A 54326-nucleotide genomic window follows, 5' to 3' on the forward strand; every position below is an offset into this window, starting at 1 on the left:
GCTGGTGCGCGGCCTCGGCGGCGGCGCCGGCCGGCGCCGCCGCCGAGTGGCGGGTCGACCTCTTCACGCCGTTCACCGACGGCGGCGGGGGCGATCCGGCGCAGGCAGTCGCCGCGCTCGAGCGGCTGGTGGGGCTCCTGCCGAACACCCCGATCCTCGCGACGTTCCGCACCACCGCCGAGGGCGGGTCGGCCGAGATCGCCGCCGACTCCTACGTCGCGCTGATCGACGCCGTGGCCGCCACCGGCCTGGCCGCGGCTGTGGACGTGGAGTACAGGCACCCGCAGGCGGACCGGGCGATCGCCGCGGCGCACCGGCACGGCGTTCCGGTCGTGGCCTCCAACCACGACTTCGACGCCACTCCCCCCGTCGAGGAGATCGTGGCCCGACTCGAGGCCATGGAGGCCGCCGGGGCGGACGTGGCCAAGATCGCGGTCATGCCGCGCTCGGCCGCCGACGTGGTGTCGCTCCTGGACGCGACCGAACGCCGCTACCGGCAGGCGCGGATCCCGCTCATCACCATGTCGATGGGCGCGCTCGGCGCGGTCACCCGTATCGGCGGAGGTGCGTTTGGATCCGCGGCGACCTTCGCCACCGTCGGCGCGGCATCGGCCCCGGGCCAGCTCCCCGCCGACGGGGTGCGGGCCGCGCTGGACCTCCTGCACCGGGGGCGCTAGCTAGCCGTAGCGGCGCAGGACCTCCGTGCGCAGGCCCTTGGTGGCCGTGTCGGCGATGCTCTTCTGCGCCTTCTTGACCACCATGCCGGGGAGCTTGATCTTCAGGTCCACCTCGAGGTCGAAGATCACCTCGGTGGTGCCGTCGCCGTTGTCGGTGAGCCGGTAGCGGGCGTTCTGCAGCTTCTGCGAACCGCTCTCGATCAGCGACCAGCTCACCTCGCCGTCGTACCACTCGTACCTGACGACCATCTCGTCGGTGACCCCGTACTGCGAGATCTTCTCCCACACGACAATCGGCCAGCCGTCCGCGTCCTCCTCACGGACCTCCACCGCACGGTGGGCGTCCGACCAGTCGACGAGGGACCTGACGTCCGCCATGACCTCCATGATCTCGGGGATACCGGCCTCGATGGTGATGACTGATTGCACTGAGACTGCCATGCTCAGTAAAGCTACCCTCACGCCCGCGCAACGGTGCGAGGATCAGTACATGGCGGACCAGCACACGGACTCGGGCACACACCGCGCGGTGGCACTGCTGCGCGGGATCAACGTGGGCAAGGGCAACCGGATAGCGATGGCCGAGCTCCGCGCCGTGACCGAGAACGCCGGCTGCACAGCCGTCGCGACCGTGCTGGCCAGCGGAAACGTGGTGGTCACCGACCCGCGCTCCCCGGCCGAACTGCGGCAGGCACTCGAATCGGCCTACTCCGCGGCCTTCGGTTACGACGCGGTGGTTCAGGTCCTCACGCGCGACGCCGTCGCGGCAGCGGTCGACGCGTACCCGTTCGAGACGCTCGACGAGCACCACGACTACCTGGTGTTCTCCGACTCCGAGGAGGTCACCGCGCGAGTCCTGCGCGACATGACGGACGCAGTCCGGCCCGGCACCACGGAAATCGTGGCTGCCGGGCCGGGCTGCGTGTACTGGCGGGTGTCCCGTGGCGATTCGTTGGCGTCAACGGCGGCGAAGGTCACCGCGGCCAGGGAGTACGCGCGTCATCTCACCACGCGGAACCTCAATACCCTGCACAAGATTCTCGCGCTGGGCTAGAGACGGATCGGTCAGTGACTGATCAGGGCGCCTCGACGGACGCGCCGAGGGTGTCGACCAGGGCCGCCAGGGGGCCGAAGATGGCGGGGAAGATTCCGTCCCACATTGCCTGCAGCTGGGTGAGGTCGAACTGGGGCATCGGTCACTCTCCTTCTATTCAAGGACGGCGCGCGGCTGTTCCGCAGGCACCGCATTCCTATTGTCACAGGATCCAGGCACGCGTGCCCGTTTGCAACCCCGGCGCCGTGGCAGACTGCCTCCGATGCCCCACCACCACGCCCGCCGATCCCTCGCCGCCGCATTCGTGGTGGCCACCCTGACCACGGTCGGCTGCTCGACCGGCGCGTCCGGGAAGGAGGAAACGGCTGTGGGGTCGGACACCCCGGCCACGTCGAGCTCCTCGCCCTCGCCCTCGCCATCGACCGGGTCGCCGTCGACCGGGCCGACGGCGTTGTCGTCGTCGACCCCGTCGCCACGTCCTTCGTCGCCCGCACCGGCCCCCGCCACTCCGCCGTTCGTCGCGTCGGCGACCTGGGGCGACTCCGACTACGGCGTCACCCTTCGCGTGGCGCCGACACCCTCGGCGCTCCGGGCGACCGGCCCCGCCGACGCGGCCACGGCCTGGGCCGAGGTGCTGCGCCTGGCCCCCGACGCCGACACCCCCGGCATGCGCGAGCAGTTCGACTGCCACTGGACCTGGGCGCGGCTGCTCGAGCCGGACAAGCCCACGTGGAACCTCGAACCGTGGCGGCCGGAGGTGACGCCTGACGTGATGCTGCTGGAGGGCTGCAACCCGGGAGGGCCGGAGGTATGACGACGACGAGGTCCACGCACACCAGCGCCGGCGGGGACGGGGCGGCCCTGGCCCGCGATCTCCGGGGCGACGGGGCCCCGGTGGTGCAGCTGCACGGACTGTCCTCGAGTCGGCGCCGCGATGAACTGCGGGGCCTGGACCTCACGGCGGGCCGGGAGGGACTGCGCGTCCTGCGTTATGACGCGCGCGGCCATGGCCGGTCGCCCGGATCGCCCGATCCGGCCGCGTACACGTGGCCCGCGCTCGCCGGGGACCTGCTGGGACTGCTCCACGAGGTCTTCCCCGGCCGCGCGGTGCACGGGGTGGGCACCTCGATGGGGACGGCGACCCTGCTCACGGCCGCCGTGGCCGAGCCGGCGCGGTTCGCTTCGCTCACGCTGGGGATCCCGCCGACCGCGTGGGAGTGGCGCGCGGAACAGTCGAAGCTCTACGAACTGGGTGCGCGGCAGGTGGCGCGGTGGGGCGTGGCCCGGTGGGCGGAGCTGACGCACCGGCCGCCCACCTCGCCGGCGATCGACCCGGACCGCCCGTTCCTGCCGCCGGATGTGGCGGACGAGTGGCTGCCGGCGGCGTTCCGGGGCGCGGCGGCCTCCGATCTTCCGTCGCGGGACGAGGTGGCGCGGCTGACGATGCCGGTCCTGTTGCCGGCCTGGCCGGACGACGCCTCGCACCCGCTGGAGGTGGCCGCCGAGCTGGCGGGGCTGCTACCCGATGCACGGCTCGAGGTCGCGCGCTCCCCGGTGGAGGTCGAGGCGTGGCCGCGGGCGGTGTCGGCGTTCATCGGGGGCCTCACTGACGAGACCGGAGCAGCCCCGCCTCGGTAGCACGGGTGGCCACCGCGGCGCGGCTGCGGGCGCCGAGCCTGGTGATGATGCGGCTGACGCGGTCCTTGACCGTGTGCACGCTCAGGTGGACCCGGTCGGAGATCTCCTGGTTGGAGTAGCCGTCGGCGATCAGCGCGATGATCTCCAGGTCGTCCTGCAGACCCATCACTCGCGCCGTCTCGAGCTGGAGCGAGCTCTCCACGGCGTCGAGCGCCTGCTCCGTCCGGCCCGGGTCACCGCCGGCGCGGCCGACCATGAGGTTGAGGCGCCGGTAGACCTCGAGCGCGGCGCGCTGCTGCTCCTCGAGGAGTTCCAGGCGCCTGGTCTTGGTGGCCAGGTTCGCCTGGAGTCGCCGCAGCTCGGTCATGTCCCGGCCGACGCCCTGCCGGCCGACCAGCCGGCCGTCGCGGTAGATGTTCCCGGCGTGGATCTCCAGGTCGCGGAGCTGGCCGTCCGGCTGCAGGATCCGCGTCTCGAAGTAGCGTCCCGGGTCGGCGCTGGCCATCCCCAGTCGGAAGTGTTCGACCGTCTCGGCGAGGGCGTCGGGGTCGATGACCTTGGAGAAGTGCTCGCCGATCAGATCCGCGACGTCCCAGCCGAAGATCCGCTCGCCGGCGGGGTTGATGTAGGTGAACCTGCCGTCGGTGTCGACGGCGTAGACGACATCCGCCAGGCGGGCCAGGAGGTCCCGGTAGTCGAGGGACGGATCGTCGTGCATCAGCCCAGGCTACGGCAGCGTGCGTGTCCGGCCCGGCCCGCCGGGGTCGGCACCCGTTCGGGTGCTCTTCCACGACCTCCGGGGGTGTCACCGCGCCCGCGCGGTGGCCGAGAATGTGAGCCAGCCGACACTGCGACCACCCCGACGAGCCCCAGGAAGCCACCGTGACCTCCACCGCCACCCCGTCCGCCTCCGCGATCGCCACCCGCCTGGCGGAGTCGGGCACCCTCGCCGACCTGTTCCTCGCGACGGCCGCCGCCCACCCGGGCGCGGTCGCGCTCCGCTCCCACGAGACGGGAGCCGAGGTCACGTACGCACAGGCCCGGGCGCGGGTCGGGGCGATCGCCGGCACGCTCCGCGAGCTGGGTGTGGCCCCGGGCGAGCCGGTCGCCCTGATGCTGCGCAACCGGCCGGAGTTCCACCTCGTGGACACCGCCGTGATGATGCTCGGCGCCGTGCCGTTCAGTCTCTACAACACGTCGGCGCCGGATCAGCTCGCGTACGTCCTGGCGGACGCCGGTGTGAAGACCGTCGTGACCGAGGCGGGGTTCCGTGAGGTCCTGGAGGCCGCGCTGGGCTCTGCCCCGATGGTGGAGCGGCTCGTCCTGGCGGACGAGAACCCGGACCGCTACGACGACCTGCTGGGCGAGTTGGCCGCCGAGGAGACCGGTTTCGACTTCTCCTGCGCCGAGGTGATCCGCCCCGACGACCTGCTGACACTCATCTACACCTCCGGAACCACGGGACCGCAGAAGGGCGTCGAGCTCACCCACGAAGGCATGCTCACGCAGCTTCGCGGGGTCCATGCCGCGGTCCCGCTGCCGGGACACGGGCGCCAGATCTCGTTCCTGCCCGCGGCCCACGTGGCCGATCGCTGGACCTCGCACTACTCCGGCTTCATGGCCTACGCCAACACGGTGACGTGCGTGGCCGACATGGCGGAGCTGCCGGCCGCGCTCGCGGCCACGCGCCCGACCCTGTTCGGCGCCGTCCCGCGGGTGTGGGAGAAGCTCAAGGCCGCGCTCGAGACGGGCTACCCGGGTGACGCGGTGGCCGACTCCGTCGCGAACCCGCAGGTAGCCGAGGCGCTGCGGGCCAAGATCGGACTCGACGAGGCCCGCTGGGTCGTGACCGGGGCGGCCCCGACCCCTCGCGGCGTGCTGGAGTTCTTCACCGCCCTCGGTCTCCCGCTGTGCGAGATGCTGGGGATGTCCGAGGTCTCGTGCTGCGTGGCCACCAACACCCCGGACGCCATCAAGCTCGGGAGCGTCGGAAAACCGCTCGACACCGTCGAGGTCCGGATCGCCGAGGACGGCGAGGTGGCGGTGCGCGGCCCGCAGGTCATGCGCGGGTACCGCGGTGCGCCGGAGAAGACCGCCGAGGCGATCGACGGCGACGGGTGGCTCCACACGGGCGATATCGGCCGGCTCGACGAGGACGGCTACCTGTGGATCGTCGACCGCAAGAAGGAGCTGATCATCAACGCGGCCGGCAAGAACATGTCCCCGGCCAACATCGAGATGGCCATCCGCTCGGCGGGCAACGCGATCTCCCACGTGGCCGTGATCGGCGATCAGCGTCCCTACAACGTCGCCCTGATCGTGGCGGACCCGCAGCGGGCGGGCGACCCGGAACTCGAGGAGACGATCCGGGCGCAGGTCGATCGCGCCAACGCCACGCTGTCGCGGGTCGAGCAGATCAAGAAGTACACGGTGCTGCGGCAGGACTGGCGCCCCGGGCACGAGCTCACGCCCACGATGAAGTTGCGGCGCCGGGTGGTCGACGATCTCTACGCGGCGGAGATCGAGCAACTCTTCGCCTGAGCGCGGCCTCCGGCCTCCGGTGGCGCGCCGCCGCGGCACATCCACACAATGGGGCCATGCGTGAGAAGCAGCGAACGATCATCGACGCCCTGAGGGTCCGGCCCGAGATCGACCCGGCCGCCGAGGTCGAGCGGCGGATCCGATTCCTGGTCGACTATCTGCACGCGAGTGGGGCCCGCGGCTATGTGCTGGGCGTCTCCGGCGGCGTGGACTCCACTCTCGCCGCCCGCCTGGCGCAGCTGGCCGTGGAGCGCGTGCGCGCCGACGGCGGCGAAGCGCGGTTCGTCGGGATGCGCCTGCCCTACAAGGTGCAGCACGACGAGGCCGACGCGGCGGCCGCCGTGGAGTTCATCGGCGCCGACGAGGTGCTCACCGTCAACGTGGCGCCCGGCGTCGACGCGCTCGACACCGAGATCGCCCGGGCCGCGGGCGCCGAGCTGACGGACTTCACCAAGGGCAACGCCAAGGCCCGCCACCGGATGGTCGCCCAGTACGCGCTGGCCGGGGACCGGGGGCTGCTGGTGATCGGTGCGGACCACGCGGCGGAGAACGTCACCGCGTTCTTCACCAAGTTCGGCGACGGCGCCGCGGACGTCCTGCCGCTGTCCGGCCTGGACAAGCGCCAGTGCCGAGCGCTACTCCGGCACCTCGACGCCCCGCGCCAGCTGTGGGCCAAGGTCCCCACCGCCGACCTGCTCGATGAGAACGTCGGGCAGACCGACGAGGACGAGCTGGGCCTGCGTTACGACGACATCGACGACTACCTCGAGGGCCGCGACGTCCCGGACGCGGCGGCCGAGCGCATCGAGGCGGCGTGGGACCGGGGCCGCCACAAGCGCACCATGCCGGTCTCGGTGTCCGACACGTGGTGGCGCCCCGGGCCGCCGACGGCGCTCGCGGTGATCGACATGCAGAACTCGTATTTCGAGTTCCCGGACCTGGCGGAGGTGCGCGACGAGCTGGTCGCGCGCGTCAACGAGCTCATCGCCGCCGCCCACGGCGCCGGCCGGCCCGTGGTGTTGGTGCGGACCGAGCACGCCCGTGACGGTTCCACGTGGACCCTCAACATGTGCGACGACGACGAGGGGTTCGCTTTCCCGGGAACGGAGCAGGCCCAATTCCTGGACGGTCTGGACACCGGCGGGCATGTGGAGGTGGTCAAGACCCGCGACAGCGCGTTCTTCAAGACCTCGCTCGCCGCCGAGTTGGCCCGGCTGGGGGTGGACCACCTGCTGCTGTGCGGGGTCTCGACGCACAGCTGCGTTGCACAGACCGCGATCGACGGGTTCGCGGAGAACGTCCACATCGCGGTGGCGCGCGACGCCATCGCCTCGGATGACGCCGCGCTGTCCGCCGCGCTGCTGGAGTTCCTGTCGGACCAGATGCGCCAACCGATGATCGATCAGTCGGCGGCCCTGGAGCTGCTCCGGACCGGCGACTGGCCGGACTAACTCGCCTCGGCCGGCCGCTTCTCCGTGCCGTCGGGGTAGCGGGCGAAGCGCGTCTGGCCGTGCGGGTGGACCGGTCCGTTGCTCGGCAGGTCCCACTGCCCGAACACCCCGGCGCGGTACTCGTCCATCGCGGCGATGATGTCCTCGCGGGTGTTGCCGACGAACGGCCCCTGCTGGACGACGGGCGCGCCGATGGGCCGGGCCTGGAGGATGAGGAACGCGGCGCCGTCGTCTCCGGCGGTCACCGTGACCGGCTCCGGTGCGAGGACCGCGGCGTCATAGCCGATCTCCTGCCCGTCGACGGTGACCCCGCCGCCGTAGTTGTAGAGCACCCGCCCGGCCGAGGCGTCGAATGCGGGGAGCTCGGTGCTCACGCCGGGGTCGAGAGTGACGATCCAGATGGCCAGGTGGTTCTCCGGGCGGGCGGCCCACGAGTTCGGTGGTGGGTCGAGCGCGCGTACGCCGTCGAGTTCGCCGGCGATCACGCGGAACCGCGCGGCGGCGCCCTCCTCGCCGCGCACGACGATCGGGGTCTCCTCGGCCCAGAACATGTCGAAGTGCGGCTCGGCCGCCTTGTCCTCGGGGGCGAGGTTGAGCCAGATCTGGAAAAGCTCGAGCGGGTTGGGGGCGTCGTCGTTGAGCAGCGGCATCATCTCCGAATGGGAGATGCCGGCCCCGGCGGTGAGCCACTGGGTGTCGCCGTGGCCGAAGCGCGCGGCGGCGCCGAGCGAGTCGGAGTGGTCGACGATGCCGTCGAGCACCACGGTGACGGTCTCGAAGCCGCGGTGCGGATGCTGGGGGAAGCCCGGAACGGTGTCTCCGTGGTACATGGACCAGCCGTCCTTGCCGGAGAAGTCCTGGCCGATCGACCGCCCCTCGAGCGAAGTGGCGGGACGCATGGTGGTGCCGTCGGCGGCAGGGAACTCGTCCCGGTGGTGGGCGGTGAACAGGAACGGGTCGATGCCCGGCCACTGGGCCCCGAGCGGAACGACCTGACGGATGGCGGACATGGGCTCCTCCTATGGCGGGACAATTTTGCTGTCACATCATCCAACTGGCGGCGGGCCGGTGTTATTCCGCGGGCCGCCCGTCAGACTCCAGCCTGGCCTGCGCACGCTCCTGCAGCCACCGGCGCACGAGGAACGCCACCACCAGGACGCCGATCGCCGCCGCCACGGCGTTGGAGAACCAGCCGGCCACCGCCTCGATCCGATGCCACTGACCACCGAGCAGGTAGCCACCCACCACGAAGATCGAGTTCCAGATCAGACTGCCGGCGAGGGTCAGCGCCAGGAACAGCAGGAAATTCATGCGCGCGACCCCGGCCGGGATGGAGATGAGGCTGCGCACCACCGGCACCATGCGACCGAAGAACACCGACGCGGCGCCGTGCCGGTGAAACCACCCCTCGGCCTTGTCGAAGTCCTCGACCTTCATCAGCGGGACGCGCCCGAAGATCGCGCGCACGCGGTCGGCCCCGAGCCAGAAGCCCAGGGCATAGGCGAGGATCGCGCCGAGCACCGAGCCGAGGGTGGTCCAGAAGATCGCCCCGGCGAGAGTGAAGGTCCCCTGCGCGGCGCTGAACCCGGCCAGCGGGAGGATGACCTCGCTGGGAATGGGCGGGAAGACGTTCTCCAGCCCCACGATGATGGACGCACCCGGGCCACCGAGCGCGTCCATCAGGCCCACGGCCCAGCCGGCGATGCCGCCGAGTTCGCCCTCGGCCGCGAGGACCGACGACGGGGAACCGGGAACGGGTATCAGCCCCGCGCCACCACGCCGGTGACGGGGATACGACCGTCGACCGCCTGGCGGAAGTTGAGGACCGCCCGGTTGAGGTGGAAGTCGTTGGTCACCACCACGGCGCCGGTGGTGCCGCGCTCACGGAAGATCTGGTCGGTGAACTGGGCGTTCTGCACCGTCGAGTTGGAGTTGCTCTCCTCGGTGATGCGCCACGGGGCGATGCCGGCACCGCGCAGCCAGTCGCCCATCGCGCGCGCCTCGGTGAGACCGTTCTTCGGCACGCCGCCGGTGACGATGATCCGCGAGGTCGGGTACTGGGAGGCGAGCCGGAAGCCCGTACGCAGCCGCTCCTCGAGAATCGGCGGGATATGGCCCTCGGGGCTCAGGCCGGCGCCGAGGATGACGATGTCGGTGGTGAACGGGTTGATCGTGAGCACCGCGGGATCATCTGTGCCGAATTTGTCGAGATCGCCGCACGACGGCAGCAGCGCCTGATCCACGACCTGACACCCGAGCATCACGGCGCCGTTGTACAGCGCGGTGGTCGACGGCATATCCGCCGACCCGGCCGACGCGGTGCCGGCCCCCAAGCTCATCGCCATGGCCGCGGTCGCGGCGACTGCAGCGATACGCTTTTGTGTCTTTCCCACGAATCCGGTCCTCTCCCAAGCAAAGTTGTGACCCATCGGTTATCGGCGCTGGCAGCCGAGGCGTTACCTCCGAACTCGGATCGATCACGAATGCGCGCGTACCGTGCACGTCATGACGGAAGGATACGACAAAGTAACGGCTGTACAACACCTCTGCCGGGCAGATTCTGTGCTTGGTGCCCATATCGCTTCTGTCGGCCCCTGCACCCTCAACCCACCCCCGGATGCGGGAACCCACATGCTTTTCGACCGTTTGGCGTCGTCGATCCTGTCCCAGCAACTGTCGGTCAAGGCCGCCGCGACGATCGCCGGACGCCTCCGCGACCGCGCCAGCACCACAGGCCACACTAGCCCCACCAGCGCCCGCCCGCTTCTCGCGCCGGACCTTGTCGCCACCCTGTCCGACGAGGAACTGCGCGCGTGCGGGATCTCGCGGCCGAAGGTGGCCGCCCTTCGTGATCTCGCCGACGCGGTGCGGTCGGGGCGGATCCCCACCCTCGAGGTGCTTCGCGGATATGACGACGACGACGTCATCAACGCCCTGACCGCCGTCCGCGGGATAGGCCGCTGGACCGCCGAGATGCAGTTGATCTTCCTACTGGACAGACCCGACGTCTTGCCCCTGGCCGATGTGGGGGTCCGCCGCGGTTTCGAACGGGTGCTGGGCCTCGAGGCCAAGGCCACTCCCGCCCAGATGGCCGAGCACGCACAGGCCTGGGCGCCGTACCGGTCGGTCGCGTCCTGGTTTCTGTGGCGCGCGGTGGACCAGACCGGGGAATCCGCCCCTCCGGCCTGACGCAGACCCCGCCGCCGGCGAAGGGCCCCTGACCTGCAGTGCCCTGCTCACCCTCTCCAGGGCACCCCAGGTCAGAGGCCCGAACGACCTTTCAGTGGATACCGGACACAACCTCTCGCTCTGCCACTGTCCTGTCCTCGCGCTCGCGTCCCTGCCGACGTCTGCAGCCCGCTGACCTGCGGTGCCCTGCTCACCCCGCACAGGGCATCCCAGGTGAGGACCGGGAGCGCCCCGCGCCGACGGTCCACGTCCTAGTCTCGTCCCATGACCACGTCCGCCGAGGGGCCCACGCCCGAGCCGGAGAACCAGCCAGCACTGCCGGCGGAGCGCTGGGCCCGCATGCGCGCGGCGGCGACCCGGGTGGCCACGGGAGCCTACGACGCCAACCGGCACCCGACGTCGGTCGAGATGGCCCGGCGGATCCGGCGGGTGCTGCCCGGGGACTCGGGATTCGGGGACCCGCTCTCGGCGGCGGGACGCGACGGCGCCGGCACTATCGCGCGGATCGCCGGCCGACTGTTCGACGAACGCCCCACGGCCACACGCGAGGTGACGCTCGGCGGCCTGCAGCTGTGGCACGCGCTGCGGGAGCGGGCGGGCCGAGGGGTCGGCGAGCACGAGGTGACGATCGTGTTCACCGACCTGGTGGGGTTCTCGAACTGGGCGATGCGCGCTGGCGACGAGGAGGCCCTGCGGCTGCTGCGGCGGGTCGCGGCCGCCACCGAACCCGAGGTCGTGGCGCACCGCGGGGCCGTGGTCAAGCGGCTGGGCGACGGGATGATGGCCGTGTTCCCGTCCCCGCAGCTCGCGCTCGACGCGGTCGCCGCGTGTCTGGAGGGTGTGGGACGGATCGAGGTCGGCGGGTGGCGGCCACGGCTGCGGGTGGGGGTCCACACCGGGCATCCGCGGCGGATCGGCGACGACTACCTGGGCATGGACGTCAACATCGCCGCGCGCCTCGGCGAGAAGGCCGGAGCGGGAGAGATCCTCATCAGCGAGGCGACGCGCGCGGGCCTGGATCCGGCGCGGGTGGCGACCCGCCCCAAGCGGACGTTTCGGCTCGGCGGGGTCAAGGGAGTGCCTGACGACGTGGTGGTCCACGTGGCGACTCCCCACCGACGCTGAGGCCCGCCGTGCGGTAGAACGGACTCATGGCAACCACCGCATTCAAGGGCAACCCCGTCTCCACGTCCGGCGAGCTTCCCGCCGTCGGCTCGACCGCGCCGGCCTTCGACCTGGTCGGCTCCGACCTGTCGGCCGTCACCTCCGAGTCGCTGGCCGGCAAGAAGGTCGTGCTCAACATCTTCCCGAGCGTCGACACCGGCGTGTGCGCGACCTCCGTCCGCACCTTCAACGAGAAGGCCGCCGGCCTGGAGAACACCGCCGTGGTCTGCGTGTCCGCCGACCTGCCGTTCGCCGCCGCGCGCTTCTGCGCCGCCGAGGGCATCGAGAACGTCTCCACGGGCTCGACCTTCCGCAGCACCTTCTCCACCGACTACGGCGTCAAGATGATCGACGGCCCGCTGGCCGGCCTCAACGCCCGCTCGGTCGTCGTGCTCGACGCCGCCGGCAAGGTCCTCTACACCCAGCTCGTCGACGAGATCACCACCGAGCCGGACTACGACGCCGCGCTCGCCGCCCTGAACTGACACACACGACCGCGGCCCGCCCCCTGCACAGGGGGCGGGCCGCTGTCATGCTCACGGCTCAGCGCTCATGCGGCGCCTCGCGCTCTCGAGCTGATCGAACACGGTCGCGATCTCCCGGGTGCGGCGCTCGGCCGGCGCCACGCCGTCGTCGTCGAACTCGGCGAACGTGCTCAGCGAGACCTGCTGGCGCACGCCGAACATGCGGAAGTTGGCGACGATCTGGCGCCAGTGCTCGACCGCCCGGACGCCGCCCTCGGCGCCGTAGGACACGAAGGCCACGGCCTTGTCGGCCCACTCGCCCCCGAGCGAGTCGAAGGCGTTCTTCAGCCCGCCCGGCACGCTGTGGTTGTACTCGGGGGTGACAAAGACGAAGCCGTCGTAGGAATCGATCGCGGCGCTCCAGCGGGTCACGCGCTCGTCGTCGTACTGCTTGTTCGCCGCGCCCGGCACGGTGGCCGAGGTGAGCAGCGGGACGTCGAAGATCTTGAGGTCGACCAGCTCGTAGGTCACGCCCTCGCGCGACGCGGCCTGCTCGGCCACCCACCGCGCGACGGACTCGCCGGCGCGCCCCTCACGGATGCTGCCCAGGATGATGCCGATCTTCACGTCTGGTCCCCTCTCGTCGGTCGGTCCGGCCGCCCCTAACCCTGCCCGTAGACGGTGACCGATGCCACCGCGCACACGCGACCGCGGTCGTCGAGCGTGGTGGCCCGCGCGATGCCCCAGCTCCGGCCGTCGTGCACGGCCTCCGCACGCACGGTGACCGGCTCGACCAGGGGGACCTGCCGGATGTAGTGGACCTCGAGCGACGACGAGCTGACCTCGCGCTCGTGCGGGAAGACGGCCGCACCCGCGATCTCCGCGACCGCGGCGAACACTCCCCCGTGCAGATTGCCCAGCGGGTTGGCCAGCGCGGGCTCCGGGGCGATCACGGCCTCCACCGCGCGGGTGCCGCCCGGGCCGTCATCGCGCTCGTCGAGCGTCAGGCACAGCACCTCCGGCAGCGTTCCCGGCGCGAGCAGGGAGGGCCACGGGGGCTCGTCGTCGAACTCGTCCGGGTCGACGCCGATCGAGAACTCCATGGACTTGACCAGTGCGGCGGCGACCACCTCGTCGTCGTCGTCGACGATCTCACCGCGCGTGGTGAGGACGCGGCCGTCCCCGCCCAGGTGGTCCGTGCGCACGCCCAGGCCGGTCGAGCCCTCGCGCGGCGGCGAGACGAGGTCGATGCGCAGCTCGGTGGTGACCGTCCACATCCCGCTCGGCCGGCGGCGGTGGTTCTCGGCGCCGAGCCCCGAGTCGACCAGGACCGCCAGTCCGCCCGTGGCGAAGCGTCCGCCGGGGCCAATGAACTGGTCGCCGACCGGCTGGTGCCAGGTGATGGATCCGTCCCCGGCCTCGTCGAAGGTCACGCCCAGGCGCGGCTCGGGGCCTCTGTACTGCGATTCTCTCACCCCGCGACGCTAACACGCGTTCTAGTTCCCGCCGGGCACGCACAATGGGACCGTGCCCCTGAACCGCGACGTCCTCACCACTCCCCACCGGTGGCCCATCCGCGTCGCGACCACCGTGATCGCCACCGCGATCGTCATGCTCGTGCTGGCCGCCGCGGCTGGCGGCGCGTGGCTGATGCTGCGCTCGGCCGTGCACAGCACGATCGACACCCTGAACCGCAACCGCGCCGTCGAGGTGGCCGGGCAGCTCGCCACCCGCGGACCCCAGGCCTCGCTCGAGATCGTCGCCGAGCCGCTCGCGGGCGTCGACATGGTGCGCATCATCACCCCCGACGAGACGATCCTCGCCGGTCAGGTCATGCACGGACTCGAGAACGTCCCCGTGCTGACCGCGCCGGCGGCGGGGGAACTGGTCCGGCACCGATTCCGCGCGCCGAACGGCGACGACGTGCGGGTCACCTCCGTCGGCGTCGACGTGCGCGGGACCACGTTCGTCGTGCAGGTCGGCGCCGGTACCGACCGCTACGACTCCCTGCTCGACACCGGCGCGATCCTGTTCCTGTCGTTCGTGCCCGTCGCGGGCCTGGCCACCGCGGTGTTCGTCCACTACGCGATGGGCCGCGTGCTGCGCCCGGTCGAGGCGATCCGCTCACGGGTCGCCGCGATCTCCACGTCCGGCCACGGCGAACGGGTCCCGGTGCCGGAGGCGGAGGACGAGATCGCCCGCCTCGCCGAGACCATGAACGCCATGCTCGCCCGCCTGGATTCCGCCCGCACCGCGCAGGTGGCGTTCATCGGCGACGCCTCCCACGAGCTGCGCAGCCCGCTGTCCACGCTGTCGACGATGCTCGAGCTGTCCTCCACCTCGGGCACGCCGGTCGACGTCGAGACCGTCGACGAACTGTTGCTGCCCGAGGTCGCGCGGATGCGCTCGATGGTCGAGGACCTGCTGCTGCTCGCCAAGAACGACGAGTACGGCATGCCGCTGCGCCGCGACGACGTGGACCTCGACGACATCGTGCTCTCCGAGGGCACGCGGGCGCGGGGCCTGGGCACCGCGGCCGGCGCTGGGCTGCAGGTGGCAGTGTCGGTGGAGCCGGCGCGCCTGTGCGGTGACCCCGACGCGCTGCAGCGCGTGGTGCGCAACCTGGTCGACAACGCGCGCCGGCACGCGCGCGAGCGGATGTCGCTGGGGCTCACCGTCGACCGGTCGGTCGCCGGGTCGCCGCGCGCCGTGATCGTGGTCGACGACGACGGCGACGGCGTTCCCGCGGACCAGCGACATTCGGTGTTCGATCGCTTCGCCCGCCTCGATGCCGACCGCGCGCGTGGCAAGGGCGGTTCGGGGTTGGGTCTGGCGATCGTCGCGGAGATCACGCGTTCCCACGGCGGCAGCGTGCGGGTCGAGGACGCGCCCGACGGCGGTGCCCGGTTCGTGGTGGAGCTGCCGGTCGAGGAACTCGGGGAGTTCGGGGACTAGCCGGCCGTGCTGTCCACGAGTCGGTAGCCCTGACCGCGGACCGTCTCGATCGAGCGCGCCTTGAACGGCGTGTCGATCTTGCGGCGCAGATAGCCGACGTACACCTCGACGATGTTGTCGTCGCCGTCGTAGGCCGAGTCCCACACGGACCGCATGATCTGGGTCTTGGACACCACCTGGTTGCGGTTCCGGATCAGGTACTCCAGGACCGCGTACTCCCGCGAGGTCACGGTGATCCGGGTGTCGCCGCGGCGGACCTCCCGCGCGGCCGGGTCCACCACGAGGTCGCCGGCCTCGAACACCGCGGGGCGCTCGGGGGCGCCCCGGCGGACCAGCGCGCGCAGGCGCGCCTCGAGCACCACGAACGAGAACGGCTTGACCAGGTAGTCGTCCGCTCCGAGGTCGAACGCGTCGGCCTCGTCGTACTCGCCGTCCTTGGCGGTGAGCACGAGCACGGGCGTCCAGATCTCGCGGCGGCGCATCTCTCGCACCACCTCGTAGCCGTTGCGGCGCGGCATCATGATGTCGAGCACCACGACGTCGTACTCCTCGTCGGCGGCCATCGCGAGACCGGCCTCGCCGTCACCGGCGGTGTCGACGGCCCAGCCACCGGCGACCAGTCCGCGGCGCAGGCTCTCCCGCAGCGCAGGCTCGTCGTCGACGACCAGGACTCGCATCTGCCCTCAGGCCTCGGAGTCGATCTTGTGGTCCATCTGCTCGGCCGGGACCACCGAATCGGCGTGACGGCGCACCACCTTGGCCGGCACCCCGGCAACCGTGGTGTGCGGCGGCACCTCGTGCAGGACCACCGAGCCGCCGGCCACCCGCGCGCAGTCGCCCACACGGACGTTGCCCAGCACGATCGAGCCGGCGGACAGCAGCACGCCGGAGCCGATCTTGGGATGGCGGTCGCCGTCCTCATTGCCGGTGCCGCCGAGGGTGACGCCCTGCAGGATGGACACGCCGTCGCCGATCACGCAGGTCTCGCCCACGACGATGCCGGTGGCGTGGTCGACGAGAATGCCCGACCCCACGCGCGCGGCAGGATGGATGTCCATCGCGAACACCTCGGAGATGCGGCTCTGCAGGAACGAGGCCGCCATGACGCGCCCGGAGTGCCACATCTCGTGAGCGACCCGGTGCACCTGAAGGCCGAGGAACCCCTTGGCGAACAGGTACGGCACCAGGTAGTTGGGGTAGGCCGGGTTGCGCTCGTAGCTCACCACGAGGTCCGCCGCGACCGCCTCCAGGACGTGCGGGTTCTCCGCCAGGACGGCGCGGATCTCCTTCTCCAGCACGTGGCGGCCGATCTCCGGCGTCGCGATGCGGGAGGCCGCCAGCCGGGACAGGGATTCACCCAGGTCATCGCACCCGTCGATGAGGTCAAGGACGAGGCCGGCGATCAGCGGCTCGGTCCTGCTGGAGGCCGCGTCGAGCGACAACTGGTTCCAGACCGCACGCACGGAGGAGTCGGCCTCCGCCTGCGGCACGCACGGGTTCTCGATGCTCAGCTCGATGGTCACCCCACCCAGGGTAGGCCCGCGTCGTCGCGGGGGTCGAGTCGCACCGGTCGGAGAACGCGGCATCATGGGGGCATGATGCTCATCAACGTCCGTTTCGACGTCAAGCCCGAACACGCCGATTCCTGGCTCGAGATCACCCGCGAGTTCACCGAGGCCACCCGCGCCGAGCCGGGCAACCTGTGGTTCGACTGGTACCGCTCCACCGAGACGCCCACCGAGTTCCTGCTGTGCGAGGCGTTCCGCGACGGCGACGCCCCCGCCGAGCACGTGGGGTCCGCCCACTTCCAGGCGTTCACCGGCTCCGCCGCGCAATACCTGCAGCGCACTCCGCGGATCATCAACACCACGCTCGAGGGCGATGCGTGGGGGACGATGGGCGAGATCACCGTCGAGTGAGCTCCCGGGCCGCAAATAGGCGCTGACCTGGGGTGCCCTGCACACAGCGTGCAGGGCACCCCAGGTCAGAGGTGTTCGTGGGTCAGTGTCGGTGGTGCCGGGTCAGCTCTGGCTGCCGAGCGCGGACTGCGCGAGAGCGGCGAGATCGATCGGCCACCACTGGCCGTAGTCGAGGGCGTAGACATCGTTGATGTCGCTCTGGACGCCCCCGACGGCCCACTGCTTGCCGGCCTTCTGGTGGATGGTGGCGTGCGGGTTGAGGCGCCCGTTCGAGCCCCAGTCGTGCTGCCAGAAGTACTCGCCGAGGTTGCGGCCACGGCACCAGTCGATGGTGGGGGCGTTGGCGTACACGCCGAGCTTCATGCCGGCACCGTTGAGATGGTGGCGCCACCGCTCGAGGTAGGGCGCGATCAGGTTGTCGAACTGCGCGCGGCTGGGGTTGTCGTCGATCGCGACGTACATCGGAACTCCGCCCGGGCCGCCGGCCTCACGGTGGATCCGGATACCGACGGGCGCGTGGGTGTCCGCGCCGCCGGCCCCGCCCTTCCAGTCGGCGGAGTCATCCTTGCCGTACTGGTAGCAGGAGACCATGCTGAGGCCGTGGGCGCGGAAGTCGTCCACCTCGCGGCGCAGCAGCGGCTTCCCGCTCATCCACTCGGCGCCGGGACGACGGTTGGAGCAGTAGCGGACCGCGCCCATGTGGCCGGCCGCACGAACAGCGGCACCGGACGGCGGCCCCGACGCGTAGTCGAGGATCGTGCCGATCGGGATCCCCGCACCGGCGCCGGGAAGGCCTCCGAGCCCGGCGGGGATGGAGGACTGGGCGCCGACGGCGGGCGTGATGCCCGCCGCGAGGGCGCCGGCCCCGGCCACGCCGATACCGGCGCGACGGAGGAAGGTTCGGCGGTCGAACGTCATGGAGGTACTCCGGGTTCTCGGTCAGTGACGGTGGCGCGTGTGGCGGATGGGGCTCGCGCCCCCGACGAGTGTGACACAAGAACGTCGCGGCGTCTCCCCCCGGCGTTACCACACGGGTGGAGCGCCATCGGCCAGGCGCGGCTGGTTGACTGATGTTCATGACCCGCTCGCGCAGATGGAACACCGCCGACATCACTGATCAGACCGGCCGCACCTTCGTCGTCACCGGCGCCAACACGGGGATTGGCTTCGCCACCACCAGGGCCCTCGCCGAGCGGGGCGCGCGCGTGATCATGGCCTGCCGGAACATCGAGAAGGCCGAGGCCGCGCGTGCCACCCTGCCGGCCGTCTCGCGGGCACTCACCGAGGTCCGCCGGCTCGACCTGGCGGACCTGGACTCGGTGGCCGCGTTCGTCGCCGACGCCACCACCGGCGAGGGCGCGCTCGAGCGGATCGACGTGCTCATCAACAACGCGGGCCTGATGAACATCCCCCACGGCCTCACCGCCCAGGGCCACGAGATGCAGTTCGGCGTCAACACGCTGGCCCACCATGCGCTCACGATGGGGCTGGCGCCGCTGCTGACCGACCGCGTCGTCTGGCTCGGCTCGCTGGCCCACCTGTGGGGCCGCATCGACACCGACGACCTGGACTCGGAGCGCCGCGGCTACCGCCCGCTGGGCGCATACGGGAATTCCAAGCTGGGCTGCATCATGCTCGCCTACGAGTGGCAGCGCCGCTTCGACCGTGAGGGTCGGGATCTGCGCTCGGTCGCCGCGCACCCCGGGTACACGGCCACCGAGCTCATCCGGCAGAGCGGCCGCCCCCTCGCCGACCGGTTCTTCGAGCTCGGCAACTCGATCCCGGGCGCCGGGCTCAGCCCCGAGCAGGGCGCACTGCCGGTCCTGTACGCGGCCACGGTCCCGGACATCGCCGGCGGCGCGTTCGTGGGGCCCGACCGGGCCGGGGGGCTGCGCGGCTACCCGCGGATCACCTGGTCGACGCGCCGCTCACACGACGCCGCCGTCTCCGCGGATCTGTGGCAGCGCTGCACCGATATGGCGGCGTTCCGCTAACCGAGCAGGCCGGCGGCGGCGAGCCCGGTCCGGAGCTTCTCCTGATGCTCGGCCGGCCCTTGGAGCAGCGGCATGCGCAGCCGGTCAGAGTCGATGATGCCCTGCATCTTCAGGGCCGCCTTGACCTGGATCGCGCCCTGCGAGGTGTGCATGATCGCGTCCACGGCCGGGATGAGGCGGGCGTGGATCTCCCGGGCACGGCCGAGATCGCCGGCGTCGACCGCGTCGACCATCGCGCGGTAGTCGTTGCCGGCCACGTGGCCCACGACCGAGACGACGCCGGTCGCCCCCAGCGCCAGGAAGGCGAGGTTGAGCACGTCGTCGCCGGAGAACCACAGCAGGTCGGTCTCGGCCATGAGGCGGCTGGCCTCGAACAGGTCGCACTTGGCGTCTTTGACCGCGCGCACCTGAGGGATCATCGCGAGCTGACGGATGGTGTCCGTGGTCAGGGCGGTGCCGGTACGGCCGGGGATGTCGTACGCCATGACGGGCCGGTCGGCGGCCTCGGCGATCATCCGGAAGTGCTCGACGATCCCGTGCTGGGTGGGCTTGTTGTAGTACGGGGTCACCACGAGCAGCGAGTCGGCGCCACGGGCGACCATCTCGCGGGCAGCGCGCATCGAGTGCTCGGTGTCGTTGGTGCCGCAGCCGGCCATCACCTTGACCCGGTCCCCGACCGCCTCGACGACGGCCGCGACGGAGTCATAATCCTCCTCGTCGGTGGTCGTCGCGGACTCGCCGGTCGTGCCGTTGACCAGCAGGCCGTCGTGACCGTTGTCGGCCAGGTGGACCGCGAGCCGCTGCAGACCGTCGAAATCGATCGAGCCGTCGTCATGCATGGGGGTCACCATCGCGGTGATGACCCGACCGAAGGGGTTGTCGGACATGCGCACCAGACTAGGCCACATCAGTGGTGATGCGCGCCCGGGCGGGCGCGGGTGCGGCGTACATCACCTCCGCAGGGCCGCCGTCCTAGCGGACCTTGTCGGGGTCGGTGTTGAGGAATCGGCCGAGAGTGTTGTCCACGACGATATGGGCCACCTCGTTGGTGGTGGCTACACCCACGCGAAGGGTGGTGATCAACGCGTTCTGCAGCATCGGATATACCTCCTACATACTGTGACGCTCATCACCGTACGCCGCCCGGTGACACGGCATCAAATATTCGGCAAACTTTCTGGACGGACGTATTGGACGAACGTACTAGACGAGGAGGTCCCCGTGTCAGTGAAGATTCGACGCTCGTTCTCGCGCTCCCACGACGGTGGCGGCTGGCTGGACTCGCGCCACTCGTTCTCGTTCGCCCGCCACCAGGACCCGATGAACACCCACTTCGGGCGGCTGCTGGTGAACAACGACGACCGCATCGCCGCCGGCTCGGGGTTCGACACCCACGGTCACCGCGACATGGAGATCGTCACCTGGGTCCTGTCCGGCTCGCTCGTCCACCAGGACTCCGAGGGCCACAGCGGCATCATCTACCCCGGCCTGGCCCAACGCATGAGCGCCGGGAGCGGCATCCTGCACTCCGAACGCAACGACACCCCGACCGATCCGGTCCATCTAGTGCAGATGTGGGTCGTGCCGGACGAGACCGGCGGGGACCCCGGATACGAACAGCTCGAAATCGACCCCGGGGAGCTGGAGAACACGCTCGTCGTCGTCGCCGGAGGGCTCCCCGCCTACGCCGACCGGGCGGCCATCCGGATCCGCAACCGCACGTCGGCCCTGCTCGCCTCCCGCCTGGCGCCGGGCCGATCCGTCCAGCTCCCAGACGCCCCCTACCTTCACCTCTACGTGCCGGTGGGCTCCGTGGCGCTCGAGGGCGAGGGCGTGCTCGCCACCGGCGACGCCGCCCGCATGACCGCCTCAGGCGGGCGGCGCGTCACCGCCGGGGACTCCGGCGCCGAGATCCTCGTGTGGGAGATGCACGCCGGCATGACCATGCTCGACGTGCGCGGGCACTAGCTGGTCGGTAACAGCTAGGCCCCGTCGTCCTCCTCCGGGCGGGCGTCCTCGCCGTCCGGGAGGGAGTGCAGCGGGTGGACCGGCTCGGGCGAGGGCGCCTCCTCGTTCTTCTCGAGCTCGTCGGCCGAGTAGGCGCGGTCCCACTGGCGGGTGACCGTGGGCAGCCGCTCGCCCATGTCGTCGCTGATGCCACGCACGAGGCTGTACATCATCACGAAGCCCATCACGAAGAACGGCAGACCGATGACCGTGATGACCTGCTGCAAGGCGGTGAGGCCGCCCTCGCCGGTGCCGACGAGGATCGTGGCGCCGACCGCGCCCATGAGCACACCCCAGATGACGCGCTGGTGGGTGGGCGAGACCTGGACGTCGTCGTCCTTGCCCGAGGCCATCATGTCGACGACCATCGCCGCGGAGTCGACCGACGTGGTGAAGAAGATCACCACGAGCACCACGGCGAGGCCGGAGAGGAACGTCGCGAGCGGGTAGTGCGACAGGAACTCGAACAGTGCGCCCGGGATGTCGCCCTCGACGGCCACCCGCTCGGCCAGCCCGCCGTCGCCGTTGAGCTCGATGTCGAACGAGGCCATGCCGAAGATCCCGAACCACAGGACCGAGAAGGCCACAGGCAGGCCGAGGACGCCGAAGACGAACTCGCGGATCGTGCGGCCCTTACTGATGCGGGCGATGAAGATGCCCACGAACGGCGACCAGGTGATGGTCCACGCCCAGTAGAAGACGGTCCACGTGTTCTGCCACGAGGCCAGGTCGTCACTGGCCGGGAAGACGTTGTTCCACAGCGCCAGCTCCGGCAACGACGTGAGGTACACACCGAGCGACTCGACCGTGCCCTTGAGCAGGAACAGCGTCGGGCCCGTGATGAGGATGAAGATCAGCAGTCCGACCGCCATCGCGATGTTGAGGTTGGACAGGCGCTTGATGCCCTTCTCTAAGCCCAGCGCGACGGAGATGCACGCGATCGTGGTGACGATCGCGATGGTGAGCACCTGCACGAACGGCGAGATCGCGATGCCGAACAGCTCGTTGAGCCCGGCGTTGATCTGCAGGGTGCCCAGGCCGACCGAGGTGGCCACGCCGAACACGGTGCCGATGAGGGCCACCACGTCGATGGTCTTGCCGATGGGACCGAAGATCTTGTCGCCCAGCACGGGCGCGAAGATCGAGCTCACCCGAGGCGGCATCTTGCGCTTGTAGATGAAGTACGCGAACGCCAGCGAGGGCAGCGCGAAGATCGTCCAGGTGTGCAGGCCGAAGTGGTACAGCGTGAAGGCCATGGCCTGGCTGGCCGCGTCCGTGCTGCCCGGTTCGACGCCGCCGCGGGGCGGGTTGGCGAAGTGCGAGATCGGCTCGGCCACGCCCCAGAACATGAGGATCGAGCCGATGCCGGCCGCGAACAGCATGCCGAACCAGGTGGCGGTGGAGTGCTCGGGCTTCTCGCCGTCGGCGCCCAGGCGGACGTGGCCGAAGCGGCTCAACGCGATCCACACGAGAAAGAACAGGAAGGCCGTGACGCCGAAGATGTAGAACCAACCCAGGTTGGTCATGATCCAGGTCGAGGCGACGCCGAAGACCTCTCCCACCCAGTCACCGAAGAGGATCGTGATGACGACGAACGCCACCATGATCCCGACAGTGGTGAGGAAGATCCCCGGGTCCGTCTTGAGCCTCAGTGCTCGTGTGATCCGTTCGGACATGGTCTCCCTCGTCGCGTGCGTCTCAATTCAACTTCAGTACGCGAAGTTGTGTACCACGAAAACTTTCCCGGCTCCGTAGGCAATGCCCATGCCCGCCGAACGATAATCGGGATCGAGCAGGTTCACGTTGTGGCCGGGCGAGCGCTTCCACAGGTCCACGAGACAGGCTGCGCCGCAGAAGGTCCCGGCGGAGACGATGTTCTCGCCGTGCCCGCGGTTGATCAGCGCGTCGTTGTGCACCACCACATCGCGCGCCGCGAGCCACTCCGCCCACGCCTGGGCCTCGTGGTCGAGTCCGGGGTTCGGCGCGAGTGTGCCGAGGCCGTGGGCCACGCGGTAGCCGTTGATCTCCGCGATGATGCCCTCGCGCAGCCCGCCGGAGACGTCCTGGTAGGTCATGCCCGTCGATCCGGCCGCCGCCCACACCTCGGGGGGCAGCGCCGCGCGCACCTGGGAGAGCACCTGCTCGGCCTGGGGGACCAGGTGCGGCGGGACGAACGACGGCACCGCCTGAGCGGACGCCGTCGCCGCACCGCCACCCCCGATCAGAGCGGCGGAGGTGACGGCAACGGTCGCGAGTGACGTGATGAGCCTGGAGCGCATGGTGGTGATCATGCCGCCTCGGCGAGCCTGAAGCGAACCGTTTGACAGATGAGGTAGCCGATTCGGAAACGCCTGTGACCTGCAGTTATTGATGGGACTCGTGTGACTGAAGTGACCGCGGCACGAGGAACCGACCCGCGCCCGGCAGCACCTCGACCGTGACCGGAAGCGGTGCCACCGGATCGCCGTCGGCGAACGCCTCGACGTCCGGGGCCTCGAGCCGGACCGTCCGGCAGCGCCGCGTCACGACCCGGTCCAGGCCCACGTGCCGCCCCGAGTAGATCTTGGGGAAGTGCCACGCGAACCGGAGCTTGGGGATCCTGCCCACGTACACCACGTCGAGCAGCCCGTCCGATCGGTCCGCGTCCGGCGCGATCCTCATGTCGCCGCCGTAGCTGCGCGTGATCGCGAAGGCACTGAGCAGCACCTCGGTCTCGACGACCTCCTCGGTCGGCAGCCCGGCGTCGAACGTCATCCGGAAGCGGCGCGGCCGGTAGAGCGGAAACTCGATCACCGACGCCAGGACGTACCGCAGCGGGCCGCCGAGCACCCGCATCTCGTTGACGCGCCGGTTGACCTTGGAGTCGAGCCCGGCGCACAGGATCGACCCGAACACCTGCGGCTCGTCGCCGTCGGGCGTCGCCTGCCCCAGGTCCACGCACTCGACGCGCCCGCCGGCCACCACGTCCGCGGCCGCCTCGGGATCGCCGAGCGGGATGCCGTAATCGCGGGCCAGGTCGTTGCCGGTGCCGGCGGGGATGATGCCCACCGGGACCTCCGAGTGGGCCTGCGACTTGACCGCGAGCGAGACCATGCCGTCGCCGCCGCACACCGCCAGCGCGTCGACGCCGTCGGCCACCGCGGTCCGCGCCAGCTCGAGTGATTCCTGCGCGCTCGCGCCGATCAGCCGGGTCACCGTGATCCCGTGGCCACGCAGCCGCGCCTCGGCCCTGTCCGCGACCGCCCCGACTTTGCCCCCGCCCGCGGCCGGATTGACCAGCAGGGCGAGGGAGCGGATCTCGCGGTCGATCAGTTTCGCGCTCATGGGATGAGTGTCCCCGGGTTGCACACACCGCGCGGGTCGACGGCGGCCTTGACCGCGCGCAGCATCCGCACGCCGACCTCGCCGATCTCGGATGCGAGGTACGGGCGGTGGTCCACGCCGACCGCGTGGTGGTGGGTGATGGTGCCGCCGTGGGCGCCGATCGCCTCGGACGCGGCGCGCTTGGCGTCCATCCACTGTGCGATCGGGTCCTCGCCGCGCTGCCCGGCCACGACGGTGAAGTACAGCGACGCGCCCGTGGGATAGACGTGGCTGATGTGGCACATGACCAGCGCGGGAGTACCGCTCGCCTCGAGGGAGGTGGTGAGGGCGACGACGACGGCGTCGCGCAGCGCCGGGATCCCCGACCAATCGATGGCCGTCTCCAGCGTCTCCACCAGTGCGCCGTTGTCCAGCAGTGAGTCGCGCAGCACCGGGGCGCCGAAGCGGCCGTGCTCCCACGACTCGGCCGGGCCCGCGCCGAGGGACGTCCCACCGTGGGCCAGGAGCACCGCGCGCGTCTCGGCCTGCCGTGACTCGGCGTGCTCGGGCGTGCCCTCGAAGAGGCACAGGCACAGACAGCCGCCCTGCTCCCCGCCCTCCTCCTGCTGTCCGATCGACTCGGTGGCCGTGGCGAGGTTGACCATCGTCTCCGTCTCGTCGGACAGGCGGATGACGGTGGGGCCGGCGCCCTGCTGCTCGACGGCCCGCAGCGCGGCGGCGCCGGTGGCGAAATCCGGGAAGCGGAACGCCTCGTGCCGCACGACCTCCGGCACGGGGTGGATGCGCACGCGCACGCGGGTGCACACGCCGAACGCGCCCTCGGAGCCCATCAACCACTGCCGCAGGTCCGGGCCGGCCGCCGACGCTGGCGCGCGACTGGCCTCGATCACGCCGACCGGGGTCACCACGGTCAGGCCGCGGACCATCTCGTCGAACCGTCCGTAGCCGGCCGAGCTCTGCCCCGACGAGCGGGTCATGGCGTACCCGCCCAGCGAGGCGTACGGGAAGGACTGTGGGAAGTGCCCGAGCGAGAACCCGTGCTCGGCCAGCAGCTCCTCGGCGCGGGGACCGGTGACGCCGGCGCCGAACACGGCCTCGCCGGACTCGGTGTCGATCGACTCGAGCTCGTCGAACCGGACCAGGTCGACGCTCACCACGGCCCGGTGCCCGCCGGCGTCCGGGGTGAGACCGCCGACCACCGAGGTGCCGCCCCCGAACGGGACCACCGCGACCGACTCGCGTCCGCACCACTCCAGCAGGGCCGCCACGTCGTCGTCGCTGCCCGGGGCCACCACCGCGTCAGGGCAGTCCACCTCGGGACGCAGGCGCCACGCGAGGAGGTCGGGGGTCGACTTGCCCCGGGCGCGGGGCAGGCGCTGGGCGTCGTCGACGGACACGTTGCCGGCACCTACGAGACCGGCCAGCGCGGCGATGTCGTCGTCGCTAAGCCTGGACGGGGAGGCCGTCACCGCGGCGGGGTCGAACGTGACGGTGGTCTCGGCGGTCACGCCCAGCACGTCGCGCAGCAGGCCCCGGATCCCCTCGTTCAGGTCCTTGGCCTCGGCCTCGGTGCCCCAACGGGACAGGGCCATGGGCGGCAGCGGGAGCCCGCCGCCGGCATCGTCGGGATTGTCCACCGAGGAGAAGTCGCTCATACTGGAACAGTAAAGCACAATCTGTTCCGTTTTCGCCCGTCTATCAGGAGGACCGGTGGCCGCCCCGACCCCGACCCGCGACCGCGCGCTCGACGCCGCCCACGCCGCGATCCTCGAGCTCGGCACCGAGCGCACCACGATGGTCGAGGTCGCCCGCCGCTCCGGCGTCGGCCGCACCACCCTCTACCGGCACTGGCCCGACATCACCGCACTGTTCGCCGACCTGCTCACCCGCGAGCTCACCGCGGCCGTCACGCGCGTCGGACCGGGCCTGGCCGACCCGACCCTCCCGCGCGACGCCGACGAGATCGCCGACCAGCTGTGCGGCATCGCCGACCAGATCCGCACGGACCCGCTGCTCGACGCGATGCGCCGCCACGAGGCCGGCCTCCTCGCCGAGTACCTCCTACGCCGTCTCGGCGCCTCCCAGCACGCCCTCATCGCGATGCTGACCGGCGTCCTCGCCCACTCCCCCGACCCGCGCCTGGCCGGCCGCGACCCAGGGACCGTCGCGACCATGCTCTACCTGGCCGTCCAGGGCGCCGTCCTGTCCGCACCACTCGCCGACCCACCGCTCGACCCCGTCACCTGGCGGACCGAGCTCCACCGACTCATCAGGGGGTACCTGATCCCATGAACGCGCCCACCACGCCCGACACCGCCCTGTCCGCCGCCCGTCGCGCCCGCGAGCTCGCCGACCTGCGCGAGCGCACGACCCCCGTCGACCTCGTCGTGATCGGCGGCGGCATCACCGGCACCGGCATCGCCCTGGACGCCGCCTCGCGCGGGCTCGAGGTGGTGTTGCTCGAGGCGCACGACCTGGCGTTCGGGACGAGCCGCTGGTCGTCCAAGCTCGCCCACGGAGGGCTGCGCTATCTGGCCACCGGCAACGTCGGTATCGCGCGCCGCTCGGCCGTCGAACGCGGCATCCTCCTCGACCGCACTGCCCCCCACCTGGTGCGCCCGCTCGCCCAGGTGGTGCCGGTGTTCCGCGACACGTCGCCGCTCGGCGCGGTGCTGCCGGGACTGGGGTTCGTGGCGGGCACCCTGCTCTCGCGTCTGGCGGGGACCGGCGCCGACCGCCTCCCGGGCGCGCGGATCGTCGGCCCGCGGCGCGTGGCCGCCTATGTGCCGGGCGTCCGCCGCGAGGGGCTGCGGTTCGGCCACGTGAACTGGGACTGCCAGCTCGTCGACGACGCCCGCCTCGTCACCGCCGTCGCGCGCACTGCCGCCGGGCACGGGGCCCGGATCATCACGCGGGCGCGGGTGGTCGAGGCGTCAGGGACCCGGGTCACCGTGCGGGACGAGGCCCCGAGCCACGACGACGACGCCGGTGCCGCCGGTGCCCGCGAGTTCACCCTCTCCGCCCGGGCCGTCGTCTCGGCGACCGGCGTGTGGGCCGGTGAGACCGCTCGGGAGGTGAGGGTGCGCCCGTCGCGGGGCACGCACCTGGTGATCGACGCGGCCGCCCTCGGCCACCCGACCGGGGCGCTGACCGTGCCCGTCCCGGGCGAGACCAACCGGTTCTGCTTCGCCCTGCCCGCCGGGTTCGGGCGCCTGCACGTGGGCCTGACCGACGTCGACGCACCCGGCCCGATCCCCGACGTCCCCGAGTCCTCCGACGACGAGATCGACTTCCTCCTCGACGTCGTCAACCGCGCGCTCGCCACCGCCCTGACCCGCGACGACGTCCTGGGTACCTTCGCCGGGCTGCGACCGCTGGTCGATTCGGGGTCCGGCTCCGGCGAGACCGCCGACCTGTCCCGCGAGCACGCCGTGCTGGAGTCCGAGAACGGGCTCATCACGATCACCGGCGGGAAGCTCACCGAGTACCGGCTCATGGCCGAGCAGGCGGTCGACCTCGTCGTCGACCGGACCGGACTGCCCGCCTCGCCGTGCCGCACCGCCGACCTGCCGCTCGTCGGGGCGCCCGGGCATCCCGTTGCGGATGGGGTTGGCGGGGCCGGCGGGCCCACTTCCCACGGCCGACTGCCCGCGTCGCTGGTGGAACGCTACGGGCAGGAGGCCGCCGCCGTGGTGGCGGCGAGCCTGCTGGACCGGCCACTCGACCCGGTCGCGGAAGGCCTCGACGTGACGCGCGCCGAGTTCTCCTACGCCGTCACCCACGAGGGGGCGCTGACCGTGGACGACATCCTCGACCGACGCAGCCGTGTGGGGCTCGCGCCGGCCGACCGCGCGGCCGCCGAGGCCGCCGCGCAAGAGGCGGTGGGGCTGATCAGCTGACAGGCGCCGGGGCGGGGAACTCGGCCGTGAAGTTATCGAAAGAGAACGTGGCCAGGGCCCGCGCGCGGGTCAGTCCCAGCGCGCGGACGGCCTCGGCGAACCGGGCGACGTGGGTGTCGCCGTCCCCGGCACCCGCGGCGACCGAGATCGTCGCGCCACCTGCCGGTCGGATCCGGCCGCCGGAGACCGCGGCCTGTGCTCCCACCAGGACGGGCTCGCCGCCGAGGACCTGGATGCAGTTCATACCGATCGACTGTTTTCCCGGCAGCGGGATCCCGCGGCGGGTGTCGAGCCTGATGTCGATGCCCGAGGCGCCGCCCGAGCCGACCGCGCCGAGGCGGGCGTCATCGAGCGCGCCGCCGGCCGTGCCGACCATGTCGCCCTTCCACTTGGGAAAGCCCCACAGCTCGTTGCCGGCGGCCAGCGTGAAGTCCTGGTCGACCGGCAGCTCGTGGATGTGCACCCGCGTCCCGACGCCCGGGACCTTGACCTGGAACGCCAGCCCGACCTCGTGGTACGCGCCCAGCACGTTGCCCGGGACGTCGTGGTAGCGGACGTGGATGACGACGACCGGCGTGCAACCGCCGGGCAGGGCGACGGGCTCGGCGCCGGCCGCGTCGAGCACCGCCGACTGGGCGCCGCCGGCGATCAGTCTGCGGGCAACCGCGGCCTTACCGAGGAAGGCCGCGCCGGAGATCGAGGCGGACACGACGGGAACGGGAAACGTGATCTCACGGCCCGCGACGACCTGTGAAGTGGAAGAGCTCATACCGAGACGGTAGCTGGTCAGGTGACCAGTATCACTATGTTGCGAAGCTAAATTCTCGCGCGTTCGCTACTCCGGCAGCGCGACACCCGGAGGCGCCATGCGGCCCTTGTACTTCGGACGCAGGAGATTGGCCGGGGACAGGATGTCATCGAGTTCCGCCTCCGAGAGCAGACCCATTTCCAGCACCACGTCCCGCACGCCACGACCGGACCGCGCACACTCGCGGCCCACGAGGTCGCCGTTGTGGTGGCCGATGACCGGGTTGAGATAGGTGACGATCCCGATCGAGTCCATGACGTTCCGGCGCGCGATCTCCACGTTCGCGGTGATGCCCCGCACGCACTTGTCGGTAAGGGTCTCCATGGCCGAGGTGAGAAGCGAGATGGACTCGAACATCGCCTGGGCGATCACCGGCTCCATCACGTTGAGCTGGAGCTGGCCCGCCTCGGCCGCCATCGTGACGGTGACGTCGTTGCCGATCACCTTGAAGCACACCTGGTTGACCACCTCGGGGATCACCGGGTTGACCTTGGCCGGCATGATCGACGATCCCGCCTGCAGTTCCGGCAGGTTGATCTCGTTGAGTCCGGCCCGCGGCCCGGAGGACAGCAGCCGCAGGTCGTTGCAGATCTTGGACAGCTTGGCAGCGGTCCGCTTGAGGGCGGCGTGGACGTTGACGTAGTCGCCGGTGTCGCTGGTGGCCTCGATGAGGTTCATCGCCCCGGAGACCGGCAGCCCGGTCACGGCCCGCAGATGACTGATGACGGACCGGCGGTAGTCGGGCGGGGTGTTGACCCCGGTGCCGATCGCCGTGGCGCCGAGGTTGACGGCCAGCAGCATCCGCGCGGCCGAACCCAGGACATGCAGCTCCTCGTCGAGGGTCACCGCGAATCCGCCGAACTCCTGGCCGAGCGACATCGGGACCGCGTCCTGCAGCTGGGTGCGGCCCATCTTGAGGACCTCGCGGAACTCCTCCGACTTGTCGTAGCAGGCCTCCCGCAGCGCGACGATCGTCGGCTCCAGCCGCTCGAGCGCGTGCCACAGCGCGATCCGGAAACCGGTCGGGTAGGCGTCGTTGGTCGACTGCGAACGGTTGACGTCGTCGTTCGGACTGATGAACTCGTACGCGCCCTTCGGGTGGCCGAGCCGCTCGAGCGCCAGGTTCGCGACCACCTCGTTGGCGTTCATGTTGACCGACGTGCCCGCGCCGCCCTGGAACACGCTGGACGGGAACTGGTCCATGCAGCGGCCGTCTACCAGGATCTCGTCGCACGCCCCGACGATCGCCTCCGCGACCTTCTCGTCGAGGACGCCCATCTCGAGGTTGGCCAGCGCGGCGGCCTTCTTCACCATGACCATCCCGCGGACGAAATCCGGGATGTCGCTGATCGTCGAGGAGCCGATCGGGAAGTTTTCCACGGCCCGCACCGTGTGGACGCCGTAATAGGCATCCGCCGGCACCTCCCGTGTCCCGAGCAGATCTTCTTCCACACGTGTCCGGCTCATTCGTCCTCCCTCTCTCGGATCTGGGGGTCGCGGTGCGTCCCGCCAACAGTAACCGCGCCGCCGCGCCTTCCGTCAGGATCCACGGCGGTTCACCGCACTCGCTGCATAGTGTGGATTCATGTCGCCCCAGACGACCCACAGCCCCGGCCCCGGCCCCGGCCGGATCCTGCCCCCGGCGCGAGATCTCGTCGGCAGCATCGTCGATCGCCAGGAGGTGCCGCTCCCCCGCGGGACATGGCGGGTCTTCGGGCTCGCGTTCGCCGGATTCGCGACGCCGGTGATCGGCTTCGTCGAGCTGGCCCAGCGCATCCAGGGCGAGGCAAAACTGCCGTTTGATCGCGCACTCATGATGTGGGCCCGCCGCCGACATTCGCCGCGTCGGACCCGGATCGTCCGGGCCGTCACCGAACTCGGCGGTGTCACGGCGGTGCCGGTGGTCGCACTGTCCGCGGCCGGCTATCTCGCCGCCGTCCGGGGCAGCCGCCGACCGGCAACGCTGCTCACGGTCTCACTGGTGGGGTCGACGGTCATCAACTCGATCCTCAAGGTGATGTACCGGAGGGCGCGCCCGACCTTCTTCCCCCACATCGTGCAGGAGAAGAGCTACTCGTTCCCCAGCGGACACGCCATGGCCAGCGCAGCCCTGGCCGGCTGCGCGTGTGTTCTGGCCTGGCCGACGAGGTGGCGCGCTCCCGTCATGGCAGGCTCCGCCGTCTACGTCCCCGCCATCGGCGCCACCCGCGTCTACCTGGGTGTGCACTTCCCCAGCGACATCCTGGCCGGCTGGTGCGTGAGCCTGGCCTGGGTCGGCGAGGTCGCCACCATCATGTGGCTCGCGGACCGGTTCGATCGATCCGCGAGCCACTGAGCCGGGCCCACTCATACAGGCCCGCCGGGTCAGATCCGGTCGACCAGCAGCTTGGCGAACGCCGCCGGATCGGCGAGCGTACCGCCCTCCGCCAGGACCGCCGCACCGGAGATCAGCCGCGCCGTCTCCGCGAGCCCGTCCGCCGACGGATCCTCGGCGTGCTGGCGACGCAGCCGCTCGACCAGCGGGTGCGACGGGTTGAGCTCCAGAATCCGCTTGCTCGTCGGCAGCTCCATTCCGGAGGCCCGGTACATCGCCTCGAGCTGCGGGGTCATGTCGAATTCGTCGCCCACCATACAGGCCGCGGACTCGGTGAGCCGGTGCGACAGCCGCACCTGCTTGACCTCGTCCTCCAGCTCCTCACCGAGCCAGGTGAGCAGGTCGGTGAACTCCGCCGCGTCCGGCTGATCCTCACCCTCCTGCGTGTCCGCGCCGATTCCCGACAGGTCCACGTCGCCCTTGGCCACGGACCGCAGCCTCTTGCCCTCGACCTCGCCGACCGCGTCCACCCAGACCTCGTCGACCGGGTCGGTGAGGACCAGCACCTCGACACCGCGCGCGCGGAACGCCTCCAGGTGCGGGGAGCTCTCCACCGCGGCGCGCGACGTTCCGGTCAGGTAGTAGATCTCCTCCTGCCCGTCCACCATCCGGGAGATGTACTCGGCGATGGTGGTGCCCGCCTCGGCGTCCGCAGCACCCTCCGCACCGTCCGCACTCTCGACCGCCGGCCGCGTCGAGGCGAACGTGCTGACCGCGAGCAGCTGATCCCGCGCGTCGACATCCGCGATCAGGCCCTCCTTGAGGACCGCGCCGAAGTTCGCCCAGAAGCTCCGGAACTCCTCGGGACGATCCCGCTTGACCTGCTCGATCGCCTGCAGCACCCGCTTGACCAGCCGCTTGCGGATCGCGCGGATCTGGCGGTCCTGCTGCAGGATCTCGCGGGAGACGTTCAGCGAGAGATCCTGGGCGTCGACGATGCCCTTGACGAAGCGCAGGAACGGCGGAACCAGCTCCTCACAGTCGTCCATGATGAACACCCGACGCACGTAGAGCTGCACACCCCGCTTGACGTCCGGCGAGAACAGATCGAACGGCACCTGCGAGGGCAGGAACAGCAGCGCCTGGTACTCGAACGTGCCCTCCGCCTTGAGCGTGATGGTCTCGAGCGGCTCGTCCCACGCGTGCGAGATATGGCGGTAGAACTCCGCGTACTCCTCGTCCGAGACCTCGGACTTGGGGCGCGTCCAGAGCGCCTTCTGCGAGTTCAGCGTGACGGTCTCGGTGATGGAGTTCTCGGCCGAGGGGTCGTTGGCCTCGTCGTGGTCCCCCGTATCGCCCTCCGACTCCGGCGCGGGGCGCTCCACCTCCATCCGGATCGGCCACGCGATGAAGTCGGAGTACGTCCGGACGACACGCCGCAGCGTGTTCTCGTCGGCGTAATCAGGCAGCGCGGCGTCCCCACCGGCAGGCTTGAGCTGCAGGATCACCGACGTGCCCTGGGGCGCGTCCGCGTCCTCCTCGATCGTGTACGTGTCCTCGCCACTGGAGACCCAGCGCGTGCCGGTCGACTCCCCGGCCTTGCGGGTGACCAGCGCGACCGAGTCCGCGACCATGAACGTCGAGTAGAAGCCGATGCCGAACTGACCGATCAGGTCGGCGGTGGCCTGCTCCGAGATCTCGCCCGATTCCTGCGCCGCCCGCGCGGCCGACAGCGCCTCACGCATCTGCCCGGTACCCGACTTGGCGAGGGTGCCGATGAGGTCCACGACCTCCTCACGGGACATACCGATGCCGTTGTCCCTGATCACGAGGGTGCGGGCCTGCTCGTCCGGGATGAGCTCGATGTGTAGATCGGACGTGTCCACGCCCAGCGTCGAGTCCTGCAGCGCCGCCAACCGCAACTTGTCCAGCGCGTCGGAGGAGTTGGAGATGACCTCGCGCAGGAACGTGTCCGGATTGGAATAGATCGAGTGGATCATCAGATCCAGCAACTGTCGGGTCTCCGCCTGGAACTCCCTGGTCTCGGCATTCCCGGTGTGCTGACTCATCGCGACATCCATTCCCTTCCGCGCGTAAATGCGCCCCTGTTATCGGCCACTGCACATCCCCTGCGGGCGTGGTCTGACGAGGACAACCTATCCGGCCGGTCCGACATTCCCGGGTGGGCGGTCCTCGTCGTCGTCATCCCCCGCCCCTATCCTCCCGCCCTCGCCCCGCCGCCACCTGCGGTGCCCTGCGCGATACCTGCAGGGCACCCCAGGTCAGAGGCCGTTTCGAGCGGCTCTGCAGTCGAGGGCCGTCCCGCGCCGCGCGCCGACCACCGCGCACCAACCACCGCCCGCCGACCGCGCCAGCGGAGCCCGCCCGCGCCACGTCGCCGCACCGCCCTGACCTGCGGTGCCCTGCTCGACATGTTCAGGGCACCGCAGGTCAGGGGGACCGAGCGCGCGTGGCGACACCGGGGGCGACGACGACACCATCGCTACCGTGTCGTACCTCGAACATACTGTCGAGCCATGACCGCTACCCAGACCTCCTCCCGCACCGATTCCCCGTTCCCCGGCCCGCTGCCCGGCGGGCACTTCGAGACCCCGCCCGGCTTCACCACCACGACCGGCCCGGCGGCCGATGTGCTGGTCCCCGAGGCCTACGCCAGGTGGGACCCCGGGCAGCGCCGCGGCTACCTCGCCAGACGACTGGTCAACGCGGCCGAGGGCGGCACGCTGCTCTACGCCTATGACTGCGTCCGGACGGCGCGCGAACGGGATGAAGTCCGCGACCCGTGGGAGACGGCGGCCACCATGATCGGGGCGTCCATGTCGATGTCGCGGTACGGGGCGACGCGGCTCATCTCCACCGCCGTGGAACTCATCGACCGGCTGCCGCGGACGGCGGCCCTGTTGCTGACCGGGTGGATCGGGCTGCTCGCGGCGCACACCATCGCCGAGGAGACCGCGCTCGTCGCCGACGAGATGATGCCCGAGATCGACCGCCGGATCTGCGAGGGGCTCGCCCCCACCCGACGGCGCACCCACCCACCCCGGCTCGGACCGCTGCGGAAGATGCTGACCAAGACCATCAACAAGTACGACCCGGTAGGCGCGGACGCCCGCGCTGAACAGGCACGACGGGGGGTGGACGTGGAGATGGTCCCGCTCGGGAACGACCGCGGGATGCTCAGCGCCACGCTCAAAGCGGAGGACGCGATCGAGATCTTCCAGCGCCTGGAAGGCCTCGTGCGCAGCGCCGATCCGGATGATCCGCGCACTGCCGGGCAGCTCCGCGCCGCCGGACTACTCGCGATGAGCCGCGGCTGGACCTGCCTGCCCGATCCCGACGGCGAACATCCCGCCGACCCCGCCGCGCAGGACGCCGCGAGACGAGTGGTGATCCACGCGTACGACGACGGCAGCGCCGACAATCGCGGGCTCAGCCTCTACGGGTACGGACCGATCACCCGGCACACGGCGGATCAGCTGGACCGCAGCGCCCGACGCAGGCTCGACGAGCTCGCGCACCTCGCCGACCCGCACAGCGAGTCCGCGGGCCGGTACCGCCCGTCGGAGGCGCTGGCCCGGTTCTGTCGCGGAAGGGACGGGACCTGCGTGTTCCCCGGATGCCAGACCCTGGCCGAGCATGCGGACCTGGACCACATCATCCCGTTCGACCACGACGATCCGGCCCGGGGCGGTCGCACGACGAGTGACGATCTGGGCTGCCTGTGCCGGACCCATCACCGGCTCAAGACCGACGGCGTGTGGGCGTACTACCGCGACGTCGACGGGTCGTACGTGTGGCTCCACGGGCCCAACCACCCCGAGCCCGACCGTGGCACCCGCGTGATCACCGGCCCGACCGGATCCCTGGCGCACCTCTCCGCCCCGCGGCATCCCGACAGCAGCCGGCGCCAGATGGCCGCCGCCGAATCCGGGCGCACCGGCGGGCAGGGTGCGGCTGAGGGGCGCAGGCGCCGTCCGCACTTCGCGGACCGGCGTCGGGCGGACCGTCGGATCCGCCGCGAACGGGCTGAACAGCGACTGGCGGACCGGTCGAGGCAGGTGACGCCGGTGACGCCGGTGATGTCGGTGATGCCGGACGACGAGCCACCATTCTGAGCCGCGAAACCGAGGCTGAATAACCGTTGCCGACGACAGCTCCGCGGATTAGCGTCCCTGTGGAGGAGACGCCGCCACACGACGCCCCCTGGCCCCTACCCAGCGAAAGGTGCCGTCATGGCCCTGACCACCAGTCCCTACCTCTCATTCCCGGGTAACGCCGGGGAGGCGTTCCCGTACTACCAGGAACTCTTCGGCGGAGAGCTCGAGGTGCAGACCTATGACGCGATGCCGTCCCTGGAGGGCTTCCCGTTCACGCCGCCGCCCGGGGCCGTGGCCCACGCGACGCTGACGGCGCCCGGGATAACGCTTGCCGGAGGCGACAGCATCGGCGACCATCTGCCCTCGCTGTCCAGCGATGTCTACTCGTTCCTGCTCACGTTCGACTCCGTCGACGAGGCCCGCGGGTTCATCGACAAGGTCGTCGGGGGCGGCGGCGCGGCGGGCATGCCGTTCGAGGAGGCTCCGTGGGGAGATATGTACGGACAGGTCACGGACCGGTTCGGGATCCGATGGGACGTCAGCGTGCCGGCCCGACGGTGATTTCGCGCCGCAAGAACACGTAGCCCCCGTAGCGATCAACTCTGCTTGTTACTGTGCGGTCATGGATATTTCTGGAGCAAGTGCGATCGTCACGGGCGGCGCGTCGGGCATCGGCGCCGCCGTCGTCCGTCAGCTCGCCGCGAAGGGCGCGAAGGTCGTCATCGCCGACCTGAACGCCGACAAGGGTGAGGCCCTCGCCAAGGAGGTCGGCGGCGCGTTCGTGTCCGTCGACGTGACCAAGACCGACCAGAACGAAAAGGCCGTCGCGGCCGCTCTCGAGCTGGGCCCGCTGCGCTACCTCGTCAACTCGGCCGGCATCGGCTGGGCGCAGCGCACCATCGGTCGCGACGGCGAGTACTCCTCGGCGTTCGACCTGGACTCGTTCCGCAAGGTCATCGAGATCAACCTCATCGGCTCCTTCGACATGCTGCGTCTGGCCGCCACCAAGATGAGCCTCAACGAGGCCGACGAGGACGGGCAGAAGGGCGCCATCGTCAACATGGCCTCCGTCGCCGCGTTCGACGGTCAGATCGGCCAGGCCGCCTACTCCGCTTCCAAGGGCGGCATCGTGGGCCTGACCCTGCCCGTCGCTCGTGACCTGTCGGCCGCCGGCATCCGCCTCAACACCGTGGCCCCCGGACTGATCGACACCCCGATCTACGGCGAGGGCCCGGATTCGGAGGCGTTCAAGGCCAAGCTGGGCGAGAGCGTCCTGTTCCCCAAGCGCCTCGGCTCGGGCGACGAGCTCGCCTCCATGGTCATGGAACTGCTCGGCAACCCGTACATGAACGCGCAGACCATCCGCGTCGACGGCGGTATCCGGATGCCACCGAAGTGACCTGAAACGGTCAGCACGGCGAAGGGCCCCACCGGAGCAGTTTCCGGTGGGGCCCTTCGCTGTGTTGGTCCCGTGGCTGTGTGGCGTCCCGGCTCAGGACCTGGCGCGCCGCATCTTGAGACGACCTTCGAGGTACACGGCCAGCTTGGTGAGCGAGTAGTTGATGATGATGAACAGGATGCCGGCGACGATGTACGCCGGCACGGTGTTCGCGTACGCCGACCCGAGCGTCTTTGACCAGGTCAGCAGCTCCAGGTAGGTGATGCCGTAGCCGAGCGCGGAGTCCTTGAGGACCACGACCAGCTGACCGACGAGCGCCGGGAGCATGGCGGTGAGCGCCTGGGGAAGCTCGATCGACCGGAGTACCTGTCCGGGTGTGAGTCCGACAGCGAGCCCAGCCTCGGCCTGGCCCTTGGGCAGACCGTGCACGCCGGAGCGCACGAGTTCGGCGATCACGGCCCCGTTGTAGAGCGTCAGCGCGGTGACCACCGCGGCGAGCGGGGCGTGCACGTTGGGCACCAGGTCAGAGGTGGCGAAGTAGCCGAAGTAGGCGAACACCATCATCAGCAGTACCGGGACCGCGCGGAAGAACTCGACGATGACGCTGCAGAACCAGCGCACCGGGCCGATCGGCGAGAGCCGGCCCATGCCGAAGAGCAGGCCGAATATCACCGCGAGGACGATCGAGATCCCCGCGGCAGTGAACGTGCCCTTGAGGCCGGGAATGAGATAGGACGTCCAGACCTCGGGGTCGATGACGAACGGCTCCCACATCGAGGCCTTGAGCTGGCCGGCCTCGTCGAACTTCAGGTAGACGAAGTAGGCGATCGCGATGGCGATGAGCGCGCCGATCACGGTGAGGATCCGGTGCCGCACCCGGGCCTTGGGGCCGGGGGCGTCGAACAGCACGGTCTGGGTACTCATCGCTTCACCGCCAGCTTCCGGGAGAGGGAGGTGGTCCCCAGGCCGATCGGCAGGGTGAGGACCACGAAGACCATGGCGAAGAAGAAGAACATCGGGAGGCTGGCGCCCTCGTTCTCGGTGATGATCTGCATCAGTCCGGCGGAGTCGCCGACGCCGATCACGGCCGCGACCGTCGAGTTCTTGATGAGCGCGATGACGACCGAGCCGAGCGGGGCGATGGCCCCGCGGAACGCCTGCGGCAGGATCACCTCGCGCAGGGACTGGCCGAAGCCCAACCCGATCGAGCGGGCCGCCTCGGCCTGGCCGACCGGCACGGTATTGATGCCCGAACGCAGGGCCTCGCAGATGTAGGCCGCGTGATAGACGGACAGCATGATCACAGCCCACCAGAAGGCATTGCGGGCGAAGTCGTCCGACATCGACAGCTGCATGATGAAGGACAGGCCCAGGATGCTGAAGACCATCAGCAGGGTCAGCGGCAGGTTTCGGAACGTGTTGACGTACGAGGTACCGATGCCCCGGAGGACCGCCACCGGGGAGACGCGGAGGATCGCGACGATCGTCCCCAGGATGAACGCACCGATGATGCCGAGCACTGAGAGCTGGATCGTGACCCAGACGGCCGCGAGGACGTCATACTCGGCGAACATATCGCCCATGGTCAACCTTCCTTAGGGAGGGCCTCGGCCTCCACACATCCGGGCCGGGATCACCGGCCGGGATGCGTGGAGACGACGACTACCGGATCAGATCAGGAGCAGGGGGCCGGCTCCGGCGGGTTGCCCGGCCCCGGAACGAAGCCGGCGGTGCCGAGCGTCTCGTCGAACGCGGTCTGCCAGCTGCCGTCGTCGATCATCTCGGTCAGGGCCTCGTTGATCTGCTCGCACTTGTCGACATCACCCTTCTGGATGCCGATGCCATACAGCTCCTCGGTGAAGGAGGCGCCGACGACCTTGAGCTGGCCCTGGTACTGCGGCTGCGCAGCGTAGCCGGCCAGGATCGTGTCATCGGTGGTCACCGCGTCCACGGCGTTGGACTGCAGCGCGGAGACACACTCGGAGTAGGTGCCGAACTCCTGCAGGTTGACGCCCGGGACCTGCTCCTGGAGCGTCTGCGCCGAGGTCGAGCCGGTCACGGAGCACAGACGCTTGCCCTCGAGGGACTCCGGGCCGGTGATGGACTCGTCGTCGACCCGGACCAGGAGGTCCTGACCTGCGATGAAGTACGGGCCGGCGAAGCTGACCTTCTCCTTGCGGGAGTCGGTGATGGAGTAGGTGGCGACGATCATGTCGACCTGGCCGGTCTCCAGCAGCGTCTCGCGCTGGGCGCTCGGCGCCTGGATCCACTGGATGTCGTCCGCGGAGGTGCCCATCTTCTCGGCCACGTAGCGTGCGACCTCCACGTCGAAGCCCGTGTAGTCGTTGCCCTCCTTCAGGCCGAGGCCTGGCTGGTCGTACTTGATGCCGATCTTCAGCTTGTCGCCGCCGTCGTCCGAGCTACAGGCGGCCAGGCCGAGGGCCAGAGTCACGGCCGCAGCAGCGGCACCGATCCGTCGGAATTTCATCTTTACTCCTCGTGGGGTGGGTGGATGAGTCGCGTACGGGTCCGCGTGCGGTCCCTGGGGGTCTAATTGGTGAGGATCTTGGACAGGAAGTCCTTGGCCCGCGAGCTCTGCGGGTTGGTGAAGAACTCGTCGGGGGTGGCCTGCTCGACCAGCTCACCGTCGGCCATGAAGACGACGCGGTCGGCGGCCTTGCGGGCGAAGCCCATCTCGTGGGTGACCACGACCATGGTCATGCCGGATTTGGCGAGTCCGGTCATCACGTCCAGGACCTCGTTGATCATCTCCGGGTCGAGGGCGGAGGTCGGCTCGTCGAACAGCATGACCTTCGGGTCCATGGCCAGGGACCGGGCGATCGCCACGCGCTGTTGCTGGCCGCCGGACAGCTGGGCCGGGTACTTGTCGGCCTGATGGTCGACGCCGACCCGCGCGAGCAGTTCCCTGGCCCGCTTCTCGGCCTCGTCCTTGCGCTGCTTACGGACCTTGACGGGCCCGAGCGTGACGTTCTCGAGGATCGTCTTGTGCGCGAAGAGGTTGAACGACTGGAACACCATGCCCACGTCCGCCCGAAGCTTGGCCAGCGCCTTGCCCTCGTCGGGAAGCGGCTTCCCGTCGATGGTGATGCTCCCCTCCTCGAAGGTCTCGAGACGGTTGATAGTGCGGCAGAGCGTTGACTTACCGGAACCGGAAGGCCCGATCACCACCACGACCTCACCTTCCTCGATGGACAGGTTGATGTCCTTGAGGGCGTGGAAGTCACCGAAGTGCTTGTTGACGCCTGAGATCTCGACCAGAGCCATGAGAGGAGCATAAACGCCACATGAGCCTCACGCCCGGAACTCGCCGCAAGGGGTAACGGTCGACATGCTTGCTTATCGACCGTACCGTTTTCCCATGGCGGTATCTGACGTGAAGGACTACGCCCATCTCAGCGCCGAGGACGTCGAGGCGATCGGCGCCGAACTCGACGCGATCCGCAAAGAGGTCGTCGACTCGCTGGGCGCGGACGATCGCCGGTACGTGCGCAACACGATCCGGCTCCAGCGCGGGCTGGTCGCCGGGGGCCGCGCGGTGCTGCTGTTCTCCGGGCACCGGCCCGCATGGGTTCTGGGCACCGGCCTGCTCGCGGCGGGCAAGATCATCGAGAACATGGAGCTCGGGCACAACGTCATGCACGGGCAGTGGGACTGGATGAACGATCCGGAGATCCACTCCACCACCTGGGAGTGGGACATCGTGGGCACCTCCGAGCACTGGAAGGCCACCCACAACCACCACCATCACACGTACACCAACATCATCGGCATGGACGACGACGTGGGCTACGGCGTGGTCCGCGTGACCCGCGATCAGCCCTGGCACCCCGCCTTCGGGCTCAACATCGTGTGGAACGCTGTACTCGCGTTCGCCTTCCAGTGGGGCGTGGGCGTGCAGCATCTGGAGATCGCTCCGGGCACCATCAACTCCTCGGGCTGGCCGGAGCAGAAGCGACGCATCGGCCAGTTCCTGCGCAAGGCCCGGCGGCAGGTCGGCAAGGACTACGTGTGGTGGCCGATGCTCTCCGGGGACGACTGGAAGACGACCCTCTCCGCGAACGCCACGGCGAACGTCATCCGCAACCTGTGGTCCAACGCGGTGATCTTCTGCGGCCACTTCCCCGACGGCGCCGACAAGTTCACGCTCGAGGACCTCGACAAGGAGACGCAGGCCCAGTGGTACCTGCGTCAAATGCTGGGCTCGGCGAACTTCACGGGCAGCCGGCTCACGCACTTCATGTCCGGCAACCTGTCGTACCAGATCGAGCACCACCTCTTCCCCACCCTGCCCTCGAACCGCTACGCCGAGCTGTCGGAGAAGGTGCAGGACGTGTGCCGGCGGTGGGATCTGCCGTACACGACGGGCCCGCTCTACCGGCAGTACTGGCAGTCCTGGCGCACGATCGCCCGGCTCTCGCTGCCGGACCGGTTCCTGCGGGCGACCGCAGACGACGCGCCCGAGACCAGGTCGGAGCGGATGTTCGCCGGGGAGCCCCGGACCTACGACGACCCCGAGGGTCCGCGATCCGGTCTCGTCACCGCCCTGCGGCACCACCGCGCCAGGAAGGAAACCGCCGTGTGAGTAGCGCCTACCCTGTGCGGTGTCGGCCGGAGATCCGGTGCCGTTCTGCCTCGGTCAGGCCACCCCAGACTCCGTAGAGCTCCTTGGTCTCCAACGCGAAGGTTCTACAGGTGTCGAACACTGGACAGACGGCGCAGACCTCTTTGGCCTCATCCTCTTTCTTCCGCCGCTCACCCTTCACCTCGTCCTCGAGACTGTAGAACAGGTCTTCGTGTCCGATACAGGCCGCGGCGTCTCGCCACGACCAGAAGTCGGCAGTGGGTTCGAGGTTCCTGTACCTGGGCATCATGCCTCCGTTTCCGCGAGCTGGAAGCCCTACCGTGGGCGCTGGAACTCCGGCTCGTTGTCCACGGTGTCATCCTGTCAGCGTTCGTCGGACTGTCGACCGAAAACCGGTGCGGACGGACGCCTACTGAAGGCCCACTCAGTCCGATAAGCAGGGGAAACACCGTCGCCCACGGACAAAAGTGAGAATAGACCAATCTGCTCAGGAGGCGGTGCGATCAGCGCGTGACGGCGGTCCTCGTCGTGGTCGTCGTCGTCGACCTGATGACCTCCGCCGCGCGCGAGGCCGCACCGTCCACTCCCCAGTTGTCGCGGATCCCCCCGGACGCCTGATCCAGGGAGCGCGCCACCTGATCACACACGGCGTGCGCTACAGCTGTAGGGCCGTCGCCGTAGCGCAGCACGGCCGCCCCATCGAACGCCCCGAGGGCGCCGGCGGTGGCGTCCTGCTCGCCGTACTCATGACGACGCGGGACCACCACCATGGGCACATTGGAGCAGGCCGCGTCCGCGACAGAGGCCTGTCCCGCGCACGTCACCACTACGTCCGCAGAGGTGAGCTCGTCCCACGGATCTTCGCGCCACACGCCGTCCGGGCCGCCCACCTCGAGCCACTCGGCCACGCCGAGGCGCTGCGCTGTCGAGCGCACCGCCCGCCAGAAGCGATGGTCACCGCTCGGGCCGGCACTGTTGAGATGAACCACCCGGGGTCGACGACGACCAGGCTCCCGCTCCCGGTCGCGCCCCTCGAACCGGGAGATCCCCCCGACCTCCCGTACCCGGCCCCGCGTGCCCGCAACGGTGGCCGGGTGCACGCCCGGCGGCCAGGCCGCCAGCAGTGTCTCGGCAGCGCGGCACCGCAGGACATGCGGTTCGTCGTCACGCAGGCCCGGGGGCAGGGTGCTCACCACGGGCGTGCCGGTCATGCGCGCGGCCAACGACATGGCGGGTGGGCCGTCCACCCAGACCGTCCTGGGGCGTGTCCGGTCGATCCACGTCACGGCGGCGCGGCGGGCGGACAGATCGATGTCGTCGGAGTCAGGCCCCACCTCTGTTCGCGTCGCAGGTAGATGAACCACACTGGACCCAGCCGGCCGAGTCCGCTCGTCGAACGGCCCGGCCAGCAGCATCGTCACCTCTTCCCCTCTGTCCCGGAGAGCGGCGACGACCGGCAGCACCCGGTTCAGGTGCCCCCGTCCACGGTTGTGGACATAGACGCCGATCATCGACAAGGCCCCCTCGCTGCGCCCGCGCCTAGTCTGCGCCCCGGATCGCGCCGAGGAGGGCGTCGCAGAACGCCGGGAGGTCGTCCGGGCTGCGGCTGGTGGAGATGCCGTCGTCGGTCACGAGCTCGGCGTCGACCCACTCCGCGCCCGCGTTGGTCAGGTCGGTTCGCAGGCTCGGGTACGAGGTGATGCGGCGGCCGCGGACGACGTCGGCCTCGATGAGCACCCACGGCGCGTGGCAGATCGCGAGTACCGGCTTGCCGGCCTCGACCATCTCGCGGACGAGGGTCAGGGCGTGCTGGTCCTGCCGCAGCGCGTCCGGGTTGGCCACACCGCCGGGCAGGACCAGGACGTCGAACTCCGCGGCGGAGGCGTCGGCGGTCGTGCGGTCCACGGGGTGGGTGCCGGCGGGGCTGAGGTGGTCGACGAGGCCGACCTCCCCGTCGTCGGTGCTCACCAGCACGGCGGTGTGGCCGGCGTCGGTGACGGCCTCCCATGGCTCGGTGAGTTCGACGCGTTCCACGCCTTCACCGGCGACGAGGGAGGCGACGGTACGGGTTTCGGTGGTTGCTTCCTGTGTCTCGGTCATCCCCCGAGGGTGAAGGCGGCGGGATCATATCGCAACCGGACGACGAGGGGTGGACCCCGACGCGTGGGTCCGGCACGATACCGGCATGGGACGTGGAGCGCGGACGGGACGAGGCAACCGGGGCGGCGGGCGCGGCTGCGGCTGCTCGTTGATCCTGCTGGTGTTGCTGCTGGTGGGGCTGGTGGCGGCCGCCGAGTTCGGCACGCGGTGGTACCTGGCGGACCGGGCCGAACGGGAGGTGTCGGTCAGGATCGACGCGCCGGCGGACGTGTCCTTCGGCCGGGGACTGCTGCTGTGGGAGCTGATCAGCTCCCGTTCCGCGGGGGAGGTCCACCTGACCTCGCCCGGCTCCGACACCGTGCCGCAGCTCGACGTGACGGCCCACTCGGTGACCCTCGTCGACGGCGCGCTGCACGCCGAGACCCTCGACGGCACCGCGGTGCTCGACGAGCAGCAGATGGTGGCGGCCGCGGCCCGGGGCGGTCCGGAGGGCTCGCCGATCGCGGGGCTGACGGAGGTGCGGTCGGTGCGACCGGACGCGGCGGCGGGTCTCCTGCGCGCGGACCTCGGCGGGATCGCCGAGATCGGGGTGGCGCCGGGCGTCACCGACGGGCGGCTCACGCTGCGGCCCGAGCAGACCGCGCTGCTGGGCTTCCCGCTGCCGGACGGCCTGTTCTCCGGCATCACCACGGTGGTCGACTCGGCGGTCGCCGACCTGCCGCAGGGCGTCGTGATCGAGGGCACCCGGGTCGTGACCGAGGGGCTCGAGGTGAGCCTCGGCGGACGCGACGTGGTGCTGGAGACGAACTAGACGGTTCGCGGAACGCAGAGCTCGGTCGGCTCGTCGCGGCCCCGGACCACCTCGAAGCCCGTGGACTCCCAGCGGCGCGCCTCGGCGGGGTCGGAGGCGGAGACGGCGGCGCCGGAGGCCAGGACCAGCCCGTCGCGGTCCTTGGCCAGGTCGCACAGTCGCGAGGCCTCGTTGACCGCGTCGCCGATCACGGTGTACTCGAAGCGGTCGTCCGAGCCGACGTACCCGGCCACCACGTCGCCGTAGGAGGCACCGATGCCGGCGCGGCAGTCCGGCACCCGCTCGGGGAGTCGCTCGGCCAGCGTGCGGGCGCACGCCACCGTGGCCGTGGCCGGGTCCACCATCGATCTGGGCGCGCCGAACACCACGAGCGCGGCGTCGCCGAGGAAGCTGTCGACGACGCCGTCGTACTCCTCCACGGTCTCCACGACCACGGCGAAGAACCGGTTGAGCACGTCGACCACCGCGGCGGCCTCGGACCGGGTGGCCATCTCGGTCGAGCCGATGAGGTCCACGAACACCACCCCGACACGCGAGTCGCGCCCGCCCAGCTCGGGGTCGTGCAGCTCGGCGGCCTCGGCCACCTCGCGCCCGACGTGGCGGCCGAACAGGTCGCGCAGCCGCTCGCGCTCCTGCAGTCCGGCGGCCATCTGGTTGAATCCGCGCTGCAGTTCGCCGAGCTCGGTGCCGTCGTACACCACGACGCGCCGCGACAGGCGCCCCGCGGTGACGTCCTCCATCGCCCAGCGCACGCTGCGCAGCGGGCCGAGCATCGAGCCCGTCGACAGGGAGACCAGCAGGAATCCGGCCAGGAGGGAGGTGGCGGACAGGACGATGATGACGACGACGAGGCGTTCCAACGTGAGTGCCCGACCGGCCAGTGTGTAGATCGCCACGATGATCAGACCTGCGATCGGCACGCCGCTGCCCAGGGCCCACGCCACCCGGACCCGCGTCATGGCCCCGAGGAAGCGGGCCCGCGGCGCCGTTCCCGTGGACAACGCGACCGCGGCGACCGGGCGCAGGCCGAAGTCGGTGAACAGGAACGCCGCACCGCACACGACCATCCCGGAGAAGACGATGGTGAAGCCCACCACCGGGATCGCCGCCGGGTCGATCACGCCGAAGGCCGTGGTGATGAGCGCGGCGCCGAGGATCCACAGGAAACCCTGGATGAGCGTCACCCGTCCGGGCAGGCGCAGTGTCCGAGCCCGCTCGCGGTCGGTGGGATCCCGGCCGTCGAGGAACCAGCGCACCCGGCGGAAGACCACAGCGCGCACCCACACCAGGCCGAGGATCGTGGCCAGCCCCACGTAGACGGGCACGATCACCGCGTTGGGCCACAGGAACCGCGAGGACAGCAGGTGGGGCCCGGGAAGCACGAACAAGATGAGCACCGCCGCGACCGCGATGCCGACCAGGTTGGAGCCGAGCAGCGTCAGTACCAGCAGGACCCGCACCCGGAGCGCGCGCAGACGGGCGGACTCGCGTTCGCGTCCGAGCAGCACCGAACCCAGCTCCGGGCGGCGCAGCAGGGACAGGTCGAGGCGCATGGTGACTCATCGTGCCACCGCGCGGCGTGCGAGGCGACGGTCTCGTGATGCTCTCCGTCACACATGTGGGAAGCGGGGGCCCGCGACGAGTAGGGTGTGGGCAGTCGGTCCGCACCACGCTTGCCTCGGACCGAGCGGCTGGTCGACCTCCCGTGGTCGCGCACCGGGCGCATCCGCCGATAAGGCGGTGCGACATCCGCGAGCGCGCCGGGCAAGACGCCCCCATCTATGTACGGAGCTTTCTCCTTGTCACGTTCTTTCGCCGATCTCGGCGTTCCTTCCCCCCTGCTCGACGTCCTCGGCGGCGCCGGCATCGTCACCCCCACGCCCATCCAGGACGCCACCCTCCCCGACGCACTCGCCGGGCGGGACGTGCTGGGCCGCGGCCGCACAGGCTCCGGCAAGACCTACGCGTTCTGCATCCCGCTGGTCGCCCGCCTGGCCGCCTCCGGCGGTAAGCGCAAGAAGGGCGCCCCGCGCGGGCTCATCCTCGCCCCCACCCGCGAGCTGGCCCGTCAGATCGACGAGACGCTCGCCCCGCTGGCCGCCGCGATGGGCATGCGCACCACCGTGATCTTCGGCGGCGTCTCGCAGGGCCGTCAGGTCGATGCGCTCAACCGCGGCGTGGACATCGTCGTGGCCTGCCCCGGCCGGCTCGAGGACCTCATGGGGCAGAAGCACTGCAGCCTGGCCTCGACCGAGGTCACCGTCCTCGACGAGGCCGACCACATGGCCGACCTCGGCTTCCTGCCGGGCGTCACCCGCATCCTGTCGGCCACCCCGAAGGGCGCCCAGCGGCTGCTGTTCTCCGCAACCCTCGACGAGGGCGTGAGCAAGCTCGTCGACCGGTTCCTGGTGGACCCGGTCGACCATTCCGTCGACGACGGCTCCGCCACCCCCGGGCCGACCTCCCACTACGTGCTGCGCGTGACCTCCGACGACCGCGTCCGCGCCCTGGCCGATCTGGCCGGCGCGTACGAGCGGACCGTCATGTTCACCCGCACCAAGCACGGCGCCCGGCGGCTGGCCAAGCAGCTCACCGGCCGCGGCGTCGCGAGCGTGGACCTGCACGGCAACCTCTCGCAGAACGCCCGCGTGCGAAACCTCGACGCCTTCTCCTCCGGTGAGGCGACCGTGCTCGTGGCCACCGACATCGCCGCGCGCGGCATCCACGTCGACGACGTGGGGCTGGTCGTGCACTCCGACCCGCCGGCCGAGCACAAGGCGTACGTTCACCGCTCGGGCCGCACCGCCCGCGCCGGCGCCGTGGGCACCGTCGTGACCGTGGCGACCCAGGACCAGGTCGGCGAGGTGCGCGGCCTGCTGCGCGCTGCCGGCGTGACCGCCGGGGAGATCGTCCTGCCCGAGGGCGACGACGCCGGCGCCGCGCTCGCCGACGCTCCCGAGCCGCCCCCGCACGTCCCGGGTGGCGCCGGTGGCGGCGACAGCGCGGCCGAGCCGCCGTCCCGCCGGAACCAGGCACGTCGCGGCCGCGGCCAGAGCCGGCAGCAGCAGAACCGCCAGCGTCAGCAGGGCGGGGAGCGCGGCCAGGGCCGCGAGCAGAATTCAGACGGGTCGGGCGGTACGGGTGGCCCTCGTCGTCGTCCTCGTCGCCCCCAGAACGGCGGCGGCCAGGGCTCGGGCCGTCAGGGTTCGGGCCGGCAGGGCTCCGGCGCGCAGCAGTCCGTCGGCCAGGCCTCGGGCCAGGGCCGGGGCGGCGCCGGCGGCGGTTCAGGCAGCGGACGTCGTCGCTCCACCCGCGCGGCGGGCTGAGCCTGCGGATCGCGTGTGGTCCGCGGCTACCGCGGCCGTCAGCCGAAGATCGTGATGGACTGGCGGCTGATCGCGGCGAGCTCACCGCCGGGCAGCCAGAGCATGGCGTGCGTGTGCGCGTAGCCGTCGCGGGCCGAGTCGGTCGTGGCGCGGTAGGCGAAGTCAGTGGTGCCGGGGACGGACTGCGGGCCGATCTCCGCGATCAGCTCGAGGGTCCAGGTGAGGCTGCTGCCGGGCGCGAAGCCGTCGAGCATCTGCAGGGGCGCGGGCGGCCAGGCGTCGGCCAGTAGCACCAGATGCTCCTCGGCGAGGTGCTGCGGCTTCTCGCGCAGTCCGGTCCAGCCGGAGATCTCGTGGCTGTCCGAGCCGCTGAACGGCATCTGGCCGCCGACCTGGCGTAGCTCGACGAACTGGTAGAACTCGGGCGTGAGCTTCTCGATGTAGGGGAACGCCTCGATCGACGAGGGCTCGGGCAGCGCCGGTGCCCCGTGCGTCGGCGCGACCGACAGCGCCGACTCGCGGTGCTTGCCGAACGCCGCCAGCGCGGTGGCCACCACCTCACCGGACTGACGCAGCGTGGCCTGGCACTGGGTCACGTTCGAGCCGACGCGCAGGACCCCCGCCTCCAACTCGACCGGTCCGGGCGTGGCGGGGCCGACGAAGGACACGGTGATGGACCGCAGCGGCGGCACGGTGTCGGGCTTGCCGGTGGTGGCGGACAGCTCGGCGATCCGGCCCTTCATCGCCGCCAGCAGCAGCGCTCCGGTGAGACCTCCGAAGATGGCCCGGCCCTGGGTCCAACCGGACTCGACCTCGATCGTCCCGCCTTCAGCGGCGGCCTCCACCATGCTCGTCAGCGACATGCGGCCCAGTCTGCCAGTGCCGACTCAGCGCGCCGCTCGGGCCCGTCGTTTGCGCAGACCGGCGAGCGCCGTGGCCAGGCCCGGCATGGGCGGGGCCAGCGCGAACATCTTCTCGCTGCGGGTCTCCGGGGCGTCGTCGGAGGTGCGGCGCAGGTAGCGGTCCGGCAGGGACAGTCGCGCGATGGTCCGCCACGCCTGCAGATACTGTTTCCCCAGCGGGCCGGTCACGTATGGCAGGTCGTACCGCTCGCACAGGTCGCGGACCTTCAGTGAGATCTCCGAGTACCGGTTGGACGGCAGGTCGGGGAACATGTGGTGCTCGATCTGGAACGACAGGTTGCCCGACATGAGGTTCATGACCGGGCCGCCGTCGAGGTTGGCGCTGCCGAGCATCTGACGCAGGTACCACTCCGCCCGGGTCTCGGTCTCTACATCCGTCAAGGTGAATTTCTCGGCACCGTCCGGGAAGTGCCCGCAGAAGATCACCGCGTTGGTCCAGATGTTGCGGATGATGTTGGCGGTGACCGCCGCGGTGAGGGCCTGGCGGCCGCCCGGCCCGGCGAGGACGGGGAAGAGGATGTAGTCCTTGAGGACCTGCTTGCCGGCCTTGGCGAGGAACCGGCGGGCGCGGCGCCGCTCCTCCGGGGCTTCGGTCGAGCCGGGCAACGCGGCAGCCAGGCTCACCGCCTGCAGCCCGATGCCCCATTCGAATCCCGCCATGAGAAGGGTGTTGACCAGCACGTTTGCTGAGTACCGCGGCTTCCACGGCACGTCGCGGGTGACGCGCAGGACGCCGTATCCCACGTCGTCGTCCATCCCGATGATGTTGGTGAACTTGTGGTGCAGGTGGTTGTGGGTGTGCTTCCAGTCGGCCGCGTTGCCGACGAGGTCCCATTCCCACGTGGTGGAGTGGATCTCGGGGTCGTTCATCCAGTCCCACTGGCCGTGCATGATGTTGTGGCCGAGTTCCATGTTCTCGAGGATCTTGGCCACCGCCAGCACGCCGGTGCCGAGCGCCCACACGGTGCGGTTACGGGCCCCGAAGTACAGCAGCGCGCGCGAGGAGATCTCCAGACCGCGCTGCAACCGGATGATGCTGTGGACGTACCGGTAGTCGCGATCCCCACGAGATTCCAGGACCTCGGCGCGGATCGCGTCGAGCTCCCGTCCCAATTCCTCGATCTGTGCTTGATCGAGGTGGGCGTACTCACCTACTTCGGAGATCGCCATGACCCGAGCCTAAGCCTCCTCGGTGCCCGCGGCTACTGCTACGGCCTCCGGGTGGGGCCGTTCGTGACGACCCTCACGCGGGCGAGCCACTTCAGTCACTCCAGGCCCGCCGCAGCACCTCGAGCGAGCCGTGGGCACGCTCTGGCGACGAGCCGATCGGGGCGATCATCAGCTCGTCGGCGCCCGCACGGTGCGCGAACTCGGTGAGGTAGTCGCGCACCGTCGCGCCGTCGCCGCATGCGGTGTAGCTGATCATGTGGAGGATCTGCTGGCCGCCGGCCGACTCCATGACCATGTCGAGTTCCTCGTCGGTGAAGTTCCGACCCCGCCCGGCCATGAGCCTGACTCGCTGGCGGCGGTACCAGTGCAGCTCCTGCTCGGCACGCGCGGCGTCGTCGTCGGCCACGACATTGACCGCGGCGATCATGTACGGCTCGGACAGCTGCTCGCTGGGCTGGAACCGCTCGCGGTAGACGGCGGAGGCCTGCTCCAGGGCGTCCGGCGCGAAGTGCGAGGCGAAGGCGTACGGCAGCCCGTACGCCGCGGCGAGCTGCGCGCCGAACAGCGAAGATCCGAGGATATAGAGGGGCACCTTGGTGCCGCGGCCGGGCACCGCCACGATCCCCCGCGTGCGGGCCATGTCGCTGGGCGAGTCGCCGAGGAAGGCCTGTAGCTCGCGCACGTCGTCGGGAAAGGTCTCGGCGGCGGACGGCTCCCGACGCAGCGCGCGCAGGGTCTGCGGATCGGTACCGGGTGCTCGGCCCAGGCCCAGGTCGATCCGGCCCGGGTGCAGTTCGGCAAGGGTGCCGAACTGCTCGGCGATCACGATCGGCGAGTGGTTGGGCAGCATCACACCGCCGGAGCCCAGCCGGATGGTCGAGGTCTGCGCGGCGATGTGAGCCATGAGCACCGCCGGCGCGGAGGAGGCGATGGACGGCATGTTGTGGTGCTCGGAGTACCAGACCCGCTCGTAGCCGAGCTCCTCCGCCTTCTGAGCCAGCGCGACCGAGTCCTGCAACCCCTCCCCGACGGTCTGGCCGGGGCGAACGGATGCGAAGTCGATGACGGACAGGGGCAGAGCGCGGAAGTCAGAGGCGGGCATACCCCATGCAACCCGCCCCCTCGGCCGGCTATTCCGGGCAGCGGTGGTGCCGCACGGCACACTGGGGGCATGCCTGATGCAACCGAGCCGAGCCCCGCCGATCCCGCCAACACGGTCGCCCGTCTGGTGTCGCTGCTGCGGGAGGCGAGTCCGCTGGTGCACTGCCTGACCAACTCGGTGGTCCGCGAGGTCACGGCGGACGTGCTGCTCGCGGCGGGTGCGGCTCCGGCCATGGTCGACCACCCGGCCGAGGCCGGCGACTTCGCGTCGATCGCCTCGGGCGTGCTCGTCAACGTCGGCAACCCGACGAGCGAGCAGATCAAGGGCATGCACGCGGCCATCGCGTCGGCGCGCGAGCACTCCACGCCGTGGGTGCTGGACCCGGTCGCGGTGGGCGGCCTGACGCTGCGCACGGGCCTGGCCACCGGCTGGCTCGACCACTCCCCCGCGGCTATCCGGGCCAACGCCTCGGAGATCGTGGCGCTGGCCGGGGCGGGCGCGGGCGGCCGCGGCGTGGATTCCACCGCCACCGTCTCCAGCGCGCTGCTGCCGGCGCTCGAGTTGTCCGCCCGCACGGGTGGCACGGTCGCGATCTCGGGCGACAGGGACCTCGTCATAACCCAGACCGACGGGCCCACCCGGGCGACCTGGATCGACTCTGGCCATCCGCTGCTGCAGAAGGTCATCGGCACCGGCTGCGCGCTGGGCGCGTTGACGGCCGGCTATCTCGCGGTCGCGCGCTCGACGGACATCTCCGATCACTCCGCCGTGGTGGCCGCCCACGCCCACATCGGCGCCGCGGGGGCGGCCGCGGGCACCGTGGCGATGGGGCCGGGCTCGTTCGCGATGGCGTGGCTGGATGCGTTGTACTCGTTGGAGCCGGAGCAGATCGCCGAGCTCGCGGTGCTGACGATCGCCGATACCGAGTGAGCTCGCCGGCCGCGCGGCGCCGCATCGCCGAGGCGACCGACTGGCGCCTGTACCTGGTCACCGATCCGCATCTGGGCGGCGGGCGGGACGCGGTGCCGGGAATCGTGGCCGAGGCGGTGCGCGGCGGAGTGGGCGTGGTCCAGGTGCGAGATAAGGAGTGCGACGACGACGAGTTCGCCGCCCACGCCGCCGCCATCGCCGCGGCGGCGGATCGCGCCGCGTCCGAGGTGGGCCGCCGCGTGCCGGTGTTCGTCAACGATCGGCTCGAGGTGGCGCGCGAGCTGGGCCTGCACCTGCACATCGGTCAGCGGGACGAGCCGTTGGCGCGCGCCCGGGCGACGCTGCCGGACGAGCTGATGCTGGGACTGTCGATCGAATCGGACGTGCAGTTGGTCGAGGCGCTCGCCGATCCGGCCGTGGCCCCGGACGTGATCGGGGTGAGCCCGGTGTGGTCCACCGCCACCAAGACCGACACCGCCCCTGCGCTGGGGGTACAGGGCGCGGACCGGATCGCGCGGGTGGCCGCCGACGCCGCGGTGCGGTCGGTGGGCATCGGCGGGGTGGGGCCGACCAACGTCGCCGATCTCGCGACCACCGCGCTGGACGGGGTGTGCGTGGTCTCGGCCATCATAGCCGCCCCGGACCCGCGCGCGGCCGCCGCGGATCTGCTCTCCCGCTGGGAGACCGGCCGCTGAACCCGCTGACCTGCGGTGCCCTGAACGCGACGAGCAGGGCACCGCAGGTCAGGGGCCCTGCCCGTCAGGCAGCCGTAGGTCACGTGGCCGTGGCCTTCCTTGTTCCCTTTTCGGATTCGAGCGAGTCCCGACCCGGCTCAGCGTATTTTCGAGGCCATGAGCCGTAAGCCACTCGAGATCACCCTGGTCGAGTTCCCCAGCACCTCCATGTCCGCCACCTCCGACTTCCTGGAGAAGGTGTGCGGGTGGACCCCCACCGTGTACGGGCCGTCGTACAGCAACCTGGTCGGCGGCGGGATCGACGTGGGGGTGCAGGGCGACGCCCACGAACAGTCCCCGGCGCCGCTCATGGTGATCCGGGTGAGCGACCTCGACGAGGCCCGCGAGCAGGTCGAGGCCGCCGGGGGCGTGGTGACGTTCGGCCCGTTCGATTTTCCCGGCGGCCGACGTTTTCACTTCCGCGAGCCCGGCGGGAATGAGATGGCGATGTGGGTGGCGGTGACGCGACCCGACCCGCCGACAGAGTAAGGCCCGCTCACCGCTGTTCACGTTCGACCGGCAACCACAGTTCGCACGTGGCGGTGCTGAAGTTGTCGGCATGCTCGAGCACGGTGAGGATCGACGGCCCGGGCCGCAGGCGCCACGGATTGGATGGGAACCACTCCGTGGCGGTGGCCGCCCACATCCGCTGCAGCGCGGCGGGGTGCTCGCCTGAGGAGCGAAATATCGCCCAGGTGCCCTCGGGCACGTCGATGGAGTCGAGGTCGGTGGGGATCGGGGTGTCGACGACGACGGCGACGCCGTGCAGATACGTGAGTTCGGCTCCTTCCGTGTAGTCGGGATCGACGTCGGTACTGACCTGCAGGATGCCGCCGGGTTCGGTGTCGGCGAGTTCTTTGAGTCGGGCGTGTTCTGCGGGCGGGATCGACTCGACGTGTGCGCGGATGTGCGGGTTCACGCCCTCGTGGATGAGTGGCACGCGGGCGGCGTGGCCGATCAGGCGGAAGGCGTGGTGGTCGATGATGCGGGCGTCCATGGGGATGCTCCCTTCAACGGTCAGGCGGAACCTGAGTACGGGTTGGCTGCGAAGGGGCCGCCGTCCCGGCGGACCGCACCGTGGCTGACTCCGTGGACGGCGCGGAATGCCCGGCCGAATGCCTCGGTCGAGCCGTAGCCGTAGCGGACCGCGATAGTGAGCAGATCCTCCTCGCCCATCACGTCCGCCGTTGCGACGGTCATCCGGCGTCGGCGCAGATACTCGGAGACGGGCATCCCCGCGAGGGACGAGAACATGCGGCGCAGGTGATAGTCAGTGGTCCCGGACGCGGTGGCGATCGCCTCCACGTCGAGTTCGCCGGCCAGGTTGTCCTCGATCTCGTCGACGAGGCGGTTGAGGATCTCGATCACGTGTGACTCCCTTCGCCGTCGACTCTGCTCGGAATCGGCTCGGGGCGCCCGACTTCTCCGGACCGGTTCAGTCGGCCGGACGGAACCCCTCCGGCAACTCCACGCGGGTGAGCTTGTCCGGGTTGGCGTGGAACCAGACCCGCGTGACCCGGCCGTCCGTCGCACCGACCTGACCGATCCGCAGGACGCCCCGCGAGACCACGACCAGCGCCGTCTCCCCGTTGACGTCGACGGGCGCGATCATGCCGTTGGCGAGCTCGGCGGCCTTGACCAGGAAGTACGCGGTCTTGCGCGCGCCCACGATGTCGCGGCGGGCGGCGTTGACCTTGCCGTCGCTGTCCGAG

General features: G+C 70.6%; 58 protein-coding genes and 1 pseudogene (1 of these 59 running past the window's edge). 26 read left to right on the forward strand and 33 right to left on the reverse strand.

The annotated features are described in order from the left end of the window. The coding region (gene aroD / locus ACWIE7_RS12270) for a type I 3-dehydroquinate dehydratase (protein ID WP_454069348.1) at positions 1–677 on the forward strand (677 nt) is incomplete at its 5' end. Here the strand turns inward: aroD and ACWIE7_RS12275 are convergent. Further along, complete coding sequence (locus ACWIE7_RS12275) at positions 678–1118, reverse strand: SRPBCC family protein (RefSeq protein ID WP_230929149.1); 441 nt, start codon at positions 1116–1118, stop codon at positions 678–680. A gap of 49 nt (positions 1119–1167) precedes the next feature. On the opposite strand from ACWIE7_RS12275, the gene ACWIE7_RS12280 reads away from it, so the two are divergent. From ACWIE7_RS12280 to ACWIE7_RS12290, 3 genes are all read left to right on the forward strand, one after another. Continuing rightward, on the forward strand, positions 1168–1731 hold the full coding sequence (locus tag ACWIE7_RS12280; RefSeq protein WP_454057149.1) for a DUF1697 domain-containing protein: 564 nt from the start codon (positions 1168–1170) through the stop codon (positions 1729–1731). Between the two features lie 262 nt (positions 1732–1993). Further along, on the forward strand, positions 1994–2545 hold the full coding sequence (locus tag ACWIE7_RS12285; RefSeq protein ID WP_454069349.1) for a DUF2599 domain-containing protein: 552 nt from the start codon (positions 1994–1996) through the stop codon (positions 2543–2545). Continuing rightward, on the forward strand, positions 2542–3369 hold the full coding sequence (locus ACWIE7_RS12290; protein WP_454069350.1) for an alpha/beta fold hydrolase: 828 nt from the start codon (positions 2542–2544) through the stop codon (positions 3367–3369). The genes ACWIE7_RS12285 and ACWIE7_RS12290 overlap by 4 nt, the downstream gene beginning before the upstream one ends. On the opposite strand, the gene ACWIE7_RS12295 is transcribed toward ACWIE7_RS12290, so the two are convergent. Continuing rightward, complete coding sequence (locus ACWIE7_RS12295; protein ID WP_454069351.1) at positions 3335–4087, reverse strand: PAS domain S-box protein; 753 nt, start codon at positions 4085–4087, stop codon at positions 3335–3337. The two genes, ACWIE7_RS12290 and ACWIE7_RS12295, sit on opposite strands and share 35 nt — an antisense overlap. Before the next feature lie 164 nt (positions 4088–4251). On the opposite strand from ACWIE7_RS12295, the gene ACWIE7_RS12300 reads away from it, so the two are divergent. The 3 genes and pseudogenes from ACWIE7_RS12300 (at position 4252) to ACWIE7_RS12310 (ending at position 7361) form a co-directional block, all read left to right on the forward strand. After that, positions 4252–5910: an AMP-dependent synthetase/ligase gene (locus tag ACWIE7_RS12300; RefSeq protein WP_454069352.1), complete on the forward strand. Its 1659-nt coding sequence runs from the start codon at positions 4252–4254 to the stop codon at positions 5908–5910. A gap of 56 nt (positions 5911–5966) precedes the next feature. Further along, positions 5967–6785, forward strand: a pseudogene (gene nadE, locus ACWIE7_RS12305) (ammonia-dependent NAD(+) synthetase); the annotation flags it as partial. 24 nt (positions 6786–6809) lie between these two features. Then, positions 6810–7361: a cysteine hydrolase family protein gene (locus tag ACWIE7_RS12310; protein WP_454069395.1), complete on the forward strand. Its 552-nt coding sequence runs from the start codon at positions 6810–6812 to the stop codon at positions 7359–7361. On the opposite strand, the gene ACWIE7_RS12315 is transcribed toward ACWIE7_RS12310, so the two are convergent. The 3 genes from ACWIE7_RS12315 to ACWIE7_RS12325 all read right to left on the reverse strand — a co-directional run bounded on the left by ACWIE7_RS12315 (position 7358) and on the right by ACWIE7_RS12325 (position 9754). After that, complete coding sequence (locus tag ACWIE7_RS12315) at positions 7358–8371, reverse strand: pirin family protein (protein ID WP_452100770.1); 1014 nt, start codon at positions 8369–8371, stop codon at positions 7358–7360. The two genes, ACWIE7_RS12310 and ACWIE7_RS12315, sit on opposite strands and share 4 nt — an antisense overlap. Positions 8372–8432: 61 nt before the next feature. Next, the gene (locus ACWIE7_RS12320) at positions 8433–9041 is read right to left on the reverse strand and encodes a DedA family protein (protein ID WP_454069353.1); all 609 of its coding nucleotides are present in this window, start codon (positions 9039–9041) and stop codon (positions 8433–8435) included. 80 nt (positions 9042–9121) lie between these two features. Continuing rightward, the gene (locus ACWIE7_RS12325; RefSeq protein WP_454069354.1) at positions 9122–9754 is read right to left on the reverse strand and encodes a YdcF family protein; all 633 of its coding nucleotides are present in this window, start codon (positions 9752–9754) and stop codon (positions 9122–9124) included. Positions 9755–9992: 238 nt separating this feature from the next. Here ACWIE7_RS12325 and ACWIE7_RS12330 point away from each other — a divergent pair, with 238 nt between their 5' ends. The 3 genes from ACWIE7_RS12330 to tpx all read left to right on the forward strand — a co-directional run bounded on the left by ACWIE7_RS12330 (position 9993) and on the right by tpx (position 12199). Further along, a complete protein-coding gene (locus ACWIE7_RS12330; protein WP_454069355.1) occupies positions 9993–10550 on the forward strand; it encodes a DNA-3-methyladenine glycosylase family protein in 558 nt (185 codons plus the stop codon). 264 nt (positions 10551–10814) lie between these two features. Beyond that, complete coding sequence (locus ACWIE7_RS12335) at positions 10815–11675, forward strand: adenylate/guanylate cyclase domain-containing protein (RefSeq protein ID WP_454069356.1); 861 nt, start codon at positions 10815–10817, stop codon at positions 11673–11675. A 26-nt stretch (positions 11676–11701) separates the two neighbouring features. After that, entirely contained in the window at positions 11702–12199 is a 498-nt protein-coding gene (tpx, locus tag ACWIE7_RS12340) for a thiol peroxidase (RefSeq protein WP_452100765.1), read from the forward strand. Positions 12200–12250: 51 nt separating this feature from the next. On the opposite strand, the gene ACWIE7_RS12345 is transcribed toward tpx, so the two are convergent. Next, positions 12251–12805 (reverse strand): NADPH-dependent FMN reductase, encoded by a 555-nt coding sequence (locus ACWIE7_RS12345; RefSeq protein WP_454069357.1) that lies wholly within the window; start codon positions 12803–12805, stop codon positions 12251–12253. A 35-nt stretch (positions 12806–12840) separates the two neighbouring features. Further along, positions 12841–13653, reverse strand: coding sequence for a PaaI family thioesterase (locus tag ACWIE7_RS12350; protein WP_454069358.1), 813 nt, complete (start codon positions 13651–13653; stop codon positions 12841–12843). A 52-nt stretch (positions 13654–13705) separates the two neighbouring features. On the opposite strand from ACWIE7_RS12350, the gene ACWIE7_RS12355 reads away from it, so the two are divergent. Continuing rightward, complete coding sequence (locus ACWIE7_RS12355; RefSeq protein WP_454069359.1) at positions 13706–15133, forward strand: sensor histidine kinase; 1428 nt, start codon at positions 13706–13708, stop codon at positions 15131–15133. Here ACWIE7_RS12355 and ACWIE7_RS12360 read toward each other — a convergent pair. Both ACWIE7_RS12360 and ACWIE7_RS12365 read right to left on the reverse strand, forming a co-directional pair. Next, positions 15130–15810 (reverse strand): response regulator transcription factor, encoded by a 681-nt coding sequence (locus ACWIE7_RS12360; protein ID WP_344994547.1) that lies wholly within the window; start codon positions 15808–15810, stop codon positions 15130–15132. The two genes, ACWIE7_RS12355 and ACWIE7_RS12360, sit on opposite strands and share 4 nt — an antisense overlap. 6 nt (positions 15811–15816) lie before the next feature. Beyond that, a complete protein-coding gene (locus tag ACWIE7_RS12365) occupies positions 15817–16656 on the reverse strand; it encodes a serine O-acetyltransferase (protein WP_452100943.1) in 840 nt (279 codons plus the stop codon). A 72-nt stretch (positions 16657–16728) separates the two neighbouring features. Between ACWIE7_RS12365 and ACWIE7_RS12370 the strand changes: the two genes are divergently transcribed. Further along, the gene (locus ACWIE7_RS12370; RefSeq protein ID WP_452100944.1) at positions 16729–17052 is read left to right on the forward strand and encodes a putative quinol monooxygenase; all 324 of its coding nucleotides are present in this window, start codon (positions 16729–16731) and stop codon (positions 17050–17052) included. A 102-nt stretch (positions 17053–17154) separates the two neighbouring features. On the opposite strand, the gene ACWIE7_RS12375 is transcribed toward ACWIE7_RS12370, so the two are convergent. After that, positions 17155–17970 carry a DUF1906 domain-containing protein gene (locus ACWIE7_RS12375; protein WP_452100945.1) on the reverse strand — a complete coding sequence of 272 codons (816 nt, stop codon included), beginning with the start codon at positions 17968–17970 and terminating at the stop codon, positions 17155–17157. A gap of 158 nt (positions 17971–18128) precedes the next feature. On the opposite strand from ACWIE7_RS12375, the gene ACWIE7_RS12380 reads away from it, so the two are divergent. Continuing rightward, positions 18129–19046, forward strand: a complete 918-nt coding sequence (locus ACWIE7_RS12380) for an oxidoreductase (protein WP_454069360.1) — start codon at positions 18129–18131, stop codon at positions 19044–19046. Here ACWIE7_RS12380 and dapA read toward each other — a convergent pair. Together dapA and ACWIE7_RS12390 are read right to left on the reverse strand one after the other, a co-directional pair. Beyond that, positions 19043–19933, reverse strand: a complete 891-nt coding sequence (gene dapA / locus ACWIE7_RS12385) for a 4-hydroxy-tetrahydrodipicolinate synthase (protein WP_454069361.1) — start codon at positions 19931–19933, stop codon at positions 19043–19045. The two genes, ACWIE7_RS12380 and dapA, sit on opposite strands and share 4 nt — an antisense overlap. 85 nt (positions 19934–20018) lie before the next feature. Beyond that, positions 20019–20144, reverse strand: coding sequence for a hypothetical protein (locus ACWIE7_RS12390; RefSeq protein ID WP_269074846.1), 126 nt, complete (start codon positions 20142–20144; stop codon positions 20019–20021). Between the two features lie 123 nt (positions 20145–20267). On the opposite strand from ACWIE7_RS12390, the gene ACWIE7_RS12395 reads away from it, so the two are divergent. Then, positions 20268–21014, forward strand: a complete 747-nt coding sequence (locus ACWIE7_RS12395) for a pirin family protein (RefSeq protein WP_454057161.1) — start codon at positions 20268–20270, stop codon at positions 21012–21014. A 14-nt stretch (positions 21015–21028) separates the two neighbouring features. Here the strand turns inward: ACWIE7_RS12395 and ACWIE7_RS12400 are convergent, their stop codons facing one another. The 4 genes from ACWIE7_RS12400 to ACWIE7_RS12415 form a co-directional block, all read right to left on the reverse strand. Continuing rightward, positions 21029–22729, reverse strand: a complete 1701-nt coding sequence (locus tag ACWIE7_RS12400) for a BCCT family transporter (RefSeq protein ID WP_454069362.1) — start codon at positions 22727–22729, stop codon at positions 21029–21031. Positions 22730–22762: 33 nt separating this feature from the next. Next, on the reverse strand, positions 22763–23344 hold the full coding sequence (locus ACWIE7_RS12405) for a CAP domain-containing protein (RefSeq protein ID WP_454069363.1): 582 nt from the start codon (positions 23342–23344) through the stop codon (positions 22763–22765). Positions 23345–23417: 73 nt separating this feature from the next. Then, on the reverse strand, positions 23418–24377 hold the full coding sequence (locus ACWIE7_RS12410) for a diacylglycerol kinase (protein WP_454069364.1): 960 nt from the start codon (positions 24375–24377) through the stop codon (positions 23418–23420). After that, positions 24374–25969, reverse strand: coding sequence for an FAD-binding oxidoreductase (locus ACWIE7_RS12415; RefSeq protein WP_454069396.1), 1596 nt, complete (start codon positions 25967–25969; stop codon positions 24374–24376). The genes ACWIE7_RS12410 and ACWIE7_RS12415 overlap by 4 nt, the downstream gene beginning before the upstream one ends. A 118-nt stretch (positions 25970–26087) precedes the next feature. Between ACWIE7_RS12415 and ACWIE7_RS12420 the strand changes: the two genes are divergently transcribed. Together ACWIE7_RS12420 and ACWIE7_RS12425 are read left to right on the forward strand one after the other, a co-directional pair. Continuing rightward, entirely contained in the window at positions 26088–26669 is a 582-nt protein-coding gene (locus tag ACWIE7_RS12420) for a TetR/AcrR family transcriptional regulator (RefSeq protein WP_454069365.1), read from the forward strand. Continuing rightward, positions 26666–28276: a glycerol-3-phosphate dehydrogenase/oxidase gene (locus ACWIE7_RS12425; RefSeq protein WP_454069366.1), complete on the forward strand. Its 1611-nt coding sequence runs from the start codon at positions 26666–26668 to the stop codon at positions 28274–28276. The genes ACWIE7_RS12420 and ACWIE7_RS12425 overlap by 4 nt, the downstream gene beginning before the upstream one ends. On the opposite strand, the gene ACWIE7_RS12430 is transcribed toward ACWIE7_RS12425, so the two are convergent. Then, positions 28269–29045 (reverse strand): acetoacetate decarboxylase family protein, encoded by a 777-nt coding sequence (locus ACWIE7_RS12430; protein WP_454069367.1) that lies wholly within the window; start codon positions 29043–29045, stop codon positions 28269–28271. The two genes, ACWIE7_RS12425 and ACWIE7_RS12430, sit on opposite strands and share 8 nt — an antisense overlap. 66 nt (positions 29046–29111) lie before the next feature. Beyond that, entirely contained in the window at positions 29112–30551 is a 1440-nt protein-coding gene (aspA, locus tag ACWIE7_RS12435; protein WP_452100955.1) for an aspartate ammonia-lyase, read from the reverse strand. Positions 30552–30669: 118 nt separating this feature from the next. Here aspA and ACWIE7_RS12440 point away from each other — a divergent pair, with 118 nt between their 5' ends. Next, positions 30670–31419, forward strand: coding sequence for a phosphatase PAP2 family protein (locus ACWIE7_RS12440; protein ID WP_454069368.1), 750 nt, complete (start codon positions 30670–30672; stop codon positions 31417–31419). Positions 31420–31448: 29 nt separating this feature from the next. Here ACWIE7_RS12440 and htpG read toward each other — a convergent pair whose 3' ends face one another. Then, entirely contained in the window at positions 31449–33467 is a 2019-nt protein-coding gene (gene htpG / locus ACWIE7_RS12445) for a molecular chaperone HtpG (protein ID WP_454069369.1), read from the reverse strand. Positions 33468–33935: 468 nt separating this feature from the next. Between htpG and ACWIE7_RS12450 the strand changes: the two genes are divergently transcribed. From ACWIE7_RS12450 to ACWIE7_RS12460, 3 genes are all read left to right on the forward strand, one after another. Further along, the gene (locus tag ACWIE7_RS12450) at positions 33936–35534 is read left to right on the forward strand and encodes a DUF222 domain-containing protein (RefSeq protein WP_454069370.1); all 1599 of its coding nucleotides are present in this window, start codon (positions 33936–33938) and stop codon (positions 35532–35534) included. Between the two features lie 117 nt (positions 35535–35651). Then, complete coding sequence (locus ACWIE7_RS12455; RefSeq protein WP_454069371.1) at positions 35652–36077, forward strand: VOC family protein; 426 nt, start codon at positions 35652–35654, stop codon at positions 36075–36077. 61 nt (positions 36078–36138) lie between these two features. Further along, positions 36139–36915 carry an SDR family NAD(P)-dependent oxidoreductase gene (locus tag ACWIE7_RS12460; RefSeq protein ID WP_452100961.1) on the forward strand — a complete coding sequence of 259 codons (777 nt, stop codon included), beginning with the start codon at positions 36139–36141 and terminating at the stop codon, positions 36913–36915. 93 nt (positions 36916–37008) lie between these two features. On the opposite strand, the gene ACWIE7_RS12465 is transcribed toward ACWIE7_RS12460, so the two are convergent. From ACWIE7_RS12465 to ACWIE7_RS12480, 4 genes are all read right to left on the reverse strand, one after another. After that, complete coding sequence (locus ACWIE7_RS12465) at positions 37009–37839, reverse strand: amino acid ABC transporter permease (RefSeq protein WP_454069372.1); 831 nt, start codon at positions 37837–37839, stop codon at positions 37009–37011. Continuing rightward, positions 37836–38498, reverse strand: a complete 663-nt coding sequence (locus ACWIE7_RS12470) for an amino acid ABC transporter permease (protein WP_452100963.1) — start codon at positions 38496–38498, stop codon at positions 37836–37838. Before ACWIE7_RS12470 ends, ACWIE7_RS12465 begins: the two co-directional genes overlap by 4 nt. A 92-nt stretch (positions 38499–38590) precedes the next feature. Next, positions 38591–39403 carry a glutamate ABC transporter substrate-binding protein gene (locus tag ACWIE7_RS12475; protein WP_452100964.1) on the reverse strand — a complete coding sequence of 271 codons (813 nt, stop codon included), beginning with the start codon at positions 39401–39403 and terminating at the stop codon, positions 38591–38593. Between the two features lie 62 nt (positions 39404–39465). Then, positions 39466–40200 carry an amino acid ABC transporter ATP-binding protein gene (locus ACWIE7_RS12480; RefSeq protein ID WP_454057172.1) on the reverse strand — a complete coding sequence of 245 codons (735 nt, stop codon included), beginning with the start codon at positions 40198–40200 and terminating at the stop codon, positions 39466–39468. Positions 40201–40294: 94 nt separating this feature from the next. On the opposite strand from ACWIE7_RS12480, the gene ACWIE7_RS12485 reads away from it, so the two are divergent. Beyond that, a complete protein-coding gene (locus ACWIE7_RS12485; protein ID WP_452100966.1) occupies positions 40295–41518 on the forward strand; it encodes a fatty acid desaturase family protein in 1224 nt (407 codons plus the stop codon). Between the two features lie 7 nt (positions 41519–41525). Here ACWIE7_RS12485 and ACWIE7_RS12490 read toward each other — a convergent pair whose 3' ends face one another. The 3 genes from ACWIE7_RS12490 to ACWIE7_RS12500 form a co-directional block, all read right to left on the reverse strand. Next, positions 41526–41804, reverse strand: a complete 279-nt coding sequence (locus ACWIE7_RS12490; protein ID WP_454069397.1) for a WhiB family transcriptional regulator — start codon at positions 41802–41804, stop codon at positions 41526–41528. A 217-nt stretch (positions 41805–42021) separates the two neighbouring features. Beyond that, the gene (locus ACWIE7_RS12495; protein ID WP_454069373.1) at positions 42022–43029 is read right to left on the reverse strand and encodes a glycosyltransferase; all 1008 of its coding nucleotides are present in this window, start codon (positions 43027–43029) and stop codon (positions 42022–42024) included. Between the two features lie 28 nt (positions 43030–43057). Beyond that, a complete protein-coding gene (locus ACWIE7_RS12500) occupies positions 43058–43618 on the reverse strand; it encodes a type 1 glutamine amidotransferase domain-containing protein (RefSeq protein WP_454069374.1) in 561 nt (186 codons plus the stop codon). Positions 43619–43703: 85 nt separating this feature from the next. Between ACWIE7_RS12500 and ACWIE7_RS12505 the strand changes: the two genes are divergently transcribed. Continuing rightward, on the forward strand, positions 43704–44429 hold the full coding sequence (locus ACWIE7_RS12505; protein WP_454057176.1) for a DUF2993 domain-containing protein: 726 nt from the start codon (positions 43704–43706) through the stop codon (positions 44427–44429). Here ACWIE7_RS12505 and ACWIE7_RS12510 read toward each other — a convergent pair. After that, positions 44426–45982 (reverse strand): adenylate/guanylate cyclase domain-containing protein, encoded by a 1557-nt coding sequence (locus ACWIE7_RS12510; protein WP_454069375.1) that lies wholly within the window; start codon positions 45980–45982, stop codon positions 44426–44428. The two genes, ACWIE7_RS12505 and ACWIE7_RS12510, sit on opposite strands and share 4 nt — an antisense overlap. 228 nt (positions 45983–46210) lie before the next feature. Here ACWIE7_RS12510 and ACWIE7_RS12515 point away from each other — a divergent pair, with 228 nt between their 5' ends. Next, positions 46211–47755, forward strand: coding sequence for a DEAD/DEAH box helicase (locus ACWIE7_RS12515; protein WP_454069376.1), 1545 nt, complete (start codon positions 46211–46213; stop codon positions 47753–47755). A 38-nt stretch (positions 47756–47793) separates the two neighbouring features. On the opposite strand, the gene ACWIE7_RS12520 is transcribed toward ACWIE7_RS12515, so the two are convergent. From ACWIE7_RS12520 to ACWIE7_RS12530, 3 genes are all read right to left on the reverse strand, one after another. Then, positions 47794–48618, reverse strand: a complete 825-nt coding sequence (locus ACWIE7_RS12520) for an acyl-CoA thioesterase (protein WP_454057179.1) — start codon at positions 48616–48618, stop codon at positions 47794–47796. Between the two features lie 24 nt (positions 48619–48642). Beyond that, positions 48643–49848, reverse strand: a complete 1206-nt coding sequence (locus ACWIE7_RS12525; protein WP_454069377.1) for a fatty acid desaturase family protein — start codon at positions 49846–49848, stop codon at positions 48643–48645. Between the two features lie 91 nt (positions 49849–49939). Next, complete coding sequence (locus tag ACWIE7_RS12530) at positions 49940–50950, reverse strand: LLM class flavin-dependent oxidoreductase (RefSeq protein WP_454069378.1); 1011 nt, start codon at positions 50948–50950, stop codon at positions 49940–49942. A 69-nt stretch (positions 50951–51019) separates the two neighbouring features. Between ACWIE7_RS12530 and thiM the strand changes: the two genes are divergently transcribed. From thiM to ACWIE7_RS12545, 3 genes are all read left to right on the forward strand, one after another. After that, a complete protein-coding gene (gene thiM, locus ACWIE7_RS12535) occupies positions 51020–51880 on the forward strand; it encodes a hydroxyethylthiazole kinase (RefSeq protein WP_454069379.1) in 861 nt (286 codons plus the stop codon). Continuing rightward, positions 51877–52575 carry a thiamine phosphate synthase gene (thiE, locus tag ACWIE7_RS12540; protein WP_454069380.1) on the forward strand — a complete coding sequence of 233 codons (699 nt, stop codon included), beginning with the start codon at positions 51877–51879 and terminating at the stop codon, positions 52573–52575. The genes thiM and thiE overlap by 4 nt, the downstream gene beginning before the upstream one ends. 156 nt (positions 52576–52731) lie before the next feature. Beyond that, positions 52732–53103 (forward strand): VOC family protein, encoded by a 372-nt coding sequence (locus ACWIE7_RS12545; RefSeq protein WP_230929200.1) that lies wholly within the window; start codon positions 52732–52734, stop codon positions 53101–53103. Positions 53104–53110: 7 nt separating this feature from the next. Here the strand turns inward: ACWIE7_RS12545 and ACWIE7_RS12550 are convergent, their stop codons facing one another. From ACWIE7_RS12550 to ACWIE7_RS12560, 3 genes are all read right to left on the reverse strand, one after another. Continuing rightward, positions 53111–53611, reverse strand: coding sequence for a GyrI-like domain-containing protein (locus tag ACWIE7_RS12550; protein WP_454069381.1), 501 nt, complete (start codon positions 53609–53611; stop codon positions 53111–53113). Positions 53612–53631: 20 nt separating this feature from the next. Continuing rightward, positions 53632–53982 carry a helix-turn-helix transcriptional regulator gene (locus tag ACWIE7_RS12555; protein ID WP_454069382.1) on the reverse strand — a complete coding sequence of 117 codons (351 nt, stop codon included), beginning with the start codon at positions 53980–53982 and terminating at the stop codon, positions 53632–53634. Positions 53983–54049: 67 nt separating this feature from the next. Then, on the reverse strand, positions 54050–54326 hold the end of the coding sequence (locus ACWIE7_RS12560) for a sigma-70 family RNA polymerase sigma factor (protein ID WP_454069383.1). It continues 572 nt past the right edge of the window; the window shows 277 of its 849 coding nt (coding positions 573–849); its start codon lies beyond the right edge, outside the window; it ends in the stop codon at positions 54050–54052.

It is taken from the genome of Dietzia sp. NPDC055343, assembly GCF_053645265.1.

Coding starts and splice junctions, on each gene's coding strand:
- ACWIE7_RS12275 (WP_230929149.1), bottom strand. CDS start 1,118: ATGGCAGTCTCAGTGCAATCAGTCATCACCATCGAGGCCGGTATCCCC.
- ACWIE7_RS12280 (WP_454057149.1), top strand. CDS start 1,168: ATGGCGGACCAGCACACGGACTCGGGCACACACCGCGCGGTGGCACTG.
- ACWIE7_RS12285 (WP_454069349.1), top strand. CDS start 1,994: ATGCCCCACCACCACGCCCGCCGATCCCTCGCCGCCGCATTCGTGGTG.
- ACWIE7_RS12290 (WP_454069350.1), top strand. CDS start 2,542: ATGACGACGACGAGGTCCACGCACACCAGCGCCGGCGGGGACGGGGCG.
- ACWIE7_RS12295 (WP_454069351.1), bottom strand. CDS start 4,087: ATGCACGACGATCCGTCCCTCGACTACCGGGACCTCCTGGCCCGCCTG.
- ACWIE7_RS12315 (WP_452100770.1), bottom strand. CDS start 8,371: ATGTCCGCCATCCGTCAGGTCGTTCCGCTCGGGGCCCAGTGGCCGGGC.
- ACWIE7_RS12320 (WP_454069353.1), bottom strand. CDS start 9,041: ATGGACGCGCTCGGTGGCCCGGGTGCGTCCATCATCGTGGGGCTGGAG.
- ACWIE7_RS12330 (WP_454069355.1), top strand. CDS start 9,993: ATGCTTTTCGACCGTTTGGCGTCGTCGATCCTGTCCCAGCAACTGTCG.
- ACWIE7_RS12335 (WP_454069356.1), top strand. CDS start 10,815: ATGACCACGTCCGCCGAGGGGCCCACGCCCGAGCCGGAGAACCAGCCA.
- tpx (WP_452100765.1), top strand. CDS start 11,702: ATGGCAACCACCGCATTCAAGGGCAACCCCGTCTCCACGTCCGGCGAG.
- ACWIE7_RS12360 (WP_344994547.1), bottom strand. CDS start 15,810: ATGCGAGTCCTGGTCGTCGACGACGAGCCTGCGCTGCGGGAGAGCCTG.
- ACWIE7_RS12370 (WP_452100944.1), top strand. CDS start 16,729: ATGATGCTCATCAACGTCCGTTTCGACGTCAAGCCCGAACACGCCGAT.
- ACWIE7_RS12375 (WP_452100945.1), bottom strand. CDS start 17,970: ATGACGTTCGACCGCCGAACCTTCCTCCGTCGCGCCGGTATCGGCGTG.
- ACWIE7_RS12380 (WP_454069360.1), top strand. CDS start 18,129: ATGACCCGCTCGCGCAGATGGAACACCGCCGACATCACTGATCAGACC.
- dapA (WP_454069361.1), bottom strand. CDS start 19,933: ATGTCCGACAACCCCTTCGGTCGGGTCATCACCGCGATGGTGACCCCC.
- ACWIE7_RS12390 (WP_269074846.1), bottom strand. CDS start 20,144: ATGCTGCAGAACGCGTTGATCACCACCCTTCGCGTGGGTGTAGCCACC.
- ACWIE7_RS12400 (WP_454069362.1), bottom strand. CDS start 22,729: ATGTCCGAACGGATCACACGAGCACTGAGGCTCAAGACGGACCCGGGG.
- ACWIE7_RS12405 (WP_454069363.1), bottom strand. CDS start 23,344: ATGATCACCACCATGCGCTCCAGGCTCATCACGTCACTCGCGACCGTT.
- ACWIE7_RS12410 (WP_454069364.1), bottom strand. CDS start 24,377: ATGAGCGCGAAACTGATCGACCGCGAGATCCGCTCCCTCGCCCTGCTG.
- ACWIE7_RS12415 (WP_454069396.1), bottom strand. CDS start 25,969: ATGGCCCTGTCCCGTTGGGGCACCGAGGCCGAGGCCAAGGACCTGAAC.
- ACWIE7_RS12425 (WP_454069366.1), top strand. CDS start 26,666: ATGAACGCGCCCACCACGCCCGACACCGCCCTGTCCGCCGCCCGTCGC.
- ACWIE7_RS12430 (WP_454069367.1), bottom strand. CDS start 29,045: ATGAGCTCTTCCACTTCACAGGTCGTCGCGGGCCGTGAGATCACGTTT.
- aspA (WP_452100955.1), bottom strand. CDS start 30,551: ATGAGCCGGACACGTGTGGAAGAAGATCTGCTCGGGACACGGGAGGTG.
- ACWIE7_RS12440 (WP_454069368.1), top strand. CDS start 30,670: ATGTCGCCCCAGACGACCCACAGCCCCGGCCCCGGCCCCGGCCGGATC.
- htpG (WP_454069369.1), bottom strand. CDS start 33,467: ATGAGTCAGCACACCGGGAATGCCGAGACCAGGGAGTTCCAGGCGGAG.
- ACWIE7_RS12450 (WP_454069370.1), top strand. CDS start 33,936: ATGACCGCTACCCAGACCTCCTCCCGCACCGATTCCCCGTTCCCCGGC.
- ACWIE7_RS12455 (WP_454069371.1), top strand. CDS start 35,652: ATGGCCCTGACCACCAGTCCCTACCTCTCATTCCCGGGTAACGCCGGG.
- ACWIE7_RS12460 (WP_452100961.1), top strand. CDS start 36,139: ATGGATATTTCTGGAGCAAGTGCGATCGTCACGGGCGGCGCGTCGGGC.
- ACWIE7_RS12465 (WP_454069372.1), bottom strand. CDS start 37,839: ATGAGTACCCAGACCGTGCTGTTCGACGCCCCCGGCCCCAAGGCCCGG.
- ACWIE7_RS12470 (WP_452100963.1), bottom strand. CDS start 38,498: ATGGGCGATATGTTCGCCGAGTATGACGTCCTCGCGGCCGTCTGGGTC.
- ACWIE7_RS12475 (WP_452100964.1), bottom strand. CDS start 39,403: ATGAAATTCCGACGGATCGGTGCCGCTGCTGCGGCCGTGACTCTGGCC.
- ACWIE7_RS12480 (WP_454057172.1), bottom strand. CDS start 40,200: ATGGCTCTGGTCGAGATCTCAGGCGTCAACAAGCACTTCGGTGACTTC.
- ACWIE7_RS12485 (WP_452100966.1), top strand. CDS start 40,295: ATGGCGGTATCTGACGTGAAGGACTACGCCCATCTCAGCGCCGAGGAC.
- ACWIE7_RS12490 (WP_454069397.1), bottom strand. CDS start 41,804: ATGCCCAGGTACAGGAACCTCGAACCCACTGCCGACTTCTGGTCGTGG.
- ACWIE7_RS12495 (WP_454069373.1), bottom strand. CDS start 43,029: ATGATCGGCGTCTATGTCCACAACCGTGGACGGGGGCACCTGAACCGG.
- ACWIE7_RS12500 (WP_454069374.1), bottom strand. CDS start 43,618: ATGACCGAGACACAGGAAGCAACCACCGAAACCCGTACCGTCGCCTCC.
- ACWIE7_RS12505 (WP_454057176.1), top strand. CDS start 43,704: ATGGGACGTGGAGCGCGGACGGGACGAGGCAACCGGGGCGGCGGGCGC.
- ACWIE7_RS12510 (WP_454069375.1), bottom strand. CDS start 45,982: ATGCGCCTCGACCTGTCCCTGCTGCGCCGCCCGGAGCTGGGTTCGGTG.
- ACWIE7_RS12515 (WP_454069376.1), top strand. CDS start 46,211: ATGTACGGAGCTTTCTCCTTGTCACGTTCTTTCGCCGATCTCGGCGTT.
- ACWIE7_RS12520 (WP_454057179.1), bottom strand. CDS start 48,618: ATGTCGCTGACGAGCATGGTGGAGGCCGCCGCTGAAGGCGGGACGATC.
- ACWIE7_RS12525 (WP_454069377.1), bottom strand. CDS start 49,848: ATGGCGATCTCCGAAGTAGGTGAGTACGCCCACCTCGATCAAGCACAG.
- ACWIE7_RS12530 (WP_454069378.1), bottom strand. CDS start 50,950: ATGCCCGCCTCTGACTTCCGCGCTCTGCCCCTGTCCGTCATCGACTTC.
- thiM (WP_454069379.1), top strand. CDS start 51,020: ATGCCTGATGCAACCGAGCCGAGCCCCGCCGATCCCGCCAACACGGTC.
- ACWIE7_RS12545 (WP_230929200.1), top strand. CDS start 52,732: ATGAGCCGTAAGCCACTCGAGATCACCCTGGTCGAGTTCCCCAGCACC.
- ACWIE7_RS12550 (WP_454069381.1), bottom strand. CDS start 53,611: ATGGACGCCCGCATCATCGACCACCACGCCTTCCGCCTGATCGGCCAC.